Genomic DNA, 49,128 nt, shown 5'->3' with positions numbered 1-49,128 from the left:
ACGCCGACGCCGGCCTCGCCATGACCCTGGCGCGGACCTCGCTCGTCACGGAAAGAGGCGCGGAGCCGCTGTCCCGCGCCTCGTTGGAGCTGATCCGGCGCTAGCCGGTCAGAGAATGAAGTCCGACTCGCGCAGGGACGACACGCCGTCGAGCGCGATCTGGAAGTCGGCGCGGCCGTCGCCATCGACATCGCCATAGACGATGCCCGACCGGCAGCGCAACTCGCCCGCCACATCGCCAAATCCCTCGCGACCGATGAAGTCGAACCGCTGATCGCCACGCCGCGTCACGTCGGCGTCGATGGCACCGAGGTCTATGACGTCGGTCCCGGCCAGGAAGTCGGTGATCACGTCGCGCTTCTGCCAGAGGCCGGAATCGGCGAGGGCCTTGAAGGCGAACTCGTCGGCACCCGCGCCACCGGTAAGCTTGTCGAGACCCGCGCCGCCGACCAACCGGTCCACCCCGGCGCCGCCGGACAGGCGGTCGTCTCCGGAGTCGCCGTAAAGCTTGTCATTGCCACGTTCGCCGATCAGCACGTCGCGCCCGCTCTGACCATAGAGCTTGTCGTCGCCGCGCTCGCCATACAGGCGGTCATCGCCGCCGCGACCGCGGAGGTCGTCACCGCCGTCGCCACCCTTGAGAATGTCCTTGAATTTGTTGCCGATGATCCTGTCGGAACCGTGAAACCCGTCGAACACCCAATCGGTCGTACCTGAAATCAGGTCTTCATAGGCGATCTCTATATCGCAGTCGATCCAATCGACCACACTTTTGCGATCCTCATTGTAGTAATACATATCCTCGATAATAAAATCACCCGACGCGGACTGAGAATAGACCATCTTAAGGTATCGCAGCGGGTCGCCGCCAATCAATTCGGAGAAAACCACACGGCTATCCGCGTCGTAGCGCTTGCTCCACAGTATCTCGGTTTCGGTATCTCCGGTTTCGAAGAAAAACTCGCCATCGTCCGTCTCGGACATGTCGAACCCGTCGCCGATCCGATCGTATACCCTGAGAACTGACATCCCACCCCCCGATGGTTCGACTCACGGGGCAAGGATGATACACGCCCCGCCGGCCGTCCATATGATACAGGACAAGGTCGTCCGTACCGGCTCTCAGGAGTCGGTCCGCTCCGGGCCGGGTTCGGCGTGGGTCTGAACGATCGCATAGCGCTGGAAGAGCGGGATTTGCGCCATGATGAAGACGACGTTGGCCACCGGCAGGACGAAGGTGCGGAAATTGACCCAGGTGTCGGTGCCATAGAGCCGCCAGACGAATTCGTTCAGGATCGCGAGGAAGAGATAGAAGACGACGAAGCGGCCGGTGAATTTCATCCAGCCCTCGTCCCGCATCGGGATGAGCTCGTCCATCAGATATTTCAGGTAGCTCTGGCCGCGCAGCAGGCCGATGCCGAGGATCGAGGCGAAGAGACCGTAGAGGATGGTCGGCTTCATCTTCACGAAGGTGTCGTCGCGCAGGATCAGCGTCAGGCCGCCGAACACCGTCACCACGATCGCGGTGATGACCGCCATCTTCGGCAGCTTGCGGGTCAGGGCGAAACTGATCCCGAGCGTGGCGAGGATCGTCGGCACGAAGACCTTGGTCGCGAACAGCATCTGTTCGAGCTGCCGCTCGGCCACCTCGAGCCCGGAGCCGACGGGGGCCCAGCGATAGGCGAGAAAGAAGATGGCGATCGGCCCCACTTCGAGGGCGAGCTTCAGGAGCGGGTGCATATGTCGTTCGGCCATGCGCGCGTCATAGCCGCGCCGCCTTGCGAAATCCACAACATCCGGCACCCTCGCGCGGATGTCATGAGGCAGCGCGCGGTCAGAGGCCGGTGAGGGCGCGGGCGAATTCGTCGGGGTCGAACGGGGCGAGGTCGTCGATCTGCTCGCCGACGCCGATGGCGTGGATCGGCAGGCCGAAGCGGTCGGCCAGCGCGACGAGGACGCCACCCTTGGCCGTGCCGTCGAGCTTGGTCATCACGAGGCCGGTCACATCGGCGATCCTGGCGAAGATCTCGACCTGGCGCAGCGCGTTCTGCCCCGTCGAGGCGTCGAGCACGAGCAGCGTGTTGTGCGGCGCCTCGGGATCGCGCTTGCGGATGACCCGCACGATCTTGGCAAGCTCGGCCATCAGATCCTCGCGGTTCTGCAAGCGGCCGGCGGTGTCGATCAGCAGCAGATCGGCGCCTTCCGCCTCCGCGCGTGCCATGGCGTCGAAGGCGAGGCTCGCGGGATCGGACCCCTGCGCCGCCGTCATCACCGGCACGCCGGCGCGCTGACCCCAGACCTGCAACTGCTCCACCGCCGCGGCGCGGAAGGTGTCGCCGGCGGCGATCACCACCTTCTTGCCGGCCGCGCGGAACTGGCTCGCAAGCTTGCCGATGGTCGTGGTCTTGCCGGAGCCGTTGACGCCGACCACCAGCACCACCTGCGGGCGCTTGGGATAGATCGGCATCGGGCGGGCGACCGGCCCGAGGATCGCACCGATCTCGGCGGCGATCAGCTCCTTGATCTCGCGCGCGCCGAGACGTCGGCCGAACCGGCCCTCTGCCATGCTGGCCGTGACCTTGAGCGCGGTCTCGACGCCCATGTCGGCCGAGATCAGCAGCTCCTCGAGGCTTTCGAGCATGGCGTCGTCGAGCACCCTGCCCTTCTCGCGCTCGCCCCCGAACAGCCGTCCGACGAGACCCGGACGCTCCGCCCCCGCGGAGGTCGGGGGCTCGGGCTCGGGGGACGTGGGCGCCGGGGATGCCGCGGGCGCCTCGGCGGGGGCTTCGTCGAGGATCGCCTCCAGCCCCTCGTCGATCTTCGAGGAGGACTTGAACAGACGATCCTTGAGCTTCTGGAAAAACGCCATCGCCTTACCCCGGGATACCCGGGCCTTCCGTATCCCGCGGGCCGCGCGGATGCAAACCGGTCTATTCGCGTGGATCGGGCTCGAGCGGGCGGGACTCGAGGTTCGGCGCCTCGGCCTCGCCGCCCCGGTCGTCGCGGAACAGCGTCCAGGCGGCGATGAACAGCGCGGCGATCAGCGGGCCGATGACAAAGCCGTTGATGCCGATCAGCGACATGCCCCCGACGGTCGAGACCAGCACAACATAGTCGGGCAGGCGCGTGTCCTTGCCGACCAGCGGCGGCCGCAGCAGGTTGTCGACGAGCCCGATCACTCCGACCCCGACGCCGACCAGCACCAGCCCGCGGAAGAGGTCGCCGGTGATGAAGAAATAGAGCGCGGCGGGTGCCCAGACGATGGCCGCGCCGACCGCCGGCAGCATCGAGAGAAAGGCCATGAGAACGCCCCAGAAGAAGGCGCCCTCGATGCCGATCGACCAGAAGGTCAAGCCGCCTATGATGCCCTGGATGATGGCGATGATGACGTTGCCCTTGACGGTCGCGCGCACCACGGTCGCGAATTTCTGCACCAATGCGCGGTTGTATTCGGGGCTGAGCGGCATGGCCGCGAGGATCGAACGGCCGATCTCGCGGCCGTCGCGGAACAGGAAGAACAGGAGATAGAGCATGATTCCGGCGCTGACGATGACATGCAGCGTGTTCTGGGTCACGCTGACCGCCTGGCCGGCGACCAGTTGGCTGCCCTGCATCAGCGCGCCAGTCAGCCGCTCGCGCAGCGCGTCGTAGTCGCCGACGCCGACCTCGCGCATCCAGTCCTCGAACCCCGTCGGCAGGTCGGCGCGGAGTTCGGCGACGATCGTCGAGATGTCGATCTGGCCGCTCTGGAAGCGCTCGTAGAACCGGGCCCCCTCGCCGACCAGCGACGCGACGATCAGTGTCATCGGGATGACGGCGATCACCACGCAGACGAGCGTGCTGATCAGCGCCGCGAGATTGCGCCGTGGCCAGAACCACTTCTCGAAGGCGCGCTGCATGGGCTGGAAGATGATGGCGAGGATCACCGCCCAGAGCACCGCGCCGTAGAACGGCAGCAGCAGCCAGACGAAGGCGACCGTCACCAGCGCGAGGAGCAGCAGGAAAGCCTTGTGGTGCAGCGGGGTGTTCATGATGCGTCCCTTGGGCGCACGCGCGCGGCGACCATGTTGCCCGCGGGATCGGCGCCAGCGCGTCGAGGCGGCTGAACCGGCCGGCCGCCGGCTCCTTCCCCCGAGCGTAAGCGGGAAACCACGCGAATGGCAAGGCGGCGCGGCCGGGGCCGGCGCCCGTGACAACGTCGGTCAGGGCGCGCGCACGCCGCGACCGCGGGGCGCGGATGTCTTCCGGCCCGCCCGCGCGCCCCGGCGGCGCGCGGTGTCAGGCCATCGGGTCCTTCTCGACGAAGCGGATGGCGCCGAGACGGGCCTGGGCCTGGATCGCCTTGGTGACCTCGATCTGGGCCGCCTCGCCTTCCTTGCGCGAGACTTCGTCCAGCGCCGCCAGCTCCTCGATGTAGCGGTCCGCGAGTCGGCGCGGCAGGTTCTCCATGATAAAGGGCACGGTCGCGCTGCCCTGGCTCTCGCCGAGCTTCAGCGCCTTCATCAGCTCCTCCTCGGCCACCTCGCGCAAGACGCCGGCGATATCGCGGCCATGCACGCGGGTCGCGATATCCTCGAAGGTGAACATCGTACGCTGGACATCCTGGGCCAGCGACGGCTCCTGCGCCTCGAGATAGCCGAGAAAGCCGTCGCGCGCTTCGGACGAGATGTTGTTCATGAGACCGGCGATCAGGTCCGCCGGCCTGCGCTTCGAGAGGTTGCGCTGCAGGACCGAGAGGAAATCGCGGTCGATGGCGCTCATGATGCTGGCGGCGATCCCCGGATCGAGCGTCGGCACGCGCGAGAGCCGCAGCACGACGGTCTGGGCGAAGGAACGATCGAGCCGTTCGAGCACGCTGGCCGCGATCTCGGCGCGCATCTCGCTCAGGATGACGGCCGCGGTCTGCGGATGCTCGGCCTGCAGGAAGGTGGCGATGGCCGGGATCGGCGCGTCGTTCAGCCGGTCCCAGGTCGAGCGGGTGTCGCCGCGGCCACCGTCGAGCAGCCGCGCGACGTCGCCCTCGCCCATCACCGCGCCGAGCAGCTTTCGCGCCGCGTTGGCCCCGCCGCTGATCTCCGGACCGCTGGTCAGCGCCTCGAGGAACTCGACGATCACCGCGTCGAGCAGCTCCTGCCGGATCTTGCCCAGGCCCGCGAGCGCGCGGGCGAAGCGCTCAATGTCGGGTTGCGCGATCTCCTTCAGGAAACCGGCGGCGAGTTCCGGGCCGATCGCGGTCAGGATCATCGCCGCCTTCTCGATCGGCGTCGGCATCTGCTCGGGGCGCGGCGCCTGCGCCCGCGGCTTGTCGACACGATTGGCCTTTGCCGGGACGAGGGCGGTCTCGCCGCTCATGGCTGGTAGCTCCGCACCATGGCGCCGGCGAGCAGCGTCCAGCCGTCGGCGATCACGAAGAAGGCGAGCTTGAACGGCAAGGAGACGATCGCCGGCGGTACCATCATCATACCCATGGACATAAGGATGGCGGCGATCACGAGATCGATCACCAGGAACGGCAGGAAGATCAGGAAGCCGACCTCGAAGCCGCGCTTGATCTCACTGAGCAGGAACGAAGGCACGAGGATCGAGAGCGGCGTCTCGACACCCGGCGCCGGCGGGCGCGGCGCGGCGTCCGTCAGCATGCGCACGGTGCCGGGATCGACGCGGCCCTCCATGAAGACGCGAAACGGCGCGATCACCGGCGCGAAGGCCTGTTCGGGCGGCAGCGTGCCCTCGATCATCGGCGAGACGCCGTTGGTCCAGGCCTCGGTGAAGACCGGCTCCATCACGAACCAGGTGAGAAACAGCGCGAGGCTGACGATCATCATGTTCGGCGGCGCCTGCTGCACGCCGATCGCCTGCCGCAGGATCGAGAGCACGGTGACCATGAAGGGAAAGCAGGTGACCATGATCGCAAGCCCCGGCGCCAGGCTGAGCACGGTGAGCAGCAGAAAGAGCTGGATGGTGCGCAGGCTGATCGACTGGCCCTCGCCGAGATTGATCGAGACCTCCTGCGCCAGAGCCGGATAGGCAAGGAGAAGCAGCCCGGCCGCGAGCACGCCGAGCATCAGGAACCGCGATGGCAGGCGGTCAGAGTTCATTCGAGAAGTCGGCGACTTCGGTCAGACGAACCCCGAGCCGGCCGCTGTCGTCGCCGAGCTCCTGCAACTCGCCCCGCGCGATCAGCCGGTCGCCGATATAGAGCTCGACCGGATCGTCGATCGAACTGTCGAGCGTCAGGACCGAGTCGCGGCGCAACTCGACCAGTTCGCTGACCAGCGGCCGCGCCTTGCCGACCGAGATGGTTACCTCGATCGGCACGCCGAGAAAGGCGCCGCCGCGCGCCGCGCGATGGGCGGGCTCGGCCGGGGCCTCCGACGCCGGATGGAGCGCGGCGGCCGGCGATATGTCGTCGGGTTCGATGTCATCCATGGTCGGGTGTGTCCTCAGGGTTCACGGCCGGCTTGACGGCCGGGGTAGCTTTGCCCGCGGCGCCGAGATGCGAGGCGAGGCAATCGCCGATCTGGGCGACGCAGGCATCGAGGTCGAGATGATCGTAGCCCTGGTCCCAGAACACCTGCGCCTCGCGTGGCAGGAGTTCGGGCGCCGCCTCCACCGTCGCGGCGATACCGCGCTCCGCGAGGATCGAGGTCAGCGTCGGGGCGAGTTCGGGCGCGCAGCGCAGGCGCGGCCGGGCCTCGGGCGCGGCGTCGAGTGCCACGGTGACGAGGCGGGAGATTTCGGCGAAAAGGCCGGTCTCGGCGAGCGCGGGGGTGATCGCCTCGCAGAGCGCGCGGACCATCGGCGCGACGCTGGCGGCGACATGGCGCCGCGCCGCCTCGTTGCCGAGGCTGGCGTCGTTCAGGGCTTCGATCAGATCGCTGGTGAGGCGGGCCTGATCCCCGAGGAAGTTCTCCACCGCCGCCGACTGGCCGGCGAGAAAGCCGTCGCGATAGGCGTCTTCCCGCGCCGCCCCGAGGCGACGATCGAGTTCGGCGGCCCGGGCACGGGCCGGATCCGCGGCCGGAGCGAAGGTCTGAAGGCGGAAGGCGGTCATGATCCGGCGGGCTCCTTTTGGGGATCGGGCGCTTCGATCCAGCTCCGCAGCACGGCGGCGCTGTCCTCACCCCGGCTGGCGATCACCTCGCGCAGTCGGTCGATCTTGGTGACCGTCTGCGGCGGCAGGTCGAGCACGTCCTTGCCATTGCCAATCTGGCGGATCGGATCGGCACCAAGGGCCGGGTCGCGCGGGCCGGTCAGCTCCAGCAGCGCGACGGCGGGCTGGCGACCCAGCATTGGCCGCAGGACGAAGAAGATGAGCGCCAGGACGATGAGTGCCAGCACCGCCATCTGCGCCAGCCGCGCACCCTGGGCTTCGAGGAAGCCCGAACCGGACCGCTCGGCGAGCGAGCCCTGCTCGGCCGGCAGCGTGAAGCGCAGCGACTCCAGCGTGACCGTGTCACCACGCTCGGCGTCGAAGCCGATGGCGGACTGCACCAGCATGCGCAGCGTGTCCATTTCCTCCGGCGGCCGCGGCGTCCAGTTCTGGGTGCCGTCGGTCGCCGTCCCGGTGATGCCGTCGACGATGACCGCGACGCTGATCCGCCGGACCTGTCCGGGCTGGACCACCCGCTCGCGCTTGGTCTCGGACACGTCGAAATTCTGCCGCTCCGAACTGCGGCTGGACGAGCGGCTGCTCTCGCCCGACCCGCCGGCGGCGCCGTCGGGCAGGTTGCTGGCGACGGTGACGCCGGCATTGGTGCCTTTCGAGCTTTCCTGGTTCTGCTCGCTCTCGCTGCTGATCGCGACGCGGCTGTCGGGGTCGATCACCCGCTCGCTGATCGTCTGGCTGTCCATGTCGGCGTCGACATTGACCTCGACGATGGCGCGGCCGGGACCGACGCGCGCCTCGAGCAGGCGCTGGACATTGCCGCGCAGCGTCTCGGCCCGGTCGTCGGGCCGCGGGATCGCGCCGCCGGCGATCGTGTCCTCGGCCCCCGCGAGCACCACGCCGCTGACGGAATCGAGCACCGCGACCGCGTCCGGCGCGACGCCCGGCACCGCGGAGGAGACGAGATAGCGGATCGCCTTGGCCTGGCTCTCGTCGAGCGCGCCCCGCGCCATGGTCACGGTGACCGAAGCGGTGCCGGCGGTGTCGCGGGCGAAGGGCTGGGTCACCGGAGTCGCGAGATGCACGCGGGCCGCGCGCACGTTGGGCGAGCCGGTGATGGTACGGGCGAGCTCGCCCTCCTTGGCGCGCCAGTAGGCGGCGTCGAACATCTGGCTCGTGGTGCCGAAACCGGAGAGACCGTCGAGGATCTCGTAGCCCTGCGCCCCGCCGGCGGGCAGGCCGTCGGCCGCGAGGCTCATCCGGATCGTGTCGCGCCGGGATTGCTCGACGAAGATCGCCGTGTCGCGAACCTCGAAGGGCACATTGTCGGCCTCCAGCGCCGCGACCACCTCGCCGGCGGCGGAGGCGTCGAGGCCGGAATAGAGCAGCGCCATCGAGGGGGTGGTGGCGACGCGGCTGATGCCGACGATCGCCGCGACGATGGCGACGACGGCGAGAAGCGCGATGATCCGCCGACGCGGGTCGAGTCCCTCCCACAGCGCCTGGATCTGTTTCAACGCGGCCTCTTTCGCTGTTCGGTTCCGTTCGAGAACCCTTGCCCGGCGGTTAACCACCGGTATCGATTGCCGGATACTCGGCTGAACAGGCTTAACATTTGGTTAGTGGTCCTGAGGTTAATTGCGATCGAACCGCGAACTTTAACCCCTGGGTTTCCGATGTCCGACGCCGCCGCAGCTCCCCCGTCCGAAGCGCCGAAGGGTGGCAAGAAGGGATTGCTGTTCGGCGTGATCGGCGCGGCCGTTCTGGGCGGCGCCGGTTTCTATGGCATCTATTCCGGCATGATCTCGCCCAACCTGCTGACGGGCGGCGGCGGGAGCAACGCGGAAGCCTCCGGGCACGGCGAAGCGTCATCCGGCGAGGGCGGCGGGCATGGCGCGGCGGCCGGGACCGGGCCGCTGGCCGGGATCGCCTTCGTGCCGATGGACCCGATCACCATTTCGCTGCCGCCCGGTTCCTCGGCCCGGCATCTGCGCTTCACCGGCCAGCTCGAGGTGGATCCCGAGCAGTCGGCGGCGGTGACGCAGCTGATGCCGCGTATCCTCGACGTCCTGAACACCTATCTTCGCGCGGTCGAGGTGCGTGACCTCGAACAGCCCGCCGCGATCCCGCGCCTGCGCGCGCAGATGCTGCGGCGCATTCAGGTGGTGACCGGCGAGGGCAAGGTGCGCGACCTGCTGATCACCGAATTCATCCTGAACTAGAGGAGCGGCGGATGGGATTGCTCATGGATGGTCTGCTGATGGCCGCCTCGCTGTTCGCCGGCGCCTATTGCTGGGTGCTGGCGCGCCGGGTCCGCGACCTGAAGGATCTCGACAAGGGGCTCGGCGGCTCGATCGTCAACCTGACCCGGCAGATCGAGCTCGCCCGCGCCACGCTCGACGAAGCGCGCTCGGCCGCGAAGGACACGCGGCACGATCTCGGCCAGCTGAGCGCGCGCGCCGAGACCGCCGCCGCCCAGCTGCGCCTGCTGCTCGCGGCGGTGAAGGAACAGGACATGGCCCCCGTCACGCAGATGGTCCCGCAAGCCGCGACGCGCGCCGAGGTTCCGCCCGCGCCCGTCGCGCGGCCGCTGGCGCCGCCGGAAACGCCGACGCGCGCGCCGCGTCGGATGGAGGAGCCGAGCATCGAACAGCCGCGCCTCGAACAACCAGGGCCCGAGCAACCGAGACACGAGAAACCCGCCGCCGCGCGGCCCGAGCCGGAGGCAGCGCCCGCGCGCACGGCGACGGCGCCCGACATTCCGAAACCGCGGGCCCTGCCCCCGCTCAACGGCCTCTTGCGGCGGACAAGGCCGGAACCGGCCGTGGTCCGTGACGAGGACGAGATCCTCGACGCGCTGCGGGCGATCGCGGGCGGGGGCCGCTGATCCATGGCGACGCGGGTTCCGGCGATCGGCGGCGTCGGGCTGATCGTGCTCTGCTTTCTCGGCTCGGCCGCCCTGCGGCTGACCCATGGCGGACTGGCGCTGGCCGAGGAACTGGACCAGATGGCCCAGGAAACCGCCGGCGCGCCGCCCGAGCAGGGCGCCGACGCGCTGATGGCCGCCCTTCGCGAACGGGAAAAGCAACTCGACGCCGACGCGGCCAAGATCGCCGACCGCGCCCAGACGCTGAACGTCGCCGAGGCCAAGCTCGCCGAACAGCTCGCCGCCTTCGAAAAGGCCCGCAAGCAGCTCGAGGCGACACTCGCCAGCGCCGACAAGGCGGCCGAGAAGGACATCGACCGCATGACGACGGTCTATGAGAACATGAAGCCGGCCGAGGCAGCGAAGATTCTCGATCGGATGGACGTCTCCTTCGCCGCCGGCCTCATGGCCCGCATGCGTCCGGAAATCGCGGCCCAGATACTGGCCGGCATGAACCCCGACGCGGCCTACGCAGTGACCCTCACCGTCGCCAGCCGCAATTCCCGCGTGCCGACGAAGTAGGGCCGAGGCGCCGCGTGCGCCGAATATCTCTGCGAAACCGGGTGGTTTGAAGGTTTCTTAAGGTCCTGCCGTCACAGAGGACCGAGGCGCTCGCCGGAGCCGACACGAAACTCCGAGACTGGCGCGGGCACGGGCATTCGCAGGATTTGAGTCATGATTGGCATCGTCGGCATCGTCATCGTGTTCGCGTTCGTGTTCGGTGGATACACCTTCGCCGGCGGCAAGATCGGCATCATCCTGCATTCGCTGCCGTTCGAGATGATGATGATCGCCGGCGCGGCGCTCGGCGCCTTCGTGATCTCGAACGACATGCACGGGATCAAGCACACGCTGAAGGATGTCAGCAAGGTCTTCAAGGGACCGCACTGGAAGACGCAGGACTTTCAGGATCTGCTCTGCCTGATGTTCCAGCTCATCAGAATCGCGCGGTCGAACCCGGTCGAACTCGATACCCATATCGAGGATCCCGGCGCCTCCTCGATCTTCAACGCCTATCCCCGCGTCCTGGCCGACGACGAGGCGGTGGCGCTCATCTGCGACACGCTGCGGTCGGCTTCCATGAACTACGACGATCCGCATCAGGTCGAGGAGGTGCTGACCAAGCGGATCGAGCAGAACTACGAGAACGCCCAGCATTCCGCCCATACGCTGCAGCAGATGGCCGACGGCCTGCCCGCGCTCGGCATCGTCGCCGCCGTGCTCGGCGTCATCAAGACCATGGCCGCGATCGACCAGCCGCCGGAAATCCTCGGCAAGATGATCGGCGGCGCGCTCGTCGGCACCTTCCTCGGTGTGTTCCTCGCCTATGGCTTCGTCGGCCCCTTCGCCAACCGGGTGAAGGCGGTGATCGACGAGGACCAGCATTTCTACAACCTGATCCGCGAGGTGATGGTCGCCGCGCTGCATAATCACGCGCCGAACATCTGCGTGGAAGTCGGGCGGCAGAACACGCCGGCCAGCCTGCGCCCGTCCTACAACGAGCTCGAAGGGGCGCTGAAGGCGTCGAAACAGAGCCTCGCGGCATGATCAGGCGCGGTCTCGTCTCGATCGCGGCGCTGCTCGCCGCCGCGCCCGCGTTCGGCGCGGAGGGCGGCGTGATCCGGGGCGGCGAGCATGTGGGCTTCTCGCGCATCGTGCTGACGGTCGAGCCGACGACGGAATGGTCGCTCGAGACGCGCGACGGCGGGGCGACGATCTCCTTCCCCGGCAAGGCGCTGGATTTCTCGACGATCGGGACGTTCGAGAAGCTTCCGAAGACGCGCATCAAGGCGGTTCGCACGACATCGGGTCCGTCGGGGACCGCCGTCGAGGTCGAGATCGATTGCGACTGCCGGGTCAGCACCGCCTTCGTCGGCGCGCAATATCTGGCGTTGGACGTGGCGGACCGCGACGCCGCGCCACCCGCCCCGGTGGCACCCAAGCCCGCGCCGGAGGATCCCGCCGCCCGTGCCGAGCGCGAGGCGGCGGCCGTCGCCTCGGCCGAGGAGGTGCTGCTGCGGCAAATCGCACGCGCGGCGAGCCAGGGGCTGATCGAGCTGTCCGAATCAAGCCAGGCGCCGGAAACCCAAGCGGAAGCGGGGACCGAAACGCCGGGGTCGGAGACGCCGCCCGCCGCCGTGGCCGAAGCGCCGCCGCTCGCCCGGCCCGTCCCGGCGAGCGCGCCGCTGACAACGGTCAGCGCGACGGCGCCGCGCGCGGCGCTGGCAGAGATCCCGCTCGGCCTCTTCGACCACGAGCAGGTCAAGGCGACGACTGTCTTCGACCGCGACACCCGCCTCGCATCGGCGCGGATGAAGGAGCAGCCGCCGGCGCCGGAATGCCTGCCCGACGCGGTGTTCGATTTCGCGCAATGGTCGAACGGGCAGGCGCTGTTCGCGCAGGAGCCGGCGTTGGAGCGGCGCGTCTTGGGCGAGTTCGACGCCCCCGACGCCGAGGCGCTGGCCGAGCTTGCCCGGCTCTATATCCGCTTCGGCTTCGGCATCGAGGCCGAGAACCTGTTGCGCGGCATCGAGACACCCTTCCCGGACCGCGCCGTATTGCTCGATCTCGCGCGGGCGGTCGAGGGGCGGCCGGTCGCGGCGGACGGGCCGCTGGCGCTGACCGCGATCTGCCCGGGGTCGCACGGCCTCTGGCTCGCCATCGGCGGCGCGGCGCCGGCCTATCACGACGCGGCGAGCTTCACCTCCGTCCAGCAGGCCTTCGAAGCGCTGCCGATCGATACCCGGGCTCTGATCGGCCCGCGCCTGATGTCGCGTCTGCTCGACGCCGGCCAACCGGAGGCCGCGCGGCTGATCCATGATACCGCGGTCCGGCCCGGCGAGGCGTCCTCGGATGAGACGCGACTCGGCGAGGCGCGCCTCATGGCCGCCGAGGGCCATCCTATGGAGGCGGCGCGGGCGATGAACCTGCTCGCCACGGGGAATTCCGGCGTCTCGGTCGAGGCGCTGATTCGGCTCGCGCGGCTCACGCTCGACGCCGATCTGCCCGCGCCGGGCAATCTCGTCACCGATCTGCGCGCGGCCGCGCTCGAGAACCGGCATACCGAGCGCGAGCCGGAGTTGCGCGCCCTCCTTGCCGAGGAACTGGCGCGCGAAGCGGCGCTCGGCCTCGCCATCACCGAGATCCGCTCGGCGCGGGCCGATCTGCCGGACAATATCGCCGCGATCGACGCGCTCGCTGTCCGACTTCTGGCCGCCGCCGATCCCGCGGAGGTCGGCGAGGCCGCCTATGCCGAGATCATGCTGACCCAGGGCCCGCTGATCGGGCCTGATCCCGCGAACGACGCCGCCCGCCTGTCCATCGCGGCGCATCTGCTCGCCATCGGCCTGCCGCGCGCGGCGCTTGACCTGCTGGCGCCGGCGACGGCGCGGGGCGCGCAACCGACGCGGATGCGCGCGGCGGAGGCGCATCTGCGGCTCGGCGATCCCGACGCGGCCCTCGCCGACGTGGCGAATATCGACGGCCCCGCCGCCGCCGAGTTGCGCTCGCGCGCCTATGCGCTGAAGGGCGATTTCGCCGGCGCCGCGCGCGTGCTGGCCGAAGCCGGGCTGACCACCGAGGCGGCGGGCTATGCCTGGCCTTCCGGCGACTGGCCGAGCGTTGCGACCGAGGATCCGAACCGCGCCGCGATGGCGTCCTACATGGCGGGGCGCGCTGGCGGGAAGCCGGCGCCGACACCCGCGGCGGAGCCGGATTCCCTGTCTCCCGCGCTTGCGTTCCAGGAGCCCCTGCCCCAGCTCGATCGGCCGAGCCTCGGCGCCGCGCGGCGGCTGCTCGCCTCGGGGCAACAGGTGGAAGGCTTCATCCAAAGCGTGCTGACCCCGACGCCGAACCCGCGATAGAAGCGGGCTGGCAATGGAAAAAGGCCGCGCCCCCGGGGGCACGGCCATCCTGTCAGTTCGCGGGGCAGGTCAGGCGGCGTCTTGCAGCGGCTCGCCCTGTTCGTCGAACTCGACCTCGCGGTTCAGCACGGCGGTGAGCCGCGCCCCGTCGAGCTCGCCTTCCCAGCGGGCGACGACGATCGTCGCGACCGCGTTGCCGATGAAGTTGGTCAACGCCCGAACCTCGGACATGAACCGGTCGACACCGAGGATCAGCGCCATGCCGGCGACCGGGACCGAGGGGACGACCGAGAGCGTCGCGGCCAGAGTGATGAAGCCGGCGCCGGTGATGCCCGCCGCGCCCTTTGAGGAGAGCATCGCGACGAGGAGCAGGGTGATCTGGTCGCCCAGCGAGAGGTCGATGTCGCAGGCCTGGGCGATGAACAGGGCGGCCAGCGTCATGTAGATGTTGGTGCCATCGAGGTTGAAGCTGTAGCCGGTCGGGACCACGAGGCCGACGACCGAACGCTTGGCTCCCGCCTTCTCCATCTTCTCCATGAGCGACGGCAGGGCGGCTTCCGAAGAAGAGGTGCCGAGCACGAGGAGCAGCTCTTCCTTCAGGTAGCGGATCAGCTTGAAGATCGAGAAGCCGTTCCACCAGGCGACGGTGCCGAGAACGACGACGACGAAGATCAGAGCGGTCAGATAGAAGGTGCCGACCAGCATCGCAAGATTGAGCACCGAGGCGATGCCGTACTTGCCAATGGTGAAGGCCATCGCGCCGAAGGCGCCGATGGGGGCGGCCTTCATCAGGATTTCGACCAGCTTGAACATCGGCGCGGTCATCCCCTGCAGGAGATCGAGCACCGGCTTGCCGCGCTCGCCGACGGCGGCGAGGCTGATGCCGAAGAGCACCGAGAAGAACAGAACCTGGAGGATGTCGCCCTTGGCGAAGGCGTCGACGACGGTCGTCGGGATGATCCCGGAGAGAAAGCCGACGACCGTCGTATCATGCGCCTTGGCGGCATAGTCGGCGACGGCCGCGCCATCGAGGGTCGCCGGGTCGATGTTGAGCCCGGCGCCGGGCTGGACGAAGTTGCCGACGATCAGGCCGACGAACAGCGCCAGCGTCGAGAAGGTGATGAAATAGGCGAACGCCTTGCCGGCGACCCGGCCGACCTTCTTCAGGTCCGACATGCCGGCGATGCCGGTGGTTACCGTCAGGAAGATGACCGGTGCGATGATCATCTTGACAAGCTTGACGAAGCCGTCGCCGAGCGGCTTCAGGCTGGCGCCGATATCCGGCCAGAAGTGGCCGATGGTGATGCCGAGCGCGATGGCAAACAGCACCTGAAAATAGAGTTGCGCGTAAAACGGCTTCTTGGGTTCGGCTCCGGCGGGCCCGGAATGGGTCGCGGGGAAGTGCATGTCTGTTCCTCCAGTTGCTCGGGCCAGCTACTCGCACGCGCCCGTCGACTTTTTGCCCTCGACCAGACTCTCACCCGGCCGCAACACTGCACAAGCAAACATCGTGCCAAGGATTTGCACCTGAAAAAGTGATTACATGACAACATGTTGCCAGAACATGCGTCTGTTCGGTCCTGTGCGGCTTTTCACACTCTCCCCTGTTCGTGAGCGATCAACCGCACTAGTCTCGGTCGCGCGAACGGGGATCCATGGCGGATGGTGATGGGCGCGAATGACGCGGAGGCGGCGAGCGGCGCGGCCGGGGGCGTGCCGGATCGACGAACGGCGGGCGAGAAGCCACTGGGGCTGGCGCCAGCGCTCATGCTGCTGCTTACGCTCGCTGCGATCACTCTCGCCGTCATCACGGCGGGACGCGTCGCACGCGACCGGGCCACCGCCAACCTGAACGAGCAGGCCGCGGCCGCCCTGCCCCTCGCCGCCGCCGCGCTGTCGAGCGTGATCGAGAAGCAACGGCTGATCCCGACCGTGCTTTCACGCGACCCCGAGGTCATCACGCAAATCGCCGCCACGGATCCGGCCGCCGAGGCGCGGCTCGACGAGAAGCTGGCCGAAATCGTCGCGGAATCCGGCGCGGCGGTGATCTATGTCGTGGACAAGAACGGCGTGGCCATCGCCGCCAGCAACGCCGGCGACCCGGGGAGTTTCGTCGGAAGCGACTACGGCTTTCGCGAATATTTCTCGCGGGCGATGACCGAAGGTTCGGCCGCGCAGTTCGCGCTTGGCACCGTAAGCGGGCGTCCCGGGCTCTATCTGTCGCGGCGGGTCGACAGCGTGACCGGGCCGCTCGGCGTCGTGGTGGTCAAACTCGAGTTCGATGCGCTCGAGGCGCGCTGGCGGGACAGCGGTTTCGTGGTGGTGGTCACCGACCCCGCCGGCGTGATCCAGTTGACGACCGTGCCCGAATGGCGCTTCGGCGCTCTGCCCGCGCTGGCCACGGGCGCCGGGGCACCCTCGGCCGCGCCGACCGCGCCCATCGCATTCGGCGATCCGGGTCTCGCCCGTGTCGGTCGGGACGGTGGCGTGGCCCAGTACGCGCGCGCCACCGGCGCGGTCGGACCGGCGGCGCCGGACTGGACAATGACATTGCTCGCCCCGGCCGGCACCGCGCCGCGCGCCGCCGCGCGCACCGCCCAGACGATCGTCATCCTCGTCGGAACCCTGCTCGCCGCCGCCGGCTGGGCGGTGGTGCGCCGCCGACGGGGCGCGGTCGCCCGGCAGGCGGCGCTCGCCCGGATGAACGCCGAGCTCGAACATCGGGTCGCCGAGCGGACCGAGGACCTCAACCGCTCGAACGTCGCCCTCGCCGCCGAGATCATCGAGCGCGAGAGCGCCGAGGATCGCGTCCGCCGACTGCGCGACGATCTCGCGCAGGCGAACCGGCTGTCGATCCTCGGCCAGATCGCGGCCGGCGTCGGGCACGAGATCAACCAGCCGCTCGCCGCGATCCGCGCCTATGCCGAGACCGGCGCCCAGCTGATCGACGGCGGCCACACACCGGCGGCGCGCGACAATCTTTCCGAGATCGTGCGCGTGACCGAGCGGATCGGCGCCATTACCCAGATGCTGCGCGGTTTCGCCCGGCGCGGCACGGGAGCGACGCGGCCAGTGGCGGTGGACGAGGCGATCGAGGGCGCGCTGTCCCTGCTCTCCGGCCGGATCCGCGACGCCGGCGCGCGGATCGAGCGCGCGCCCATCGCACCCGGGCTCGCCGCGCTCGCCGGGCGCATCCGGCTCGAGCAGGTGCTGGTCAATCTGTTGCAGAACGCGCTCGACGCGCTGCGCGACCATGCCGACCCCCGAATCGGGATCTCGGTGGGGACGACACCCACGACTGTCACGATCAATGTGCGCGACAACGGCACGGGCCTGTCGCCGGAGGCCCAGGGCAATCTCTTCATCCCCTTCGCCACGACCAAGGTGACCGGCCTTGGCCTTGGGCTCGTCATTTCCGGCGATATCGCCCGCGAGTTCGGCGGCGACCTGCGCCTTGAACCCGATGACGGCCCCGGCGCTTCCTTCACGCTGGAGCTGCCGCGCGCGCCATGACCGCCTCCCCGCTGATCTTCGTCGACGATGATCCCGACCTGCGGCGGGCGACCACGCAGATGCTGACGCTCGCCGGCTTCGAGGTCCAGGCCTTCGACTCGGCCGAGGCGGCGCTGCCGGCCATCACGGCGGAATTCGAGGGAGCGGTGGTCACCGACATCCGCATGCCCCGGATGAACGGCCTCCAGCTTTTCGAGCGGGTCCGTGCGATCGATCCGGACCTGCCGGTGATTCTGGTGACCGGGCACGGCGACGTCGATCTGGCAGTCGCCGCGCTCAAGGACGGGGCCTATGACTTCATCTCGAAGCCGTTCGAGAGCGCGCGCCTGTCCGGCACGGTCGCGCGCGCCGCCGAGAAGCGGCGGCTGGTGCTGGAAAACCGCCGCCTGCTCGCCGCGGCGGCCGAGCCGCCCGCCGACCTGCCGCTGATCGGCGACACCGCCGGCGTCCGCCGCCTGCGCGAAATCGCCCGGCAGGTGGCCGAAGCGGACGTCGACGCGCTGATCCTCGGCGAGACCGGCTCCGGCAAGGAGGTGGTGGCGAACCTGCTGCATCACTGGAGCCGGCGCCGGGCGCGCAATTTCGTGGCGCTGAACTGCGGCGCCCTGCCCGAAAGCGTGCTGGAGAGCGAGCTGTTCGGCCACGAGGCCGGCGCGTTCACCGGCGCGGTGAAGCGCCGCGTCGGCCGGATCGAACATGCGAGCGGCGGCACATTGTTCCTCGATGAAATCGAATCGATGCCGCCCGCGCTGCAGGTCAAGCTGCTGCGCGTGCTGGAGACGCGCGAGGTCGAGCCGCTCGGCACCAACGAGCGGCGGCGACTGGACCTGCGGGTCATAGCCGCGACCAAGGTCGATCTCGGCGACGCCGAGGCGCGCGGCGCCTTCCGGGCCGATCTCTTCTACCGGCTGAACGTCGTCACCCTGCGCATTCCACCGCTGCGCGAGCGGCGGACCGACGTTCCGCTTCTGTTCGGACATTTCCTGCGACGGGCCGCGGAGCGTTTCGGGCGACCGATACCCGACCTCGCGCCCGCGGTGCGCGCCCATCTCGAAACCCACGACTGGCCCGGCAATGTCCGCGAGCTCAGCCACTACGCCGACCGCGTCGCCCTCGGGCTGGAGCCGGAGCCGGGCGCCGGTACCATCGTGGCGGCGCCGGTCCCGATCGCGGCCCCGGACGGGGATACCCCGCTCGATCCAGCGCCCCTCGCCGAGCAGGTCGATGGTTTCGAAGCCGAGGTGATCCGCCGGACCTTGCGCGCCCATCACGGCGACGTTCGGCTGAGCACCGCGGCGCTCGGCCTGCCGCGCAAGACCTTCTACGACAAGCTGAAGCGCCACGGCATCGTGCGCTCCGACTTCGGCCCCGAGGAATGAAGGGAGGCTGTTCGACGCCCCGCCGTCGCCTGTCACCGCTTCCCGTCGAATTCGGCGCGGAGCGCGCGCTGTCGGCGCCCGGTGACATGGCATCGGGCGCCTGAAACGCGCCGAGCCCCGGCGGCCTGTTTTCGTTGGTCCAACTCACCAATCCGGCACTACCTCCGGCGCGCGGCTGTGCTAAGAGGCGGAAACCGGTTCGGGAGGACCTGCGAAATGACCGAGCGCTACGCCACGTTCCATGATCTGGCGGGTCAGAGCGTGTTCATCACCGGCGGCGGCTCCGGGATCGGCGCGGCCCTGACCGACGGCTTCCTCGGCCAGGGCGCGAAGGTGAGCTTCGTCCAAAGGTCCGACGCCTCGGCCTTCGTCGCGGAGATGGCGAACAAGCATGGCACCGCCCCTTTGTTCATCCGCTGCGACATCACCGACATCCCCGCCCTGCAAGCCGCCGTGGCCCGCGCCTGCGAGGAAAACGAACCGGTGACGGTCCTCGTCAACAACGCGGCGAACGATACGCGTCACGCGCTGGAAGACCTCGATTCCGACGGCTGGGACCGCAACCAGGCGATCAATCTCAAGCCGCATTTCTTTTCGGCCCAGGCGGCGATCCCGGGCATGAAGGCGGCCGGCGGCGGATCGATCATCAATTTCTCCTCGATCTCCTACATGATGGGCAACGGCGCCTATGCCTCCTACACCGCTGCGAAATCCGGCATTCTCGGGCTGACCCGCTCGATCGCCCGCGACTTCGGACCGTTCAATATCCGGGCCAACGCGCTGATGCCGGGCTGGGTACTGACCCGGCGCCAGCTCGATCTCTGGGCGGAGCCCGAGTCGCTGGCGGCGCATCTGGAGAAGCAATCGATCAAGCAGCATCTGATCGAGCGCGACGTGGTGGACACGACGCTGTTTCTCGCCTCGAAGGCGTCGCGGATGATGACGGGTCAGGCGTTGGTGGTCGATGGCGGCGTGGTAGTAACCGGATGAGCCCCGCGAACGACTGGGTGGCGGCGGACTGGATCGCGGTCGACTGGGGAACCTCGAACCTGCGTGTCTGGGCGATGGACGCCGATGACAGGCCGCTGGCCGAAACCTCGTCGCATGCCGGCATGTCGAGCCTGACGCGCGACGGGTTCGAGCCGGCGCTGCTCGACCTCGTCGTCGGCTGGCTCGATCTGACGCGGGTCACCGATGTCGTCGCCTGCGGCATGGTCGGCGCGCGCCAGGGCTGGGCGGAGGCGGAATATGCCACCGTGCCCGGCCCTCCGCGCGGGCCGCAGGCCTTCACGCGGCCGCGGGTCCGGGACGGCGGCATCGCGGTGCATATCCTGCCGGGCATGCGGCAAGATATGCCGCCCGACGTCATGCGCGGCGAGGAAACCCAGATCGCCGGGTTGCTGGCGCGCGAGCCCGGTTTCGACGGTGTGGTCTGCCTGCCCGGCACCCACACCAAATGGGCGCATGTCAGCGCCGGCGAGGTGGTGAGCTTCGTTACCTTCATGACGGGCGAGCTTTTCGCGCTGCTCTCCTCCGCCTCTGTCCTGCGCCACACCGTCGCGGCCGACGGCTGGTCGGACGAGGATTTCGCCGTCGCCGTGGAGGAGACGCTGGTCCGGCCGGAACGGGCCTCGGCCCGAATGTTCGGCCTGCGCGCCGAGGCCCTGCTGGCCGAGCTGTCGTCGGAGCGATCGCGGGCACGGCTGTCGGGCTATCTCATCGGCATGGAGCTGGCCGGCGCGCGCCCGTACTGGCTCGGGCGGGACATCGTGATGATCGGCGCGCGCCGGATGACGGAGGCCTATGTCGCCGCGCTGCGGCTCGGCGGGCTGGCGCCGCGCATCCACGACGCCACCGAAATGACGCTCGCCGGTCTCGCCGCGGCGCACAGACAGTTGCTCGCCGAAAGACAGCACCAATGAGCCGGCGCCTGATCGCCATCCTGCGCGGGCTCGATCCTTCGCGCGCGCTCGATACCGCCGAGACGCTGATCGAGGCCGGGATCGTCTGGATCGAGGTGCCGCTGAACTCGCCGCGGCCGCTGGAAAGCATCGCGGCGATGCAGGAGCGGTTCGGAACACGGGCGCGGATCGGCGCGGGCACCGTATTGACCGAGGACGAGGCGCGCGCGGTGGCCGATACCGGGGCGACCTTCATCGTCTCGCCGAACTGCGACGCCGCCGTCATCGCCCGGACCAAGGCGCTGGGACTCGGTTCCTATCCCGGGGTCTTCACGCCGAGCGAATGTTTCGCCGCGCTCGGCGCCGGAGCCGATGCGCTGAAGATCTTCCCCGCCGGAATGATGGGGCCGGAGGGGCTGCGCGCGATCCGCGCGGTGCTGCCGGTCGGGACGGCGGTCTATGCCGTGGGCGGCGTCGGACCCGCCGATTTCGCACACTGGCGCGCGGCGGGCGCCGACGGCTTCGGCCTTGGCTCCTCGCTGTTCCAGCCGGGTTGGTCGGTCGCGCGTGTCGCCGAGGCGGCCCGCGCCAGCGTCGCCGCCTTCGACGCCACCGGCTGATCCCGCGCGGGCGAGGCCTTCCGCCGCCGCCTCAGCCGAGTTCCAGCGTCGTCTCGCCGAAGATCGCGGCGGGCTTGCCGAGCGGTGGCGCCCCCTTGTACATGCGCGCCGTCTCGAACATCGGCTTGAATCCGAGATGCTCGGCCATGGCGAGGGCCGCCGGATTGGCTTCCGGCATGTCGATCAGCACCGACCGGGTGCCGATCGCCGCGGCGAGCGCGCGCAGGAGCGACGCGGCCTCCGCCACCTTCGGCGCGATCAGCGGGCCGACCTTGTAGCCCTCGCGACAGGCGCGGATGGTGCCGACGCCGGTGATCTCGCCCGAATCGACCAGCGCGAGCGTGCGCCGCGTTGGCGTGTCGGTGAACCAGGCGCCGAGATAGTCCGCCCGTTCCTCGCCCGACACGAAGGTGTCGAGCCCGACCAGGTCCGGCAGCATTCTCGGCTCGACGCGGCGCGCCGGCGGCCAGGGATCGGGCGGCGCCGACGCCGCGAACCGAATCGTGCGATGCGCGAGCGCGAAGCCGGCGCGGGCGTAGTTCCCCTGCTGCGCCAGCACGCCGTCGAGGCCGACGATCCGGTCGCCGAGATGGTCCATCCCGGCCTGCCACAGCTTGCCTCCCACCCCCTGTCCGCGCCATTCGGGGCGGGTGATGAAAAGGCCGAGAAAACCGTAGCTCGGATTGTGGCGCACGACCGAGATCGCCGCCACCGGCTCGTCTCCGACCCAACCCATCAGGAAACCGTCCGGATCCGCGGCGTGGAAGGCGGCGGCGTCGTCGAGCCCGGGGTTCCAGCCTTCGGCCGCCGCCCAGTCGAGCACGCGATCGAGATCCGCCAGCGACATCGGCGCGATCCGCATCAGGCGGACCTCTCGAACATGTCGCGCAGGCTGCGCGGCGCGGCGCGCCTTTCGGTGAGGTCGAGACCCGACAGCAGGTCGACCAGATGGCTCTGCATCAATTCCTCGGCCAGACGTCCCTCCCCCGCCGCGATGGCGTCCATCAATGCGTGATGCGCGTGACTTTCGCACAAGGTGTCACGCCTTTTCCAGTAGAGCGCGATGATCAGCGACGAGCGCGAGACCAGCGCGGCGATGAATTCGGCGATTGTCCGCTGGCGCGCGATCTCGGCGATCGCGCCGTGGAACAGGCCCGACAGATAGACCGCGCGGCCGAGATCGCCGGACCGGAGCGCCGCGTGCTCGGCCTCTATGTGCGCGGTGAGCTGGCGCAGCTCGGCCGGGGTGGCGCGGCCGGCGGCGGAATGCGCGGTGCGCGGCTCCAGCAGCGCGCGCGCCTCGAATACCTCGCGCGCCTCGCGCGGATCGGGCCGCGCCACGAAGGCGCCGCGATTGCGCTTGATGGTGACGAGATTGCGATGCGCGAGCGATTGCAGCGCGCCGCGCACCACCGTGCGCCCGGCGCCGAAGATCTCGCCCACCTCATCCTCCGACAGCTTGGCGCCCGGCGGCAGGCGATGCTCGAGAATGGCGCGTTCGAGGCTGCGCGCGATCTCCGCGCTCGGCTGGATGGTTCCGCCGTCGTCGGGGGAAGTCGCGGCGAGCTCGTGTCGAGGCAATCCGGTCATGTCTTCGAAAGGAACGGGCTTCGAGATCTCGAAGCGACCCTAGGCCGATTCGGTCCACGCTTGTATCCAGATTGGTTCGCCCGGCGCCAACCCTTTCAGTATCGTATACGATCCGCGTGCCTTTTGCACACGAAATGGTTAATTTTTCGCCAGCCGCCGGATTTTCGGTCCGAAGACGTCCGGGCCGAACGCTCGGACTTTGCACCCGCCGCCGACAGTTCGCCAAATCGGAACGACGATCCTGACCCCATCGATGTGGACCGGCGACGAGGGACCATGCGCACACCCCACGATCTCGAACTCGCGGCATTGACCAAGCGCTATGGCGACAGCGTGGCGGTGGATGCGATCAGCCATGTCTTCCCCGCCGGCGGCTATGTCTGCCTGCTCGGCCCCTCCGGCTGCGGCAAGAGCTCGACGCTGCGGATGATCGCCGGGCACGAGAGCGTTTCGGAAGGCGCGATCGTGCTCGACGGCACCGACATTTCGCACCTGCCGCCGGCACGGCGCGGCACGGCGATGATGTTCCAGAGCTATGCCCTGTTTCCGCATCTGAGCGTCGAGGAGAACGTCGCCTTCAGCCTCAAGATGAAGGGCGTCGACAAGGCGACGCGGCTCGCCAAGGCGCGCGAGCTGCTCGAACTCGTCGACATGAGCCGCTATGCGACCCGGATGCCCGCGCAGCTCTCGGGCGGACAGCAGCAGCGGGTCGCCCTCGCCCGCGCGCTCATCACCAGCCCGCGCGTGCTCCTGCTCGACGAGCCGCTGTCCGCGCTCGATCCGTTCCTGCGCGTGCGGATGCGGGCGGAGCTGCGCAAGCTGCAGCGCGAGCTCGGAATCACCTTCGTCCATGTCACCCACGGGCAGGAGGAGGCGCTCGGCCTCGCCGACGAGATCGTGCTGATGAACGCCGGCCGCATCGAGCAGGCGGGCCCCGCGCGCGAGGTCTTCAACGCGCCGAACACCGAATTCGTCGCCCGCTTCATGGGCGGGCACAATGTCATCGGCGCGCCGGGCGCGCGGTTCGCGGTGCGCGCCGATCGGCTGCGGCTGCGTCGCGGCGGTGACGGAATGCCTGCGACGGTCTCGGGCGTCGAGTATCAGGGCGCCACCGTCCATGTCTCGCTCGCCGCGCCAGAGGCGGGCGAACTGACCGCGATCCTGCCCGAAGCCGATTTCTTCGCCGCGCCGCTCGAACCGAGCGCCACCGTCGGCGTCGCCTGGGATCCCGCCGACCAGCATCGCCTGAGCGCCTGAACCAAGAGCGAAGCGGGGCCGCGCGCGACCCCCATACTTCGAAGGAGAAACGCGAATGATGAAACTGCCCGAAACCGCCACGATCAGCGGCCCGAGCCGCCGCTCGGTGCTGAAGGGCGCCGCCGCGACCGCCGTGGCGGCCGCGGCCAACACGATCGGCGCGCCGATGATCTGGGCGCAGAACATCAAGGACGTGACGATCCGCCAGTTCGGCACCGGCGTGTCGAACCTGAACGACGTCGCGGTGAAGGTGAAGGAAGACCTCGGCTTCACGCTCGAGATGACCGCGCTCGATTCCGACAGCGTGACGCAGCGCGCGGCGACCCAGCCGAACAGCTTCGACATCGCCGACATCGAATACTGGATCTGCAAGAAGGTCTGGCCGACCGGCAACCTGCAGGCGATGGACACGACCAGGATCGCGAATTTCGACAAGATCTCGCCGATCTTTGTCACAGGCAAGCTGACGCCCGAGAGCGTGGTCGCGCAAGGCACCGCGCCGTCCAAGGTCGGTTTCGTCGAAAGCGAGGATTCCACGACCTTCGCCACCGAGCCGACGCAGTGGATGACCCTGATCCCGACGATCTACAACGCCGATACGCTCGGCATCCGTCCCGATCTGATCGGCCGGCCGATCGAGCACTGGAAGGAGCTCTTGAACCCCGAGTTCAAGGGCAAGGCGTCGATCCTCGACATTTCCTCGATCGGCATCATGGACATGGCCATGACCTGCGAGTCGATGGGCGAGATCACCTACGGCGACAAGGGCAACATGACCAAGGAGGAGATCGACAAGACCATCGCGATCTTCACCGAGGCCAAGAAGAACGGCCAGTTCCGCGCCTTCTGGAAAAGCTTCGACGAGAGCGTCAACCTGATGGCCTCCGGCGAAGTGGTGATCCAGTCGATGTGGTCCCCGGCGATCACCGCCGTCAAATCCCGCGGCATTCCCTGCGTCTACCAGCCGCTGAAGGAAGGCTATCGCTCCTGGGGCGGCGGCCTCGGCCTCTCCAAGTCGCTGAGCGGCATCGAGCTCGACGCGGCCTATGAATACATCAACTGGTATCTCTCCGGCTGGGTCGGCGGCTACCTTATGCGCCAAGGCTATTACTCGGCCGTGCCCTCGACCTCCAAGGAATTCATGTCCGAGAACGAGTGGGGCTACTGGTATGAGGGCAAGCCCGCCACCGGCGATATCGTCAGCCCGACCGGCGACAAGCTCGCCACGACCGGCGACGTGCGCGACGGCGGCTCCTACGACGAGCGGATGGGCGCGGTCGCCTGCTGGAACTCGGTGATGGACGAGAACCAGTACATGGTCCGCAAGTGGAACGAGTTCATCGCCTCCTGATCCGGGGCGGACCGTAGGGCGGACCCCGGTCCGCCCTTTTGCAACGAACTGGCGGCGCGAAACGGCGGACCGAGGTCCGCCCTGCGCCGCCGACGTCCCCCGAAAGGTCCGGTGATCCATGCAGGCATCCGAAAAGAGATCCGACACGCTGACCGGCTGGCTGCTGGCCAGTCCTTTGGCGCTGATCCTGGTCTTCTTCCTGATCCTGCCGATCCTCATGATCTTCATGGTCAGCTTCTGGGGCGCGACCGAATTCTCGATCTATCCGGCCTTCCAGTTCGACAACTACCAGTTCCTGTTCGGCTCGCCCGTCACCTATCAGGTGTTCGCCAAGACCTTCATGTACGCCGGGCTGACCTGGTTCTTCACGCTGGCCATCGGCTTTACCATCGCCTATTTCATGGCGTTCCATATCCATACCCAGACTTGGCAGACGGCGCTGTTCCTGCTCTGCACCATCCCGTTCTGGACCTCGAACATCATCCGCATGATCTCCTGGATCCCGTTCCTTGGGCGCAACGGCATCGCCAATTCGACACTGCTCAGCCTCGGCCTGATCGACTCACCGGTCGAATGGCTGCTGTTCTCGGACTTCTCGGTCGTGCTCGCCTTCGTGCATCTCTACACGCTCTTCATGGTAGTGCCGATCTTCAACACCATGACCCGCATCGACAAATCGCTGATCGAGGCGGCGCGCGACAATGGCGCCAGCGGGTTCCAGATCCTGACCAACGTCATCATCCCGCTGACCAAGCCGGGGATCATGATCGGCTCGATCTTCGTCGTGACGCTGGTAATGGGCGATTTCGTCACCGTGCGCATCATGTCGGGCTCGCAATCGGCCAATGTCGGCCGGCTGATCTCGAATGACATCGGCCTCCTGCAATATCCTTCGGCCGCCGCGACCGCCGTCGTCCTGCTCGTCACCGTGCTGATGGTGATCGGCATCATGCTGCGCTTCGTCAATATCCGGCAGGAGCTCTGAGAATGCACGAGAAACGCCCGGGCTCCTTCTACGTGCTGGCCGCCTTCTTCATCGTCTTCATGCTGTTTCTCTACGGCCCGACCATTACCATCGGCATCCTGAGCTTCCAGGGACCACAGGGCGGACTTACCTTCCCGATGCGGGGTGTTTCCACCCACTGGTTCCACCAGCTGTTCCAGCAACAGTCCGTCGGCGACATCTGGGGCGCCTTCCGCCGCTCGGTGGCGCTCGGGCTGATGGTGATGGTCACGACCGTGGTGATCTCGGTGATGGGCGGCCTCGCCTTCCGCAAGCGCTTCGCCGGATCGGGGTCGCTGTTCTATCTCATCATCGCCAGCCTGATCATTCCCTCGATCCTCGTCTCGCTCGGCGTCGGCCTCATCTTCAGCCAGCTCGGATGGGACGTGCATTGGGCGACCAGCGGCTTCGGCGCGCAGCTGACCTGGACCCTGCCCTTCGGCCTGCTGATCATGTTTGCGATCTTCAACCGCTTCAATCCGGCCTATGAGGAAGCCGCGCGCGACCAGGGCGCGAGCGCGTGGCAGACCCTGCGCCATGTGGTGATCCCGATCATCGCCCCGAGCCTGATCGGCGTGGCGCTTTTCGGCTTCACCCTCTCCTACGACGAATTCGCCCGCACGCTCCTGACCTCGGGCAGCCACAATACCCTGCCGCTCGAGATCTACGGCATGACGACCAATGTCACTTCCCCGGTCCTGTTCGCGCTCGGCACCCTGACCACGGTCTTTTCCTTCGCGATCATCGCGATCTTCGTCGCCTTCGCCGTCGCGGCGCAGCGCCGGCGCTCGAAGCTCGCTTCCGACGCCGGCAAGGCCACGCTCTGAGCCGAATGCGCATCCTCTACATCAATCCCAACAGCACGGCGGCGATGACCGCGACCATCGCCGCCGCCGCCCGCGCGGTGGCCGCGCCCGATGTCGAGATCGTCGCGCGCACCAACCGCCAAGGCCCCCCCGCGATCCAGGGACCGGAGGACGGCGCCGCCGCGCTGCCTGGCCTCATCGAGGAGGTGCGCGCGGCCGGGAACGACGTCGCGGCAATCGTCATCGCCTGTTTCGACGACACCGGCCTCGACGAGGCGCGGGCCGTCGCGACCTGCCCGGTGATCGGCATCGGCGAGGCCGCCTTCCACGCCGCCGCCCTGCTCGGCCGGCCCTATGGCGTGGTGACCACGCTGTCGGTCTCCGTGCCGGTGATCGCGGCCAATCTCGCGCGCTACGGCGTCGCCGGCTGCGTCGGGGTGCGGGCAAGCGAGGTGCCGGTGCTCGACGTCGCCGCCGCCGAGGCGCGGATCTCCGAGACGATCACGGTTGCTCTGGCCGAGGACGGGGCCGAGGGGATCGTGCTCGGCTGCGCCGGCATGGCCGACCTGCCGGAGCGCCTCGCCCGCGCGCATGGCGTGCCCGTCATCGACGGCGTCGCCGCCGCCTGCGGCCTCGCCCGCATGCTCGCGACGCTCCGATCCCGGTGAACCGCGCCCCCGTTGGGCGGACATCTGTCCGCCCCTGTCCGCCCCCTCACCAGGGCCAGAAGCGGAAGGCCTTGGTCGGATAGGGCGCGATGAAACCCGCCCGTTCGGCGGTGGCGATCGCCTCGGCCATCGCGCCTTCCGAAACGAAGGGGCCGATATAGAAGCGCGTGCCCAGCCCCTCGGCGCCGATCGCCCGCGTGCCATAGCCGAGACCGCGGAAGAAGACCGTCGCGCGCGTCACATCCGTCAGGCTGGTCACGACGCCGACGCTGACCGCCGTCGGCGGGATCGTCGCGCCGCTGTCGATCGGTGCGCGGTAGCCGAGCGTCGCGCCCAACTGCTCCAGCCCGTTCAGATCATCCGTCGAGGTGACGCAACCGGCGAGCATCAGCCGCTGCGCCTGCCGGCTGACCATCGGCGACTGGATATAGCGGTCGGAACTGGCGCTGTAGCTGTCCGGCTGGAAGGCGTTCACGACATAGTCGTAATACTCGAACAAAGCGACGCATTGCGCGCGGCCGACCTCCGGCTGGGGAAGGGCGCAGCCGGCCAGCGCCGCGACAAGGCTCAGCGGGGCGAGGAACGCGCGCATCAGATCGCCGCCGGATAGGGGTAGGCAAAGCCCGCCTGGATCGCCAGCGTCCGCGCCGCCTCGAGCTGACCGGCCGTGGCGAAGGGGCCGACATAGATCCGGCGGCCGAGATACGCCGCGCCGACGCTGCGCACGCCAAGACCCTGCCGTTCGAAAAAGGCGCGCGCCCGCGCGTCGTCCTCGGTCGAGGTCACGATACCGGCATGGATATAGATCGGCCGGATCGCGGGCCCCGACGGCGTCCGCGCCTTGGCGCCGGCGGCTTCGGGGATCGCGTCCAGTCCGGCGAGGGCGCGGGCAAAGGTCAGGCAATTGCCCATGCGGACCTGGCGCGCCGCGTTCATGACGGGCGCCGGCGCCTGCCGGTTGCCGCGCGTGTTGTTCCCGAATTGCTGGACGGTGGTATCGTAGAGATTGAACCACATCGGACATCGCGGATTGTCGAGCGACTGGGCGCCCGCGGCCCCCGCCGAAATGGCAAGCGCCGCCAGCGTGGCCATGAGACGGAGTTTCGCGGCGGGCATCGCGGCCTTCTCCTTGCTCCCTGTTGGCAAACTATGTATGCCGCCGTCGGTTCCTCCGCAACGGGAGACCACCACGCGAGATCGCGCGGGGACGCGGCCTGACAGAGGAGAAGCGGCGGCATGGAACGGTCGAACGCCCATACCCGCGACTGGATCGCCACCGCCCGCACGCTGAGCGAGGCGCTGCCATTCCTGCAGCGTTACGACGGCGCCACCATCGTCATCAAGCTTGGCGGCCATGCCATGGGCAGCGACGAGGCGATGGACGAGTTCGCCCGCGACGTGGTGCTGATGAAACAGTGCAACGTCAATCCGGTGGTGGTCCACGGCGGCGGACCGATGATCAACGACATGCTGAAGCGGCTCGACATCAAGTCGGAATTCGTCGAAGGCAAGCGGGTCAGCGACGCCGCCACCGTGGAGGTGGTCGAGATGGTGCTGTCCGGCCGGATCAACAAGCGCATCGTCCAGGCGATCAACGCCCAGGGCGGCAAGGCGGTCGGCCTCTCCGGCAAGGATGCGAGCCTGATGATCTGCGAGAAGGATCTGGCGACCGTCACCCGCGACGGGCGCCGGATCGAGGTCGATCTCGGCTTTGTTGGCCGGCCGGTCGAGATGAATCCCGAGGTGCTGCGCAGCTTCCTCGGTTCGGACTTCATCCCGGTCGTCGCACCGCTCGGCATGGGGCGGCATGGCGAGACCTACAATGTCAACGGCGACACCGCCGCCGGCGCGATCGCCGCGGCGATGAAGGCGGACCGTCTGCTGCTGCTGACCGACGTCCCGGGCGTCAAGGACGAGCGTGGGGAATTGCGCACGCAACTGACCCCGACCGACGTGTCGCGGTTGACCGAGGAAGGCGTGATCGCCGGCGGGATGATCCCCAAGACCCAAACCGCGCTCGATGCGATCGGCGGCGGGGTGCGGGCGGTGGTCATCCTCGACGGCCGCGCGCCGCACGCGGTTCTGCTCGAGCTGTTCACCGCCCATGGCGCCGGCACGCTGATCAAGGCGTGACCGAGCGCGCGCACGCGTCGCCCGGCGCCGCCGAGATCACGGCGGCGGTCGGTGCGCGCGGGCTCGCGGTGCTCGGCGGCTTTCATCCCGGGCCGGCGGACGGCGCGCCCGAGACCTGCGGTACGTTGCTGCTGCTCGGGCCGGGGCCCGACTTCTGGCCGATCTTCGCCGACAGCCCGGAACGGCGCGACGGCGGCGCCGATCCGCTCGACCGCTGGTCCGCGCGGGTCGTGGGCGGCCTCGCCCGCGAGTTCGGGGCACAGGCGCTCTTTCCGTTCGGCGGGCCGCCATTTCAGCCGTTCCTCGCCTGGGCGCGGCGGAGCGGGCGGGCTTGGCCGTCGCCGGTGGGGATGCTGGTGCATGCGGAAGCCGGGCTGTTCGTATCCTACCGGGCAGCGCTGGCCTTTGGAGACCGGTTCGCCGTCGACGACCCGGCCGTGATGCCCTGTCCCGGATGCGCCGCGCCCTGTCTCTCGGCCTGCCCCGTCGGCGCGCTGACCGGCGCGGGCTACGATGTTCCCCGGTGCCATGCCCATCTCGACACGCCGGCCGGCGCCGAATGCCTCGGCGGCGGCTGTCTCGTGCGCCGCGCCTGCCCCGTCGGCCCCGGACAGCCCGCCGCGCAGTCGGCCTTTCACATGGCCGCGTTCCACAAGCCATTGGCGGGACGACGCGCTGTGCACATTTCCCAGCGCGGCCCGGTCAGGTCGCCTTGAATATGAAATTGTATATGCCGAGCTGCGCGCAACGCTGGGCTATGGCGGTCGCATCGCCTTCGTCCTCCACCGGCCGCAAGGCGTCCTCCGCCAGATAGTATCCGCGGTACCCAAGCGGACGGAGGTACGCCAGGATCGAATCGACCGCCCCCGCGCGGTGGCGCTCCTCGGCCTCTATGATCAGGTTCGGCTTGTCCCTCGCCAGCAGGCGCGCCGCGCCGCGCAGCACCGCCAGTTCATGCCCCTCCACATCGATCTTGATCAGGCCGACCGAATCCAGCGCATAGCTGTCCAGCCTGCGCTTCGCGACGACCAAATCGCGCACCACAAGCTCGGCCAGCGTGTTCTCCGCTTCGATCGTGGCGCAACCGAGCAAAGGGGCATCGAGCGGGACACGCAGCACCGCTTCACCCTCCGTGTCGGACAAAGCAACGCGCTCCACGCGAACGCGATCCCTGAACGCCGCGACCAGGCCGTCCGCGTAGTCAGGCTGCGGCTCGAACGCCACCACGCCAGCGGAAAAGCGGGCAAGGTGCCAAGTATAGGTCCCGTCGTTGGCACCGATATCGATGGACAGCCGGTGGCGCTGGCAGAGAGCGGGCAGCAGGCGCAATTCCGGCTCGCCCCAGCGCCAGGCCGAAGTGGCGCGCTTCGCCGCCCTCAGCCGGGGCGGAAGTCTTCGGACGACATGGGAGCGCAATTGGTCAAGTCTCATCATCGGGCGGGTCCGCCTCACTTGCCCGTCGCCTCGGCGGCGGGACGCGTCCGCCGATCCTGACACCAAACAGCGCGGGGCCAATTCGTCTTTTCGGACAAACTCTGTCGCTGGTTCGGTCACCGGGACTCGTCCCGCGACGAAGGCCGCTCGCGGCGGCGCGCGGGAATTCCGCCGCGGCGCCGCGCTTTCTTCCGCCCAATATCCATGACAGACAGGCAATATGAAACGGCTGATCCTCATGCGCCATGCCAAGTCCAGCTGGGCCGACGCCGGCCAGGCGGATATCGATCGCCCGCTGAACGGTCGGGGCCGGCGCAATGCCGCGGCGATCGGCGGCTGGCTGAGGGACCAGGGCTACCGACCCGACGAAGCGCTGGTTTCCAGCGCGACGCGTACGCGCGAGACCTGGTTCGAGATCGCGGCGGTGCTCGGCCAGGGACCGGCGCGGTTTCTGCCCGAATTGTACGAGGCCGACCCCGAGCGGATGCTCGGCGTCTTGCGCGAGGCCCACGGCGCCGGAGTCCTGATGATCGGGCACCAGCCGGGCATCGGATCGCTGGCGCGCCGCCTGCTCGCCGACGTGCCGGATGATCCGGAGTTCGCCCACTATCCCACCGCCGCCACGGCGGTGATCGATTTCGATGTGGAGGATTGGGGCGCGGTAGCCTGGAACGCCGGACGCCTCGTCGCCTTCGTGGTGCCGCGCGCGCTCTGAAGGACGGGCGGGTGGGGCGAATCGCCCGACCCGTGAAGCGGGTCTGTTGCATCCGCCTTCGTATCAAGACTTGTCGGCCCGCTCACGTTGAGCAGGCCAACGGGATCCTGGATCAGTGGCCGAGGATCTGGCTGAGGAACAGCTTCGTCCGCTCGTTTTGCGGGTTGTTGAAGAATTCCTTCGGCTCGTTCTGCTCGACGATCTGGCCCTGGTCCATGAAGATCACCCGGTTCGCCACCGCCTGGGCGAAGCCCATCTCGTGGGTGACGCAGAGCATGGTCATCCCCTCCTCGGCGAGCTCGATCATCGTGTCGAGCACCTCCTTGATCATCTCGGGGTCGAGGGCGGAGGTCGGCTCGTCAAAGAGCATGATCTTCGGCTTCATGCAGAGCGAGCGGGCGATCGCCACGCGCTGCTGCTGACCGCCGGAGAGCTGGCCCGGATACTTGTTCGCCTGCTCCGGGATGCGGACCTTGCGCAGGAAATGCATGGCCGTCTCCTCGGCCTCCTTCTTCGGGGTCTTGCGGACCCAGATCGGCGCGAGGGTGCAGTTCTCGAGGATGGTCAGGTGCGGGAACAGGTTGAAATGCTGGAACACCATGCCGACCTCGGAGCGCACCTTGTCGATGTTCTTCAGGTCGGAGGTCAGTTCGACGCCATCGACGACGATCTTGCCCTTCTGGTGCTCCTCCAGCCGGTTGATGCAGCGGATCAGCGTCGACTTGCCGGAACCCGACGGGCCGGCGATGACGATCCGCTCGCCGCGCCTCACGGTCAGGTTCACGTCGCGCAGGACATGGAACTGGCCGTACCATTTGTTCATGCCGACGATCTCGACCGCGACCTGATCGGAAACCTTGAGCTTGTCCGTCCGGACCGGTTCCAGCTCGGAGGCGTTGACGGGATGGGCTTCGGGCATTTCAGCGCCTCCTCAGCGGTGATCGGTGCGGAGCTTGCGCTCGAGATACTGGGAATATTTCGACATGCCGAAGCAGCAGAGAAAGAACATCAGCGCGACGAACCCGTAGAGCTCCCAGATGATGCCCTGCCAGTTCTGGTCGGCGCGGATGGCGCCGGTCAGGGCGATCGGGTCCAGGAGACCGATGATCGCCACCAGAGTCGTGTCCTTGAACAGGCCGATGAAGTTGTTGACGATGCCGGGGATCGAGATCTTCAGCGCCTGCGGCATGATGATCAGCCGCATCGCCTTCCAGTAGTCGAGGCCGAGCGCGTCCGCCGCCTCGTACTGGCCGCGCGGCAGGGCGGCGAGCCCGCCGCGGATGGTCTCGGCCATGTAGGCGGAGGCGAACAATGTGACCATGATGATCACGCGCAGGACGATGTCGAAATTGGTGCCCGGCGGCATGAAGATATTGAGCAGGAACGAGGCGACGAGCAGCAGGGTGATCAGCGGCACGCCCCGGATGAACTCGATGAAGCCGACGGAGAGCGCCTTGACCAGCATCATGTCCGACCGTCGCCCCAGCGCCAGCAGGACGCCGAGCGGCAGCGAGAAGGAGATTCCGGTGACGCCGATGATCAGGGAAAGCATGAAGCCGCCCAGACTCTTGGAACCGACCGGCGTCAGGAACAGCAGATCGCCGGCGCCGCGGCTCAGCGGCCCGGCGACATAGCCCCACCAGATCAGCGCCGCGATCACCGCGACCAGCGGCGCGATGGCGCGACCGGCCAGCAGGCGATAGGCGAGGTAGCCGACGCCGAAGCCCGCGTAGACCGCGATCGGCAGCATCAGCGACCCGCCCCAGAGCAGCCAGAAGGCGATGCCGGGGAAGGCGATCGAGAACCAGAGCAGCTTGCGCGGCACGGCGGTATAGAGCACCGGCGCGAGGGCGAGCAGCATCAGGAAGAAGGCGAGTGTCGGGCGCCAGTACAGCGGCTTGGGGTAGAAGCCGAACAGGAACTGCTGCCAGCGCTCCCTGATGACGGCGAAACAGGCGCCGGTCGCCCCCTCGCCCCAGGTCTCGGTGATGATCTGGCGGCATTCGCTGAGCGAGGACGCGTTCCAGACCGCATGGGCGAACCAGGGCCAGAGGTGGGTGAGCAGCGCGTAGACGATATAGGCGGCGACGAGCGTCAGGATCGCGTTGAGCCAGGTCGAGAACAGGTTCTCGCGCAGCCAGCGGATCAATCCGACCTGACTCGCCGGCGCTTCCTCGGGCGCGAGCATGGTCTGGCGGACATAGAGGGTCTCGGCCATCTCAACGCTCCTTCAGCGAAACGCGGGAATTGTAGAAGTTCATCCCCGTGGAGATCGCGAGGCAGATCACCAGATAGAACCCCATCAGCAGCAGCATGCATTCCAGCTCGCGCCCGGTCTGGTTCATGGTGATGCCGCCAAGCGTGGCGCGCACGTCCATGTAGCCGACGGCGATGGCGAGCGAGGAGTTCTTGGTAAGATTGAGATACTGCGAGATCAGCGGCGGAATGATGACGCGCAGCGCCTGAGGCAGTACGACGAGGCTCATGATCCGACCCGAGCGCAGCCCGAGCGCCCCGGCCGCCTCGCTCTGGCCGCGCGAGACGGAATTGATGCCGGCGCGGACGTTCTCGGCGATGAACGAGCCGGTATAGAGCGAGAGCGCCAGCCACAGGGCGATGAACGCCTTGTCGACGAAGCCGCCGCCCTGAAAATTGAACCGCTGCAGGAACGGGAAATCGAGGGTGATCGAGCCGCCCATGACGAAATCGACGAGGATCGCCGGCAGGAAGAAGATCGCGAGCTTGATCCAGAAGGTGGGCAGGATCTGGCCCGTCGCCTCCTGCCGCGCGCGGGCGTAGCGGCCGAACATTGCGATGCCGATGAGCGAGCCGAGGAAGGTCAGCGCCACCACCTGCCAGCCGGCGCCGAATACCGGCCAGGGCATGTAGACGCCACGATTGGTTACTGCCAGCGAATCCCAGAGCCACATGGAGGCGGTGGCGTTGTCGCCGCGGAAGGCGGCGGGAGACGGCGCGATCTCGGTCAGCACCGCCATGATGGCGATGATCCAGAGCAGCACCGGCACGTTGCGGAAGCTCTCGACATAGACCGAGGCAAGGCGGGCGACGAGCCAGTTGTTGGACAGGCGCAGCACGCCCATGACGACGCCGATGATCGTCGCGGCGAGGCAGCCGAAAAACGCGATCAGCAGCGTGTTGAGGATGCCAACGATGGCGGCCCGGCCATGGGTGCTGTCGTTGGTATAGGGGATAAGCGCCTGGTTGATGTCATAGCCGGCGCGGGTGCCGAGGAAGCTGAAATCGAAGGTCTTGCCGAGCGCGGCGAGGTTCTGGATCGTGTTGTTTACCAGCCAGGCGGCGCCGAGCATGAAACAGAGCAGAGCGACGGCCTGGATCGTCAGGGAACGGTATCGCGTGTCATAGAGCAGCATGCTCAGGCGAAACCGCTCGTTGGTCGGCATGTCCAGACTGGTCATCGTCTCTTGCTCTCCTTCGCGCGGGGCATCCGGCCGTAGCCCCCCGGCGTTGGCGCGGGGGAGATGGAGGCGCCGGGCGCGAGGCCCGGCACCCGGAAGCGACTACCGGAACGGCGGCGCGTACTGGAGGCCGCCCTCGTACCACTGGGCATTGAGGCCGCGGGCGATGTTGCTCGGCGTGCCTTCGCCGATATTGGCGGCGAAGATCTCGCCATAGTTGCCATTGGCGGCGATGGCGCGCTTGGCCCATTCCTTGTCGAGGCCGATCAGCTTGCCGAGATCGCCCTCGGAGCCGAGCAGGCGCTTCACTTCCGGATTCTGCGAGGTGGTCGCCATCTCCTCGATATTGGCCTTCGTCACGCCGTATTCCTCGGCGGCGACCAGCGCGAACAGGGTCCAGCGCACGATGTCGCCCCACTGGTTGTCGCCATGGCGCACCACCGGGCCGAGCGGCTCCTTCGAGATGATCTCGGGGAGGATCATGTAGTCATCCGGCGCGGAATAGGCGGCGCGGGCGGCGGCGAGGCCGGAAGCGTCGGTGGTATAGGCGTCGCAGGCGCCGGCCTGGAACTGCTGGCTCGCCTCGGCCTCGGTCTGGATCGGCACCGGCTGGTAGGTCATGCCATTCGCCTTGAAGAAGTCGGCGAGGTTGAGCTCGGTCGTGGTGCCGGTCTGGATGCAGACCGTGGCTCCGTCGAGATCCTTGGCGGAGGTGACGCCGAGAGCCTTCTTCACCATGAAGCCCTGGCCGTCGTAGTAGTTCACGGCGACGAAATCGAGCTTGAGGTCGGTGTCGCGGGTGAAGGTCCAGGTGGAATTGCGCACAAGGACGTCGATTTCACCCGAGGCGAGCGCGGTGAAGCGAGTCTCGCCGGTGGTGGGAATGAACTCGATCTTGTCCTGATCGCCCAGGATGGCCGCGGCGAGCGCGCGGCAGACCGAGGTGTCGAAGCCCTTCCAGTAGCCGTTGGCGTCCGGCGCGGCGAAGCCGGCGAGACCAGTATTGGTGCCGCATTTCAGCGTCCCGCGCGCCTTCACGTCGGCGAGGGTCGCAGCCGACGCGGCGCCAGCGCCGAGTGCCAGCGCGAGCGCCGTTCCGAGGATCTGAAAATTTCGCATGATACCCTTTTGTTTTGCTGAAGCCCCCCCGACGTCGTCGGGACATCGGTCACCGACCGCTCCCGAAGGAACGGCTCTTTACGAAACGTTCAACTTCGCGTTCGAAAGGTCAAGGAAAAGGCAGCGATCGTCGCGGTTGAACCAGATTTTGCTCGAATCTTAATCGCCCCGCCGGGCAAATGCCCGCTACGGAGGTCGAAGACCACTCAGTGGGCCGATTCGCCGCGCCGCAACAATCGGAGCAGCGTTTCGGCCTGGGCGAAGGCGAGCGACTTCACCGCCGCCGCCTCTTCCGCCTCGTCGTCCGCGCCCCACAACTCGGCCTGCCAGAGCTCATCGAGGCGCGACAGGCCCCAGGCCGCCGCCGCGTCGATCGCCCCGCGCGCGACGGCGAGACCGAGGACAAGCGAGCCGGAGAGGGTCACGAGTTCATGCAGCGCGGTCAGTTCCAGCGCATCGTGGCGCGCGACCTCGCGGCGCAGCGCCGCGAGGCTGGCCGGGGGTTGTGGCTGGTGAATGATGCCGCCGACGACGGTCAGGGGAGCATCGAGCTCCGCGGCCGCCCAGGCGAGCCAGGGGTCCCAGGCCGCGTCCTGCTGGCGGCGGAGATCTTCCGGTTCCTCGGCGCGGTAGCAGAGCAGGTCCGATTCGCCATAGGCCGCGATGGCGTCGATCACCAACTCGCGCTCGCGGGCGACGCGGTCCAGCGCGGTATTGGCCGCGCGGGTGAAGGGCATGAGCTCGGGCGCGATCCGGTCGGTCACGGCGTCCCATTCCGCGGCGATGGCCCGCGCCAACGCGGCGGAGGCGACGATCAGCTCCAGCTTCGCGGGGGTGCGCAACGGCCGACCGTCGAGCAGGACGGCGTGGCCGGCGGGCGTCTCGGCGACGCTGACCACGGTCCAGACCCGGCCGCGCGGCGTCCAGCTCATCGGTGCGCCCCAAGTTCCGCCAGCGCGGTGTCGAGCTCGGCGAAATCCTCGATGACCCGGTCCGCGCCGGCCGCGGCGAGTCGTTCGCGCGGGTGATAGCCCCACGCGACGCCGACGGTGGCGAAGCCCGCCGCCTTGCCCATCGCCATGTCGAACTCCGTGTCGCCGACCATCACCGCGCGCGCCGGCCCGACGCCGGTCTCGCTCAGCGCCTGGTGGAGCATCGCGGGATGCGGCTTGGACGGATGACCGTCCGCCGTCTGCAGGGTGACGAAATAGCCGCCGAGATCGTGCATGGCCAGCACATGATCGAGGCCGCGTCGGGCCTTGCCGGTGGCGACCCCCAGCAGGAGCCCCGGGTCGGCGGCGAGCCGGTCGAGCGCGGCCCGCGCCCCGGGATAGAGCGGCGCGATCTCCTCGCCCGCCTCGCGCCGGACGACAAAGCTTTCGCGATAGTGGTCGGCGAGGCGCGCGGTCTCCGCCGCCGGCAGGTGCGGCGCGAGCGCGGTCATCGCCTCGGGAAGCGACAGGCCGACGATGGCGAGGATCTCCGCCCGTTCGGGCATCGGATGGCCGGCCTGGTCGAAGGCGCGCGTCATCGCCGCCAGGATCAGGTGCTGGCTGTCGATCAGCGTGCCGTCCATGTCGAAGACGACGAGGCGGGGGTCCGGGTTCATTTCCTCGATCCTCGATTTCCGGGGCTCATTCGAAATCCTCGAACGGATCATCCGGCACATCCTCGGGCCGCCAGCCGAACAGATCCCATGTGCGCTTCATGTGTTCCGGCAGCGGCGCGGTCAGCACGAGGCGCGCGCCGCTGACGGGATGGGTGATCGCGAGCCGGCGGGCGTGCAGATGCAGCTTGCGGCTGACCCCGCCGCCGAGTTGGGCGCCCCAGCCCTCTCCGGTATTTTCCTGGGCATTGCCGCCGTACTTGCCATCGCCGACGATCGGATGGCCGATCGCGGCCATATGCGCGCGAAGCTGGTGGGTGCGGCCGGTGATCGGCGCCAGCGCGGCCCAGGCGGCGCGGTTGCCGGCCGCTTCCAGCACGCGATAGTCGGTGGTCGCGCGTTTCGCGCCCTCGGTCGCGGCGATCCGGTCGGGCGGGACGACCAGCATCTTCTCACCCTCCCCGCCCGCCCCATGTCCCGGCGCCTTGACGAGACCGTAACGGATGGTGCCGGCCTTCGGCGAGGGCGCGCCGGCGACCACGGCCCAGTAGATCTTGCGGGCGTCGCGTGACTGGAAGGCGCGGGCGAGCCCGGCGGCGGCGCGGCCGCTCCGCGCGAGCAGCAGGATGCCGGAGGTGTCGCGGTCGAGCCGGTGGACGAGGCGCGGCTTGTCCTCCCTCTCGAAGCGCAGCGCCTCGGCGAGACCATCGACGTGGCGCGTCTGGCCGGAGCCGCCCTGTACCGCGAGGCCGGGCGGCTTGTTGAGCGCGATGACATCGGCGTCGCGGTAGAGGACGGCGGCGCGGATCATCGCGGCGTCGGCCTCCGAGACGAAGGCCTCGCGCGGGGTGGCCGGCGCGGGGCCGGGCATGGGTGGCAGGCGCACGACCTGCCCCGGCTCCAGCTTGGTCGAGGCGCGGACCCGGCCGCCGTCCACCCTGATGTCGCCCTTGCGGCAAAGCCGTTCGACCAGCGACTGCGGCAGGTCGGGGTAAAGGCGGCGCAGCCAGCGGTCGAGCCGCTGCTCGGCCGCGTCCGCCTCGACCGTCACCTGGCGCACGCCGCTCATGGCGTGATCCAGCGCGCGAGGCCGAGGCCCGCCACCAGGGCCGCGAGGCCGATCCCGACCGACCCCCCGACATAGGCGGCCGCCGCCGCCAGCGCGCCCCGGTCGATGAGCTGGAAGGTCTCGAGCGAGAAAGCCGAGAAGGTCGTGAAGCCGCCGAGCACGCCTGGCACCACGAAGGGTGCTACGCGGCGGAGCGCGGGGTCGGACGAACCGAGCAGCAGCGCGGCGGCGAGGCCGATGCCGAAGCAGCCGACGACGTTCACAAGGAACGTGCCCCATGGAAAGCCGGGGCCGACGAACCGCGTGACGGCGTTGACGAGCAGGTAGCGCGCCGAGGCGCCGATCGCTCCGCCGAGCGCAATCTGAAGCAGGACGGGCACGGCGCCTCGCAACCCCCTTTGGTTTGTCGCGTCTCAAAGGCCCCGGGGCGGACGCGTTGTCAAGGGCGCGACGGCGCGGCGGGTATGCCCGGGAATCAAGCGCCTGGAATCAAACACCGATCGGCGCCGGAAATGCTCAGGGAGCGGAGGCGCCGAGTGTCTGCGAGGCCGCGGGCACGGCGGCGAAGACGCGAAGGCCGGGCAACATGTGAAGATTGCCGACCGGCGCGAAAGCTTCCATGTCGGAAACGGCGGAAAAGCCGGTGTCGGACCAGGCGGGGAACTGCCGGGCCGGAATCGCGCGAAAGCTGCGAATCGCGATCGCCGCGTGGCGCGAATCAGTCATGATGCGCGACGCGAGGGCGAGCACAACCTCTCCGGGTCCTTCGATCACCTGCGAGAAGGCGCCGTCCTCGAACGAGAAAGTACCCGTGATCGCCATTCGCGTGTTGAACAGCCGCGCCTGATGCGCGAGCCGCAACAGCGCGGCGACCGGCATGCGGGCCGCCGCCCGCGACGAGAACGCGAATTCGACAAGCTGGCCGGAACCGTTTCTATTGTGCATGTGCGATCACCCTGGGGATTGCGCTCAATCAACCGAAGCGACAGCGCGAGTCAAGGGTCTCCGTCACAAAGTGATCACATTGCGATCATAACGACACAGATTCGCATACGACCGATCCCCACAATTACTCTATGATAATCAGTGTGATGTGGAAATTTTTGGCGTTCGCGGGCGGATCCTGACTCAAGGAAGCCGCGTGGCCAGGGTACGAATAAACTCGTCTTGCGACTGAAGATGCGCGAGGCCGGGACCGGGGCGGGGCACGGCCGCGAAGGTCCAGTTGGCAAAGCGCCGCTCGGTGATGGTTCGCTCGCGCAATATGTTGATTTCGCGGTGTCTGTCGTCGGTGATGATCACCTCCATCCGGCGCAGGACGTCGCGCTCCGGCCCCTCCAGGATGGAATGGAAGTACTCGCCGCGGTAGAGCAGCAGGCCGGTGATGCCGCGGGCGTTGTTATGATGGCTCGCTCGCTCGACGATCGAATCGAGATCGACCGTGCTCAGCAGCCGCGCCGCGACGCTGACGAAGATCAGCTGCACCTCGGGTGCTTTGCGCGGGCTCCTGGCGATACCGGCACCTCATTCGCAAGCGCGATCCGCGCAGGAGGAGGCGAGTCTACTCCGCCTCTGATTGATTCAATCTAACGCGCTCTTCGGCCAAAGAAACCATCCTTTTGCGCAGATCCCGCTCGGCCCCGAATTCGGTGGGCGCATAGAAGCTCACCCGCCCCATGCTTTCGGGAAAATAGTCCCGGCCGGAGAAGGCGTTCGGCGTGTCGTGGTCATAGACATAGCCCGCGCCGAAGCCTTCCTCCTTCATCCAGCGGGTCGGCGCGTTGAGGATATGTTTCGGCGGCGCCAGCGATCCGGTGCGCTCCGCCGCCCGCGCCGCATCGCCGAAGGCGACATAGGCCGCGTTCGATTTCGGCGCCAGCGCGAGATAGATCACCGCCTGGGCGAGGGCGAGCTCGCCCTCGGGCGAGCCGAGCCGCTCGTAGGTCGCCCAGGCGTCGAGGCACAGCCGCTGGGCCATCGGATCGGCGAGGCCGATATCCTCGATCGACATGCGGGTGATCCGCCGGGCAAGGAACCGCGGATCCTCGCCGCCCTTGAGCATGCGGGCGAACCAGTAGAGCGCGGCGTCCGGGTCCGAACCGCGCACCGACTTGTGGAGCGCGGAAATCAGATTGTAGTGACCGTCGCCCGACTTGTCGAACAGCGCCGCCCGCCGGCTCAGCCGTGCCGAAAGGGCGGCCGCGTCGAGCGTCGCGGTCTCCGGCGCGATCTGCTCGATGAGATTGAGCAGCGCGCGTCCATCGCCGTCGGCCATCTCGATGAGCTGGGTCCGCGCCTCGGCCGTCAACGGCAAGGACCGGCCGAGCATCGCCTCGGCCCGCTCCGTCAGCAGATCAAGCATCTCGGGCCCGAGCCGGCGCAGCGTCAGTACGCGCGCGCGTGAGAGCAGCGCGGCGTTGAGTTCGAAGGACGGATTCTCGGTGGTCGCGCCGACGAGAACGATGGTGCCGTCCTCCATCAGCGGCAGGAAGGCGTCCTGCTGCGCCTTGTTGAACCGGTGGATCTCGTCGACGAAGAGCAACGTGCCCCGGCCGTTCTGGCGGCGCAGGCGCGCGGCGTCGAAAATCTTGCGCAGGTCGGCGACGCCGGTGAAGATCGCGCTGATCTGGACGAAGGCGAGGTCGGTCGCGTCGGCGAGCAGTCGCGCGATGGTGGTCTTGCCGACGCCGGGCGGTCCCCAGAAGACGATGGATCCGAGGTTGCCGTCCGCCAGCATATGACCGAGCGGTCCCTCCGCGCCGAGCACATGCTCCTGACCCACCACCTCGGCGAGCCTGGCGGGCCGCAGCCGGTCGGCGAGAGGTCTCGGCGCCGGCGCCGCTTCCCGCTTCGGGCGCGGGTCGCTGGCGGGGATATTGTCGAAAAGGTCGGCCATGGAAGGCATATAGAGGGTTCGGTCCCGGGGTGATAGGGCGCCGCGCGTCTCAGGGCGTCGTGGTCTGCCAGAGCACCGGCCAGGTTTCCACCAGCACACCGGCGCAGCTCTCGAATTCCCGGTAGCGGAGCAGCGCGAAACGTTCGCCAGTCCAGCCCCAGTCGCTCTGGTCGCCACAATCGCCGACGCCGCGCCCGAGGTTGAGCGCGTCGAGACCGAGCCCGTCGGCGTCGAGCGCGGGCGAGGTCAGCACGGCGGGATCGTCGACGACCCGCCCCGGCGGGATGAAGGCGGCGGGCCGGACACCGGCCGCGTCGACCAGCCAGAACCGGAAGGCGGTGTTATAGGCGGCGGCGATCTCGCATTGCCCCCAGAGCGTCGCGCCAGCGCCAAGGTCGAAAGCGAGCGGACCGATTTCCGCACAGCTCGGATCGCCGGAGGTGGCGAGCCCGGGCGGCGGCGGCGGAACCGGGTCGATTTCCGTCATCCGCCGGCGCGCGACCGGCGGCGCGACGGGTGGCGGCGGAACGAGCAGGGCGTCGCCGGCACCCGGCCGGAGCAGCGCGGTGACGGTGCCCACCCTGCCCTGCCGGTCGTCGAGATAGAGAAGCGCGGCCGAGGCGCCGCTGAGCGACAGGCTCACCGGCTCGCTGGTCCGGCCGCCATCGACCACGGTCAGAACGAGCCGGGCGCCGGTCGCCAGAGCCCGGATCAGCCCGTCGATATCCTCGGGCGGGACCTCGGCGGTCAGGTATGGATAACCGCCTTCGACCGGATAGGACCGGGGACCAAAACCGCCCGGGATCTCCACCCGCATTTCCGGCGCCGTCATCCCGTCGGGCGCCGTGGCGAAAAGCGAGACGGTGGCGGCGGCGTCCGGCCCGGCCATCCGCCGCAGGAGGAGATAGCCGTCCGTGCCCTCGTCCGCTCGCAGGCCATAGGCGGCGCAGAAGTCGGTATTGTCGCAGCCGACCGCCCAGTCGCGGAACGTCACGACCTGACCCACCGCCGGATCGCCCGCGGCGGGGGTGGCGAGGAGGAGAAAGCCGAGCGCGGCGGTGCGAAACATCTCCCTGCCCCCCTCGATCGTTCAGGGCGCGAGGCTAGGCCAACGCCCGGGCAAAGAAAAGCCGGCCCCGCGCGGGGACCGGCCGGGTCGAGCGTCGTACGCTGACTATCAGGCGGCGGCTTCCTCGGCCGCGAGGCGGGCCTTGTCGCCGGCGCCCTTGGCGGCCGGGTCGCGATCGACCAGTTCGATGATCGCCATCGGTGCCATGTCGCCATAGCGGAAGCCGGCCTTCAGCAGACGCGAATAGCCACCGCTCCGCTCCTTGTAGCGGGCGCCGAGCGTGTCGAACAGCTTGGCGACGGCGGCGTCCTGCTTCAGCTGCGCGGCGGCGAGCCGGCGGGCATGCAGGTCGCCCTTCTTGCCGAGGGTGATGAGCTTGTCGATGATCCGCTTCAGCTCCTTGGCCTTGGGCAGCGTGGTCTTGATCTGCTCATGCTCGATCAGGCTGGCGGACATGTTGGCGAACATCGCCTTGCGATGCTCGTGGGTGCGGTTCAGCTTGCGATAGCCGTGGCCGTGGCGCATGGAAATTCTCCTGACGTGTGTTTTGCTTTGTCCGGCCGCCCTGCGTCTGGCGGCACTCCTTGGGGCGGAATTGCCCGGGGTTGGCGCCGCATGGCGGACAAATGTCCGCCCTACGGGTTTCGCCGGCGCGAAGGGTTGCGCCGGCGGAGGGCGGACCTCGGTCCGCCGATCTCTCAGAACTGGTCTTCGTACTTCTTGGCCAGATCCTCGATATTCTCCGGCGGCCAGTCGACAATCTCCATCCCGAGATGCAGGCCCATGGTGGTCAGGACCTCCTTGATCTCGTTCAGCGACTTGCGACCGAAGTTCGGGGTGCGGAGCATTTCCGCCTCGGTCTTCTGGATCAGGTCGCCGATATAGACGATATTGTCGTTCTTCAGGCAGTTCGCCGAACGGACCGACAGCTCCAGCTCGTCGACCTTCTTCAGAAGAAGCGGGTTGAACTCGAGATCGTCGGCGTCGTCCAGCCGGGTGCCGGAGCTCGGCTCCTCGAAATTGACGAAGACCGAGAGCTGGTCCTGCAGGATGCGGGCGGCGTAGGCGATCGCATCCTCGGGCTTCACCGAACCGTCGGTCTCGATATTGAGAGTCAGCTTGTCATAGTCGAGCACCTGGCCCTCGCGGGTCGGCTCGACCTTGTAGCTCACCTTCTTGATCGGCGAGAACAAGGCATCGACCGAGATCAGGCCGATCGGCGCGTCCTCGGGACGATTCTTGTCGGCCGGGACGTAGGATTTGCCCTGCTCGACGATCAGCTCCATGAACAGCGAGGCGCCGTCGTCGAGATGACAGACGACATGGTCGCGGTTCAGGATCTCGATGCCGTTGGTGGTCGCGATGTCACCGGCGGTGACGACGCCAGGACCGGTCGCGCGGATCTCGAGGCGCTTCGGCCCCTCGACTTCCATCTTGACCGCCACGCCTTTGAGGTTCAGCACGATGTCCGTCACGTCCTCGCGGACGCCGGCCACCGACGAAAACTCATGCAGCACGCCGTCGATCTGCACCGAGGTGATCGCCGCGCCTTGAAGGGACGAGAGCAGGACCCGGCGCAGCGCGTTGCCCAGAGTGAGGCCAAACCCACGCTCCAGCGGCTCCGCGACGGCCGTGGCCATGCGGTGCGGATCGGCGCCGGCCTTGATCTCAAGGGCGGTCGGCCGGATCAGTTCCTGCCAGTTCTTGTGGATCATCATCGCGTGGGTCCTCCATTCCTGTTCGCCGGCCGGATCCGTGGCCTTCGAACGCCCGAGGGTAATGCAAACGCGGCCGCCCGCCCCGGTGGGCAGGCGGCCGAAACTTCGATGATCGTCAGACGCGGCGGCGCTTCGGCGGACGGCAGCCGTTGTGGGCGATCGGCGTCACGTCGCGGATCGCGGTGATCTGGAAGCCGACGGCCGACAGGGCGCGCAGCGCGCTCTCGCGGCCCGAACCCGGCCCCTGCACTTCGACCTCGAGGGTGCGCACGCCATGCTCCTGCGCCTTCTTGCCGGCGTCCTCGGCGGCCATCTGGGCGGCGTAGGGTGTCGACTTGCGCGACCCCTTGAAGCCCATGGTGCCGGCGGACGACCAGGCGATCGCATTGCCCTGGGCATCGGCGATCAGGATCTTCGTGTTGTTGAAGCTGGCGTTGACGTGGCAGACGCCGGTCGAGATGTTCTTGCGTTCCTTGCGCTTCACGCGCGCCTTCTCGCGAGCCATGATCCGGCCTCCTTACTTCTTCTTGCCGGCGATGGCCTTCGCGGGGCCCTTGCGCGTGCGTGCGTTGGTGTGGGTCCGCTGACCGCGCACCGGGAGACCGCGGCGATGCCGCAGGCCGCGATAGCAGCCGAGATCCATCAGCCGCTTGATGTTCATCGAGGTTTCGCGCCGCAGGTCGCCCTCGACGGACAAGTTGGCGTCGATATATTCGCGGATGCGCAGCACCTCGGCGTCGGTCAGATCGTTCACGCGGCGGCTGTCGGCGATACCGAGCGCCTCGCACATCTGCTTCGCGGTCGAGTTGCCGATACCGGTGATGTAGGTGAGCGCGATCTGCACCCTCTTGTTCGTCGGAATGTTAACGCCAGCTATGCGCGCCAAGTCTCTGCTCCGTTCATCCGTGCGGGCCTATCGCCCTGCCCCCGTCCAAAAGCCATAGCCCGCCGTTCCCGCCGGCGGGCTTCGATACCCATGTCCCTGGGCCCAAGCATCCCGCGCTCCCCGCGAGGTGAAAAGTGGGGAGCGACTCCCTTTCGAGAGAGCGCGGAGTATAGAAATCCCTAACTCCGCGTCAAGGGCGGAAAGCCGCCGGTGTCACTCGGATGTCACAAGCCGAGCGCACCCCGGATATCGTCCGCAATCGTGTCGATCTCACCGAGACCGTCGACGGACTTCAATCGGCCCTTGGCATGATAGTAGCCGATGAGCGGCGCGGTTCCGCGATAATAGGCCATCAGCCGCACCCGGACCGTCTCGGCGTTGTCGTCGGCGCGGCGGACGAATTCGGTCGAGCCGCATTTGTCGCAGACGCCGGTCTTCGACGTCGGCTTCGCGGTATCGTGGTAGACCTCGCCGCATTTGGCGCAGGTGAAGCGGCCGGAGATGCGCGCGACCAGTGCCTCGTCATCGACCCGCATCTCGACCACCGCGTCGAGATTCTTGCCCTTGGCCGCCAGCAGATCCTCGAGCGCGTCGGCCTGAGCCAGCGTCCTCGGGAACCCGTCGAAGATCAGGCCCTGCTTGCCGGCTTCGCCGTCGAGCTGCTCGGCGATCAGGCCGATGACGATGTCGTCGGTCACGAGATCGCCACGCGCCATCACTTCGGCGACCTTCTTGCCCATCTCGGTGCCGGAGCTCTTGGCGGCGCGCAGCATGTCGCCCGTCGACAGCTGGACCATCCCCTGGCCCTCGACCAGGATCCGGGCCTGCGTTCCCTTGCCCGCTCCCGGCGGCCCTATCAGAATGATATTCATCGTCTCGGTTTCCCCCGTCCCTTGCCGCGTAAACGCGACTTTTCGATCAGTCCTTCGTATTGATGCGCGAGCATGTGGGACTGAACCTGTGTGATGGTATCCATCGTAACCGACACGACGATCAAGAGGGAAGTGCCCCCGAAGTAGAATGGCAGCGAAAAGCGCGAAATCAGCACTTCGGGCAGCAGGCAGACCGCCGCGAGATAGGCCGCGCCGATCACCAGGATCCGGGTTACGACGTAGTCGAGATATTCGATGGTCTTCTGGCCCGGACGGATGCCCGGGATGAAGCCACCCTGCTTTTTCAGATTGTCCGCCACGTCATCCGACTTGAAGGCAACGTTCGCGGTGTAGAAGTAGGTGAAAAAGACGATGAGAGCGCCGAAGAAGATGAGATAGAGCGGCTGACCGTGGCCCATATAGGCTGCGACGTAGCTCATCCATCCGGTGCCGCCCGTCTGCCCGGAGAAGGTGGTGATGGTCGCCGGCAGCAGCAGGAGCGACGAGGCGAAGATCGCCGGAATGACGCCCGCCGGATTGACCTTGATCGGCAGATTCGAGCTCTCGCCGCCATAGATCTTCATCCCGACCTGGCGCTTGGGATACTGGATGTGGATCTTGCGCAGCGCGCGTTCCATGAAGACCACGAAGGCGACCACGGCGACGGCCATGATCATCACGCCGACGATCACGATCGGGCTCAGCGTACCGGCGCGGCCTTGCGTGAAGAATCGGGCCAGCGCCTCGGGAAACTGGGCGACGATGCCGACAAAGATGATGAGGCTGATGCCGTTGCCGATGCCGCGCGCGGTGATCTGCTCGCCGAGCCACATCAGGAACATGGTGCCGCCGACCAGCGTGATCACCACGCTGACCCGGAAGAACCAGCCGGGATCGGTGGCGAGCCCCTGGGATTCGAGGCCGATCGCCAGGCCGTAAGCCTGGAAGGTGGCCAGAAACACGGTGCCGTAGCGCGTGTACTGGTTGATCTTCTTGCGACCCGCCTCGCCCTCCTTCTTCAGGGCGGCGAGCGAGGGCACCATCGAGGTCAGCAACTGGACGATGATCGAGGCCGAGATATAGGGCATGATCCCCAGCGAGAAGATCGCCATGCGTGCAACCGCGCCGCCGGTGAACATGTTCAGCATGCCGCCGATGCCGGCGCTCTGCTGGGTGAAGAACGCCTGCAGCTTGGATGCGTCGATGCCGGGAACCGGTATATAGGTGCCGATGCGATAGACGATCAGCAAGCCGATCGCGAAGAGGATCCGGTTCTGCAGATCCTTGGCCTTGCCGAAGGTGCCCCAACTGAGGTTGGAGGCCATCTGTTCCGCCGCCGATGCCATTCAAGGCCCCTCCAATGACGGCGCCGCCGGACCCGTTTCCGGGGACCCAGCGGCGCGAAAACAGCACTGACTTACGCAGCCGGCAACCCGGCCACAAGCCCGATTCCGCGACCCCTATTCGGAAGCGGCTTCGGCCTTGGCCGGAGTGGTCACCGTGACGGTTCCGCCGGCGGCCTCGATCGCCGCGATCGCCGCCGCCGAGGCGCCGGTCACTGCGAGATCGATCTTGGCGGTGATGGCGCCCTTGGCGAGCAGGCGCACGCCGTCGAGCCGGCGCCGCACGAGGCCGCTCGCCACCAGGGTCTCCTCGGTGACCGGGGCGGCGAGGTCGATCTTGCCGGCGTCGATGAATTTCTGCAGCAGGCCCAGATTGATGACGGCGAAATGCTTCGCATTGATATTGTGGAAGCCGCGCTTCGGCAGCCGCATGTAGAGCGGCATCTGGCCGCCTTCGTAGGCATTGATCGCCACGCCCGAGCGCGACTTCTGGCCCTTGATACCCCGGCCGCCGGTCTTGCCCTTGCCCGAGCCGGGTCCGCGGGCGATGCGCTTGCGGGATTTGGTGGCGCCTTCGTTGTCGGCGAGTTCGTGCAGCTTCATGTCGCTCTCCTGGAGCCGGACGCGCCCCGTCAGCGACGGAATGGAGCGGCCACGGCGTTCGTGATCTCTGTCCCGGGATGGGAGACCGGGGCGATACACCGTTCCCCGCGCGGTTTCAAGAGCCGCGGTCTGGCCGCGAAGGCCAATCGCGCGGTCGCGAAGGTTGGCGCGCGGATCGAGATCGGTCGGCTCTAGAGCAATGTCCAACCGGACGGAATCGTCCGGTGGTTAAGACATTGCGCA

Annotated in this window: 52 protein-coding genes; 18 read left to right on the top strand and 34 right to left on the bottom strand. The window is 68.0% G+C overall.

Translation table 11 applies throughout. The features are described 5' to 3' along the window. Positions 1–108 precede the first annotated feature (108 nt). The 9 genes from Q0480_RS06815 to fliF form a co-directional block, all read right to left on the bottom strand. On the bottom strand, positions 109–1,029 hold the full coding sequence (locus tag Q0480_RS06815) for a calcium-binding protein (protein ID WP_299131643.1): 921 nt from the start codon (positions 1,027–1,029) through the stop codon (positions 109–111). A gap of 93 nt (positions 1,030–1,122) precedes the next feature. Then, positions 1,123–1,755 carry a septation protein A gene (locus tag Q0480_RS06810; protein ID WP_299131642.1) on the bottom strand — a complete coding sequence of 211 codons (633 nt, stop codon included), beginning with the start codon at positions 1,753–1,755 and terminating at the stop codon, positions 1,123–1,125. Positions 1,756–1,834: 79 nt separating this feature from the next. Further along, positions 1,835–2,869 (bottom strand): signal recognition particle-docking protein FtsY, encoded by a 1,035-nt coding sequence (ftsY, locus tag Q0480_RS06805; RefSeq protein WP_299131641.1) that lies wholly within the window; start codon positions 2,867–2,869, stop codon positions 1,835–1,837. A gap of 61 nt (positions 2,870–2,930) precedes the next feature. Then, entirely contained in the window at positions 2,931–4,031 is a 1,101-nt protein-coding gene (locus tag Q0480_RS06800; protein WP_299131640.1) for an AI-2E family transporter, read from the bottom strand. A gap of 247 nt (positions 4,032–4,278) precedes the next feature. Next, on the bottom strand, positions 4,279–5,352 hold the full coding sequence (locus tag Q0480_RS06795; protein ID WP_299131639.1) for a FliG C-terminal domain-containing protein: 1,074 nt from the start codon (positions 5,350–5,352) through the stop codon (positions 4,279–4,281). Beyond that, positions 5,349–6,098: a flagellar type III secretion system pore protein FliP gene (gene fliP / locus Q0480_RS06790; protein ID WP_299131638.1), complete on the bottom strand. Its 750-nt coding sequence runs from the start codon at positions 6,096–6,098 to the stop codon at positions 5,349–5,351. Before fliP ends, Q0480_RS06795 begins: the two co-directional genes overlap by 4 nt. After that, positions 6,088–6,429, bottom strand: a complete 342-nt coding sequence (locus Q0480_RS06785) for a FliM/FliN family flagellar motor switch protein (RefSeq protein ID WP_299131637.1) — start codon at positions 6,427–6,429, stop codon at positions 6,088–6,090. The genes fliP and Q0480_RS06785 overlap by 11 nt, the downstream gene beginning before the upstream one ends. After that, positions 6,422–7,054: a hypothetical protein gene (locus Q0480_RS06780; RefSeq protein ID WP_299131636.1), complete on the bottom strand. Its 633-nt coding sequence runs from the start codon at positions 7,052–7,054 to the stop codon at positions 6,422–6,424. Before Q0480_RS06780 ends, Q0480_RS06785 begins: the two co-directional genes overlap by 8 nt. Continuing rightward, a complete protein-coding gene (gene fliF / locus Q0480_RS06775) occupies positions 7,051–8,625 on the bottom strand; it encodes a flagellar basal-body MS-ring/collar protein FliF (protein ID WP_299131635.1) in 1,575 nt (524 codons plus the stop codon). The genes Q0480_RS06780 and fliF overlap by 4 nt, the downstream gene beginning before the upstream one ends. A 159-nt stretch (positions 8,626–8,784) precedes the next feature. Here fliF and Q0480_RS06770 point away from each other — a divergent pair, with 159 nt between their 5' ends. The 5 genes from Q0480_RS06770 to Q0480_RS06750 all read left to right on the top strand — a co-directional run bounded on the left by Q0480_RS06770 (position 8,785) and on the right by Q0480_RS06750 (position 13,897). Beyond that, the gene (locus Q0480_RS06770) at positions 8,785–9,330 is read left to right on the top strand and encodes a flagellar basal body-associated protein FliL (RefSeq protein ID WP_299131634.1); all 546 of its coding nucleotides are present in this window, start codon (positions 8,785–8,787) and stop codon (positions 9,328–9,330) included. An 11-nt stretch (positions 9,331–9,341) separates the two neighbouring features. Continuing rightward, positions 9,342–9,995, top strand: a complete 654-nt coding sequence (locus tag Q0480_RS06765) for a hypothetical protein (protein ID WP_299131633.1) — start codon at positions 9,342–9,344, stop codon at positions 9,993–9,995. Between the two features lie 3 nt (positions 9,996–9,998). Next, complete coding sequence (locus Q0480_RS06760; RefSeq protein ID WP_299131632.1) at positions 9,999–10,556, top strand: hypothetical protein; 558 nt, start codon at positions 9,999–10,001, stop codon at positions 10,554–10,556. 153 nt (positions 10,557–10,709) lie between these two features. Beyond that, a complete protein-coding gene (gene motA / locus Q0480_RS06755) occupies positions 10,710–11,582 on the top strand; it encodes a flagellar motor stator protein MotA (protein ID WP_299131631.1) in 873 nt (290 codons plus the stop codon). Further along, a complete protein-coding gene (locus Q0480_RS06750; protein ID WP_299131630.1) occupies positions 11,579–13,897 on the top strand; it encodes a hypothetical protein in 2,319 nt (772 codons plus the stop codon). The genes motA and Q0480_RS06750 overlap by 4 nt, the downstream gene beginning before the upstream one ends. Positions 13,898–13,966: 69 nt before the next feature. On the opposite strand, the gene Q0480_RS06745 is transcribed toward Q0480_RS06750, so the two are convergent. Next, positions 13,967–15,304, bottom strand: coding sequence for a dicarboxylate/amino acid:cation symporter (locus tag Q0480_RS06745; protein WP_299131629.1), 1,338 nt, complete (start codon positions 15,302–15,304; stop codon positions 13,967–13,969). A gap of 261 nt (positions 15,305–15,565) precedes the next feature. On the opposite strand from Q0480_RS06745, the gene Q0480_RS06740 reads away from it, so the two are divergent. The 5 genes from Q0480_RS06740 (at position 15,566) to Q0480_RS06720 (ending at position 21,310) form a co-directional block, all read left to right on the top strand. Continuing rightward, on the top strand, positions 15,566–17,410 hold the full coding sequence (locus Q0480_RS06740) for an ATP-binding protein (RefSeq protein ID WP_299131628.1): 1,845 nt from the start codon (positions 15,566–15,568) through the stop codon (positions 17,408–17,410). Continuing rightward, a complete protein-coding gene (locus tag Q0480_RS06735) occupies positions 17,407–18,789 on the top strand; it encodes a sigma-54 dependent transcriptional regulator (RefSeq protein WP_299131627.1) in 1,383 nt (460 codons plus the stop codon). The genes Q0480_RS06740 and Q0480_RS06735 overlap by 4 nt, the downstream gene beginning before the upstream one ends. Before the next feature lie 216 nt (positions 18,790–19,005). After that, positions 19,006–19,779, top strand: a complete 774-nt coding sequence (locus tag Q0480_RS06730) for an SDR family oxidoreductase (protein ID WP_299131626.1) — start codon at positions 19,006–19,008, stop codon at positions 19,777–19,779. Then, positions 19,776–20,711: a 2-dehydro-3-deoxygalactonokinase gene (locus Q0480_RS06725; RefSeq protein WP_299131625.1), complete on the top strand. Its 936-nt coding sequence runs from the start codon at positions 19,776–19,778 to the stop codon at positions 20,709–20,711. The genes Q0480_RS06730 and Q0480_RS06725 overlap by 4 nt, the downstream gene beginning before the upstream one ends. After that, positions 20,708–21,310 (top strand): 2-dehydro-3-deoxy-6-phosphogalactonate aldolase, encoded by a 603-nt coding sequence (locus tag Q0480_RS06720; RefSeq protein ID WP_299131624.1) that lies wholly within the window; start codon positions 20,708–20,710, stop codon positions 21,308–21,310. Before Q0480_RS06725 ends, Q0480_RS06720 begins: the two co-directional genes overlap by 4 nt. A 31-nt stretch (positions 21,311–21,341) precedes the next feature. Here the strand turns inward: Q0480_RS06720 and Q0480_RS06715 are convergent, their stop codons facing one another. Then, the gene (locus Q0480_RS06715) at positions 21,342–22,172 is read right to left on the bottom strand and encodes a GNAT family N-acetyltransferase (protein ID WP_299131623.1); all 831 of its coding nucleotides are present in this window, start codon (positions 22,170–22,172) and stop codon (positions 21,342–21,344) included. After that, entirely contained in the window at positions 22,172–22,900 is a 729-nt protein-coding gene (locus tag Q0480_RS06710; RefSeq protein WP_299131622.1) for a GntR family transcriptional regulator, read from the bottom strand. The genes Q0480_RS06715 and Q0480_RS06710 overlap by 1 nt, the downstream gene beginning before the upstream one ends. Positions 22,901–23,176: 276 nt before the next feature. On the opposite strand from Q0480_RS06710, the gene Q0480_RS06705 reads away from it, so the two are divergent. The 5 genes from Q0480_RS06705 to Q0480_RS06685 all read left to right on the top strand — a co-directional run bounded on the left by Q0480_RS06705 (position 23,177) and on the right by Q0480_RS06685 (position 27,985). Then, positions 23,177–24,157 carry an ABC transporter ATP-binding protein gene (locus tag Q0480_RS06705; protein WP_299131621.1) on the top strand — a complete coding sequence of 327 codons (981 nt, stop codon included), beginning with the start codon at positions 23,177–23,179 and terminating at the stop codon, positions 24,155–24,157. Positions 24,158–24,215: 58 nt separating this feature from the next. After that, positions 24,216–25,508 carry an extracellular solute-binding protein gene (locus Q0480_RS06700; protein WP_299131620.1) on the top strand — a complete coding sequence of 431 codons (1,293 nt, stop codon included), beginning with the start codon at positions 24,216–24,218 and terminating at the stop codon, positions 25,506–25,508. A gap of 118 nt (positions 25,509–25,626) precedes the next feature. After that, entirely contained in the window at positions 25,627–26,493 is an 867-nt protein-coding gene (locus Q0480_RS06695) for an ABC transporter permease (protein ID WP_299131619.1), read from the top strand. Positions 26,494–26,495: 2 nt separating this feature from the next. Next, positions 26,496–27,338: an ABC transporter permease gene (locus Q0480_RS06690; RefSeq protein WP_299131618.1), complete on the top strand. Its 843-nt coding sequence runs from the start codon at positions 26,496–26,498 to the stop codon at positions 27,336–27,338. A 5-nt stretch (positions 27,339–27,343) separates the two neighbouring features. Then, positions 27,344–27,985 carry an aspartate/glutamate racemase family protein gene (locus Q0480_RS06685; RefSeq protein WP_299131617.1) on the top strand — a complete coding sequence of 214 codons (642 nt, stop codon included), beginning with the start codon at positions 27,344–27,346 and terminating at the stop codon, positions 27,983–27,985. 46 nt (positions 27,986–28,031) lie between these two features. On the opposite strand, the gene Q0480_RS06680 is transcribed toward Q0480_RS06685, so the two are convergent. Both Q0480_RS06680 and Q0480_RS06675 read right to left on the bottom strand, forming a co-directional pair. Then, complete coding sequence (locus Q0480_RS06680; protein WP_299131616.1) at positions 28,032–28,577, bottom strand: hypothetical protein; 546 nt, start codon at positions 28,575–28,577, stop codon at positions 28,032–28,034. Continuing rightward, the gene (locus tag Q0480_RS06675) at positions 28,577–29,101 is read right to left on the bottom strand and encodes a hypothetical protein (protein ID WP_299131615.1); all 525 of its coding nucleotides are present in this window, start codon (positions 29,099–29,101) and stop codon (positions 28,577–28,579) included. Before Q0480_RS06675 ends, Q0480_RS06680 begins: the two co-directional genes overlap by 1 nt. 120 nt (positions 29,102–29,221) lie before the next feature. On the opposite strand from Q0480_RS06675, the gene argB reads away from it, so the two are divergent. Beyond that, positions 29,222–30,118, top strand: coding sequence for an acetylglutamate kinase (gene argB, locus Q0480_RS06670; protein WP_299131614.1), 897 nt, complete (start codon positions 29,222–29,224; stop codon positions 30,116–30,118). Between the two features lie 68 nt (positions 30,119–30,186). Next, positions 30,187–30,834 carry a ferredoxin gene (locus Q0480_RS06665; RefSeq protein WP_299131645.1) on the top strand — a complete coding sequence of 216 codons (648 nt, stop codon included), beginning with the start codon at positions 30,187–30,189 and terminating at the stop codon, positions 30,832–30,834. Here Q0480_RS06665 and Q0480_RS06660 read toward each other — a convergent pair. Further along, a complete protein-coding gene (locus tag Q0480_RS06660; RefSeq protein WP_299131613.1) occupies positions 30,821–31,447 on the bottom strand; it encodes an FkbM family methyltransferase in 627 nt (208 codons plus the stop codon). The genes Q0480_RS06665 and Q0480_RS06660 overlap by 14 nt on opposite strands. Positions 31,448–31,772: 325 nt before the next feature. Between Q0480_RS06660 and Q0480_RS06655 the strand changes: the two genes are divergently transcribed. Beyond that, complete coding sequence (locus Q0480_RS06655; protein ID WP_299131612.1) at positions 31,773–32,267, top strand: histidine phosphatase family protein; 495 nt, start codon at positions 31,773–31,775, stop codon at positions 32,265–32,267. Between the two features lie 112 nt (positions 32,268–32,379). On the opposite strand, the gene Q0480_RS06650 is transcribed toward Q0480_RS06655, so the two are convergent. The 19 genes from Q0480_RS06650 to rplO all read right to left on the bottom strand — a co-directional run bounded on the left by Q0480_RS06650 (position 32,380) and on the right by rplO (position 48,885). Next, positions 32,380–33,186, bottom strand: a complete 807-nt coding sequence (locus tag Q0480_RS06650; RefSeq protein ID WP_299131611.1) for an amino acid ABC transporter ATP-binding protein — start codon at positions 33,184–33,186, stop codon at positions 32,380–32,382. A gap of 12 nt (positions 33,187–33,198) precedes the next feature. Further along, on the bottom strand, positions 33,199–34,485 hold the full coding sequence (locus Q0480_RS06645) for an amino acid ABC transporter permease (protein WP_299131610.1): 1,287 nt from the start codon (positions 34,483–34,485) through the stop codon (positions 33,199–33,201). A 1-nt stretch (position 34,486) separates the two neighbouring features. Then, positions 34,487–35,704, bottom strand: coding sequence for an ABC transporter permease subunit (locus Q0480_RS06640; protein ID WP_299131609.1), 1,218 nt, complete (start codon positions 35,702–35,704; stop codon positions 34,487–34,489). Between the two features lie 102 nt (positions 35,705–35,806). After that, a complete protein-coding gene (locus Q0480_RS06635) occupies positions 35,807–36,823 on the bottom strand; it encodes an amino acid ABC transporter substrate-binding protein (RefSeq protein WP_299131608.1) in 1,017 nt (338 codons plus the stop codon). Between the two features lie 206 nt (positions 36,824–37,029). Beyond that, positions 37,030–37,755, bottom strand: coding sequence for an ATP12 family chaperone protein (locus Q0480_RS06630; RefSeq protein ID WP_299131607.1), 726 nt, complete (start codon positions 37,753–37,755; stop codon positions 37,030–37,032). Then, complete coding sequence (locus Q0480_RS06625) at positions 37,752–38,432, bottom strand: HAD-IA family hydrolase (RefSeq protein WP_299131606.1); 681 nt, start codon at positions 38,430–38,432, stop codon at positions 37,752–37,754. Before Q0480_RS06625 ends, Q0480_RS06630 begins: the two co-directional genes overlap by 4 nt. 25 nt (positions 38,433–38,457) lie before the next feature. Continuing rightward, complete coding sequence (locus Q0480_RS06620; protein WP_299131605.1) at positions 38,458–39,498, bottom strand: RluA family pseudouridine synthase; 1,041 nt, start codon at positions 39,496–39,498, stop codon at positions 38,458–38,460. After that, a complete protein-coding gene (gene crcB / locus Q0480_RS06615; RefSeq protein ID WP_299131604.1) occupies positions 39,495–39,878 on the bottom strand; it encodes a fluoride efflux transporter CrcB in 384 nt (127 codons plus the stop codon). Before crcB ends, Q0480_RS06620 begins: the two co-directional genes overlap by 4 nt. Positions 39,879–40,014: 136 nt before the next feature. Further along, positions 40,015–40,443 (bottom strand): BLUF domain-containing protein, encoded by a 429-nt coding sequence (locus Q0480_RS06610; RefSeq protein WP_299131603.1) that lies wholly within the window; start codon positions 40,441–40,443, stop codon positions 40,015–40,017. Positions 40,444–40,626: 183 nt separating this feature from the next. Beyond that, complete coding sequence (locus Q0480_RS06605) at positions 40,627–40,983, bottom strand: BLUF domain-containing protein (protein WP_299131602.1); 357 nt, start codon at positions 40,981–40,983, stop codon at positions 40,627–40,629. A 76-nt stretch (positions 40,984–41,059) separates the two neighbouring features. Then, positions 41,060–42,394 (bottom strand): replication-associated recombination protein A, encoded by a 1,335-nt coding sequence (locus Q0480_RS06600; protein ID WP_299131601.1) that lies wholly within the window; start codon positions 42,392–42,394, stop codon positions 41,060–41,062. A gap of 49 nt (positions 42,395–42,443) precedes the next feature. Further along, positions 42,444–43,463 (bottom strand): DUF1176 domain-containing protein, encoded by a 1,020-nt coding sequence (locus tag Q0480_RS06595; RefSeq protein ID WP_299131600.1) that lies wholly within the window; start codon positions 43,461–43,463, stop codon positions 42,444–42,446. A gap of 108 nt (positions 43,464–43,571) precedes the next feature. Further along, on the bottom strand, positions 43,572–43,988 hold the full coding sequence (gene rplQ / locus Q0480_RS06590) for a 50S ribosomal protein L17 (protein ID WP_299131599.1): 417 nt from the start codon (positions 43,986–43,988) through the stop codon (positions 43,572–43,574). A 173-nt stretch (positions 43,989–44,161) separates the two neighbouring features. Next, a complete protein-coding gene (locus Q0480_RS06585; protein WP_299131644.1) occupies positions 44,162–45,178 on the bottom strand; it encodes a DNA-directed RNA polymerase subunit alpha in 1,017 nt (338 codons plus the stop codon). Positions 45,179–45,296: 118 nt separating this feature from the next. Beyond that, positions 45,297–45,686, bottom strand: a complete 390-nt coding sequence (gene rpsK / locus Q0480_RS06580; protein WP_184150796.1) for a 30S ribosomal protein S11 — start codon at positions 45,684–45,686, stop codon at positions 45,297–45,299. A 12-nt stretch (positions 45,687–45,698) separates the two neighbouring features. Continuing rightward, the gene (gene rpsM / locus Q0480_RS06575; protein WP_299131597.1) at positions 45,699–46,067 is read right to left on the bottom strand and encodes a 30S ribosomal protein S13; all 369 of its coding nucleotides are present in this window, start codon (positions 46,065–46,067) and stop codon (positions 45,699–45,701) included. Between the two features lie 224 nt (positions 46,068–46,291). Continuing rightward, positions 46,292–46,939 carry an adenylate kinase gene (locus Q0480_RS06570; RefSeq protein WP_299131595.1) on the bottom strand — a complete coding sequence of 216 codons (648 nt, stop codon included), beginning with the start codon at positions 46,937–46,939 and terminating at the stop codon, positions 46,292–46,294. Further along, a complete protein-coding gene (gene secY / locus Q0480_RS06565; protein ID WP_299131594.1) occupies positions 46,936–48,285 on the bottom strand; it encodes a preprotein translocase subunit SecY in 1,350 nt (449 codons plus the stop codon). Before secY ends, Q0480_RS06570 begins: the two co-directional genes overlap by 4 nt. 114 nt (positions 48,286–48,399) lie before the next feature. After that, a complete protein-coding gene (gene rplO, locus Q0480_RS06560; protein WP_299131593.1) occupies positions 48,400–48,885 on the bottom strand; it encodes a 50S ribosomal protein L15 in 486 nt (161 codons plus the stop codon). Between the last annotated feature and the right edge of the window lie 243 nt (positions 48,886–49,128).

It is taken from the genome of uncultured Amaricoccus sp., assembly GCF_937891315.1.
In the GTDB taxonomy this organism is placed as follows: Bacteria; Pseudomonadota; Alphaproteobacteria; order Rhodobacterales; family Rhodobacteraceae; genus Amaricoccus.
Note: the sequence above shows the minus strand (reverse complement) of the source record. Positions and strands in the feature narration are given on the sequence as shown.

Bases quoted from the DNA above. Each gene is read 5' to 3' on its own strand.
- Q0480_RS06815 (WP_299131643.1), bottom strand. From the start codon at position 1,029: ATGTCAGTTCTCAGGGTATACGATCGGATCGGCGACGGGTTCGACATG.
- Q0480_RS06810 (WP_299131642.1), bottom strand. From the start codon at position 1,755: ATGGCCGAACGACATATGCACCCGCTCCTGAAGCTCGCCCTCGAAGTG.
- ftsY (WP_299131641.1), bottom strand. From the start codon at position 2,869: ATGGCGTTTTTCCAGAAGCTCAAGGATCGTCTGTTCAAGTCCTCCTCG.
- Q0480_RS06800 (WP_299131640.1), bottom strand. From the start codon at position 4,031: ATGAACACCCCGCTGCACCACAAGGCTTTCCTGCTGCTCCTCGCGCTG.
- Q0480_RS06795 (WP_299131639.1), bottom strand. From the start codon at position 5,352: ATGAGCGGCGAGACCGCCCTCGTCCCGGCAAAGGCCAATCGTGTCGAC.
- fliP (WP_299131638.1), bottom strand. From the start codon at position 6,098: ATGAACTCTGACCGCCTGCCATCGCGGTTCCTGATGCTCGGCGTGCTC.
- Q0480_RS06785 (WP_299131637.1), bottom strand. From the start codon at position 6,429: ATGGATGACATCGAACCCGACGACATATCGCCGGCCGCCGCGCTCCAT.
- Q0480_RS06780 (WP_299131636.1), bottom strand. From the start codon at position 7,054: ATGACCGCCTTCCGCCTTCAGACCTTCGCTCCGGCCGCGGATCCGGCC.
- Q0480_RS06770 (WP_299131634.1), top strand. From the start codon at position 8,785: ATGTCCGACGCCGCCGCAGCTCCCCCGTCCGAAGCGCCGAAGGGTGGC.
- Q0480_RS06765 (WP_299131633.1), top strand. From the start codon at position 9,342: ATGGGATTGCTCATGGATGGTCTGCTGATGGCCGCCTCGCTGTTCGCC.
- Q0480_RS06760 (WP_299131632.1), top strand. From the start codon at position 9,999: ATGGCGACGCGGGTTCCGGCGATCGGCGGCGTCGGGCTGATCGTGCTC.
- motA (WP_299131631.1), top strand. From the start codon at position 10,710: ATGATTGGCATCGTCGGCATCGTCATCGTGTTCGCGTTCGTGTTCGGT.
- Q0480_RS06750 (WP_299131630.1), top strand. From the start codon at position 11,579: ATGATCAGGCGCGGTCTCGTCTCGATCGCGGCGCTGCTCGCCGCCGCG.
- Q0480_RS06745 (WP_299131629.1), bottom strand. From the start codon at position 15,304: ATGCACTTCCCCGCGACCCATTCCGGGCCCGCCGGAGCCGAACCCAAG.
- Q0480_RS06740 (WP_299131628.1), top strand. From the start codon at position 15,566: ATGGGCGCGAATGACGCGGAGGCGGCGAGCGGCGCGGCCGGGGGCGTG.
- Q0480_RS06735 (WP_299131627.1), top strand. From the start codon at position 17,407: ATGACCGCCTCCCCGCTGATCTTCGTCGACGATGATCCCGACCTGCGG.
- Q0480_RS06730 (WP_299131626.1), top strand. From the start codon at position 19,006: ATGACCGAGCGCTACGCCACGTTCCATGATCTGGCGGGTCAGAGCGTG.
- Q0480_RS06725 (WP_299131625.1), top strand. From the start codon at position 19,776: ATGAGCCCCGCGAACGACTGGGTGGCGGCGGACTGGATCGCGGTCGAC.
- Q0480_RS06720 (WP_299131624.1), top strand. From the start codon at position 20,708: ATGAGCCGGCGCCTGATCGCCATCCTGCGCGGGCTCGATCCTTCGCGC.
- Q0480_RS06715 (WP_299131623.1), bottom strand. From the start codon at position 22,172: ATGCGGATCGCGCCGATGTCGCTGGCGGATCTCGATCGCGTGCTCGAC.
- Q0480_RS06710 (WP_299131622.1), bottom strand. From the start codon at position 22,900: ATGACCGGATTGCCTCGACACGAGCTCGCCGCGACTTCCCCCGACGAC.
- Q0480_RS06705 (WP_299131621.1), top strand. From the start codon at position 23,177: ATGCGCACACCCCACGATCTCGAACTCGCGGCATTGACCAAGCGCTAT.
- Q0480_RS06700 (WP_299131620.1), top strand. From the start codon at position 24,216: ATGAAACTGCCCGAAACCGCCACGATCAGCGGCCCGAGCCGCCGCTCG.
- Q0480_RS06695 (WP_299131619.1), top strand. From the start codon at position 25,627: ATGCAGGCATCCGAAAAGAGATCCGACACGCTGACCGGCTGGCTGCTG.
- Q0480_RS06690 (WP_299131618.1), top strand. From the start codon at position 26,496: ATGCACGAGAAACGCCCGGGCTCCTTCTACGTGCTGGCCGCCTTCTTC.
- Q0480_RS06685 (WP_299131617.1), top strand. From the start codon at position 27,344: ATGCGCATCCTCTACATCAATCCCAACAGCACGGCGGCGATGACCGCG.
- Q0480_RS06680 (WP_299131616.1), bottom strand. From the start codon at position 28,577: ATGCGCGCGTTCCTCGCCCCGCTGAGCCTTGTCGCGGCGCTGGCCGGC.
- Q0480_RS06675 (WP_299131615.1), bottom strand. From the start codon at position 29,101: ATGCCCGCCGCGAAACTCCGTCTCATGGCCACGCTGGCGGCGCTTGCC.
- argB (WP_299131614.1), top strand. From the start codon at position 29,222: ATGGAACGGTCGAACGCCCATACCCGCGACTGGATCGCCACCGCCCGC.
- Q0480_RS06655 (WP_299131612.1), top strand. From the start codon at position 31,773: ATGAAACGGCTGATCCTCATGCGCCATGCCAAGTCCAGCTGGGCCGAC.
- Q0480_RS06650 (WP_299131611.1), bottom strand. From the start codon at position 33,186: ATGCCCGAAGCCCATCCCGTCAACGCCTCCGAGCTGGAACCGGTCCGG.
- Q0480_RS06645 (WP_299131610.1), bottom strand. From the start codon at position 34,485: ATGGCCGAGACCCTCTATGTCCGCCAGACCATGCTCGCGCCCGAGGAA.
- Q0480_RS06640 (WP_299131609.1), bottom strand. From the start codon at position 35,704: ATGACCAGTCTGGACATGCCGACCAACGAGCGGTTTCGCCTGAGCATG.
- Q0480_RS06635 (WP_299131608.1), bottom strand. From the start codon at position 36,823: ATGCGAAATTTTCAGATCCTCGGAACGGCGCTCGCGCTGGCACTCGGC.
- Q0480_RS06630 (WP_299131607.1), bottom strand. From the start codon at position 37,755: ATGAGCTGGACGCCGCGCGGCCGGGTCTGGACCGTGGTCAGCGTCGCC.
- Q0480_RS06625 (WP_299131606.1), bottom strand. From the start codon at position 38,432: ATGAACCCGGACCCCCGCCTCGTCGTCTTCGACATGGACGGCACGCTG.
- Q0480_RS06620 (WP_299131605.1), bottom strand. From the start codon at position 39,498: ATGAGCGGCGTGCGCCAGGTGACGGTCGAGGCGGACGCGGCCGAGCAG.
- Q0480_RS06610 (WP_299131603.1), bottom strand. From the start codon at position 40,443: ATGCACAATAGAAACGGTTCCGGCCAGCTTGTCGAATTCGCGTTCTCG.
- Q0480_RS06600 (WP_299131601.1), bottom strand. From the start codon at position 42,394: ATGGCCGACCTTTTCGACAATATCCCCGCCAGCGACCCGCGCCCGAAG.
- Q0480_RS06595 (WP_299131600.1), bottom strand. From the start codon at position 43,463: ATGTTTCGCACCGCCGCGCTCGGCTTTCTCCTCCTCGCCACCCCCGCC.
- rplQ (WP_299131599.1), bottom strand. From the start codon at position 43,988: ATGCGCCACGGCCACGGCTATCGCAAGCTGAACCGCACCCACGAGCAT.
- Q0480_RS06585 (WP_299131644.1), bottom strand. From the start codon at position 45,178: ATGATCCACAAGAACTGGCAGGAACTGATCCGGCCGACCGCCCTTGAG.
- rpsK (WP_184150796.1), bottom strand. From the start codon at position 45,686: ATGGCTCGCGAGAAGGCGCGCGTGAAGCGCAAGGAACGCAAGAACATC.
- Q0480_RS06570 (WP_299131595.1), bottom strand. From the start codon at position 46,939: ATGAATATCATTCTGATAGGGCCGCCGGGAGCGGGCAAGGGAACGCAG.
- secY (WP_299131594.1), bottom strand. From the start codon at position 48,285: ATGGCATCGGCGGCGGAACAGATGGCCTCCAACCTCAGTTGGGGCACC.
- rplO (WP_299131593.1), bottom strand. From the start codon at position 48,885: ATGAAGCTGCACGAACTCGCCGACAACGAAGGCGCCACCAAATCCCGC.